This is a genomic window from Adlercreutzia sp. DFI.6.23 (assembly GCF_024462535.1).
In the GTDB taxonomy this organism is placed as follows: Bacteria; Actinomycetota; Coriobacteriia; order Coriobacteriales; family Eggerthellaceae; genus Adlercreutzia; species Adlercreutzia rubneri.
The window spans coordinates 1-41,201 of record NZ_JANGBP010000015.1; the positions used below are offsets into that span (position 1 = coordinate 1).

At 64.1% G+C, this 41,201-nt stretch carries 35 protein-coding genes and 1 tRNA gene; 28 read left to right on the top strand and 8 right to left on the bottom strand.

Annotation, left to right across the window (positions count from 1 at the left end):
• Positions 1–185: 185 nt before the first annotated feature.
• Entirely contained in the window at positions 186–1,175 is a 990-nt protein-coding gene (locus tag NE591_RS11695; protein WP_173113951.1) for a C-terminal binding protein, read from the bottom strand.
• A gap of 348 nt (positions 1,176–1,523) precedes the next feature.
• Here NE591_RS11695 and NE591_RS11700 point away from each other — a divergent pair, with 348 nt between their 5' ends.
• The 3 genes from NE591_RS11700 (at position 1,524) to NE591_RS11710 (ending at position 2,743) form a co-directional block, all read left to right on the top strand.
• Entirely contained in the window at positions 1,524–1,850 is a 327-nt protein-coding gene (locus NE591_RS11700) for a Veg family protein (protein ID WP_173113948.1), read from the top strand.
• Between the two features lie 68 nt (positions 1,851–1,918).
• Positions 1,919–1,994 (top strand) — tRNA-Ala (locus NE591_RS11705).
• A gap of 158 nt (positions 1,995–2,152) precedes the next feature.
• On the top strand, positions 2,153–2,743 hold the full coding sequence (locus NE591_RS11710) for a 5-formyltetrahydrofolate cyclo-ligase (RefSeq protein ID WP_173113945.1): 591 nt from the start codon (positions 2,153–2,155) through the stop codon (positions 2,741–2,743).
• Between the two features lie 250 nt (positions 2,744–2,993).
• Here the strand turns inward: NE591_RS11710 and NE591_RS11715 are convergent, their stop codons facing one another.
• Positions 2,994–4,385 (bottom strand): PLP-dependent aminotransferase family protein, encoded by a 1,392-nt coding sequence (locus tag NE591_RS11715; RefSeq protein ID WP_114549197.1) that lies wholly within the window; start codon positions 4,383–4,385, stop codon positions 2,994–2,996.
• A 317-nt stretch (positions 4,386–4,702) separates the two neighbouring features.
• Between NE591_RS11715 and NE591_RS11720 the strand changes: the two genes are divergently transcribed.
• The 14 genes from NE591_RS11720 (at position 4,703) to NE591_RS11785 (ending at position 19,581) form a co-directional block, all read left to right on the top strand.
• On the top strand, positions 4,703–5,329 hold the full coding sequence (locus tag NE591_RS11720) for a 4Fe-4S dicluster domain-containing protein (protein WP_114549198.1): 627 nt from the start codon (positions 4,703–4,705) through the stop codon (positions 5,327–5,329).
• Positions 5,330–5,382: 53 nt separating this feature from the next.
• On the top strand, positions 5,383–7,923 hold the full coding sequence (locus tag NE591_RS11725) for a molybdopterin-dependent oxidoreductase (RefSeq protein WP_173113942.1): 2,541 nt from the start codon (positions 5,383–5,385) through the stop codon (positions 7,921–7,923).
• Between the two features lie 12 nt (positions 7,924–7,935).
• Positions 7,936–8,277, top strand: a complete 342-nt coding sequence (locus NE591_RS11730; RefSeq protein ID WP_114540294.1) for a hypothetical protein — start codon at positions 7,936–7,938, stop codon at positions 8,275–8,277.
• 3 nt (positions 8,278–8,280) lie between these two features.
• On the top strand, positions 8,281–8,535 hold the full coding sequence (locus NE591_RS11735) for a chaperone NapD (RefSeq protein WP_202427822.1): 255 nt from the start codon (positions 8,281–8,283) through the stop codon (positions 8,533–8,535).
• 159 nt (positions 8,536–8,694) lie between these two features.
• Entirely contained in the window at positions 8,695–9,669 is a 975-nt protein-coding gene (locus NE591_RS11740) for a NapH/MauN family ferredoxin-type protein (protein WP_231699504.1), read from the top strand.
• A gap of 159 nt (positions 9,670–9,828) precedes the next feature.
• Complete coding sequence (locus tag NE591_RS11745; RefSeq protein ID WP_114540295.1) at positions 9,829–11,103, top strand: ammonia-forming cytochrome c nitrite reductase subunit c552; 1,275 nt, start codon at positions 9,829–9,831, stop codon at positions 11,101–11,103.
• 307 nt (positions 11,104–11,410) lie between these two features.
• Positions 11,411–12,076 carry a cytochrome c maturation protein CcmE gene (locus NE591_RS11750; protein ID WP_173113939.1) on the top strand — a complete coding sequence of 222 codons (666 nt, stop codon included), beginning with the start codon at positions 11,411–11,413 and terminating at the stop codon, positions 12,074–12,076.
• Between the two features lie 3 nt (positions 12,077–12,079).
• The gene (locus NE591_RS11755; protein WP_197745942.1) at positions 12,080–14,416 is read left to right on the top strand and encodes a heme lyase CcmF/NrfE family subunit; all 2,337 of its coding nucleotides are present in this window, start codon (positions 12,080–12,082) and stop codon (positions 14,414–14,416) included.
• Positions 14,385–15,134 (top strand): ABC transporter ATP-binding protein, encoded by a 750-nt coding sequence (locus NE591_RS11760; RefSeq protein WP_173113936.1) that lies wholly within the window; start codon positions 14,385–14,387, stop codon positions 15,132–15,134. The genes NE591_RS11755 and NE591_RS11760 overlap by 32 nt, the downstream gene beginning before the upstream one ends.
• A complete protein-coding gene (locus tag NE591_RS11765; protein ID WP_256156718.1) occupies positions 15,135–15,893 on the top strand; it encodes a heme exporter protein CcmB in 759 nt (252 codons plus the stop codon).
• Positions 15,894–15,904: 11 nt separating this feature from the next.
• Entirely contained in the window at positions 15,905–16,672 is a 768-nt protein-coding gene (gene ccsA, locus NE591_RS11770) for a cytochrome c biogenesis protein CcsA (protein WP_173113933.1), read from the top strand.
• Between the two features lie 74 nt (positions 16,673–16,746).
• The gene (locus NE591_RS11775; RefSeq protein ID WP_114540300.1) at positions 16,747–16,938 is read left to right on the top strand and encodes a hypothetical protein; all 192 of its coding nucleotides are present in this window, start codon (positions 16,747–16,749) and stop codon (positions 16,936–16,938) included.
• Between the two features lie 127 nt (positions 16,939–17,065).
• Positions 17,066–18,739 carry a class I SAM-dependent DNA methyltransferase gene (locus NE591_RS11780; protein WP_173113929.1) on the top strand — a complete coding sequence of 558 codons (1,674 nt, stop codon included), beginning with the start codon at positions 17,066–17,068 and terminating at the stop codon, positions 18,737–18,739.
• A gap of 200 nt (positions 18,740–18,939) precedes the next feature.
• Positions 18,940–19,581 (top strand): hypothetical protein, encoded by a 642-nt coding sequence (locus NE591_RS11785; RefSeq protein ID WP_256156719.1) that lies wholly within the window; start codon positions 18,940–18,942, stop codon positions 19,579–19,581.
• A gap of 335 nt (positions 19,582–19,916) precedes the next feature.
• On the opposite strand, the gene NE591_RS11790 is transcribed toward NE591_RS11785, so the two are convergent.
• On the bottom strand, positions 19,917–20,090 hold the full coding sequence (locus tag NE591_RS11790) for a hypothetical protein (RefSeq protein WP_157012951.1): 174 nt from the start codon (positions 20,088–20,090) through the stop codon (positions 19,917–19,919).
• Between the two features lie 184 nt (positions 20,091–20,274).
• Entirely contained in the window at positions 20,275–20,583 is a 309-nt protein-coding gene (locus NE591_RS11795) for a helix-turn-helix domain-containing protein (protein ID WP_227070076.1), read from the bottom strand.
• Between the two features lie 57 nt (positions 20,584–20,640).
• Between NE591_RS11795 and NE591_RS11800 the strand changes: the two genes are divergently transcribed.
• Positions 20,641–21,279: a radical SAM protein gene (locus NE591_RS11800; RefSeq protein ID WP_173113920.1), complete on the top strand. Its 639-nt coding sequence runs from the start codon at positions 20,641–20,643 to the stop codon at positions 21,277–21,279.
• Positions 21,280–21,638: 359 nt separating this feature from the next.
• Here NE591_RS11800 and NE591_RS11805 read toward each other — a convergent pair whose 3' ends face one another.
• The gene (locus NE591_RS11805; protein ID WP_231699501.1) at positions 21,639–22,748 is read right to left on the bottom strand and encodes a DUF5692 family protein; all 1,110 of its coding nucleotides are present in this window, start codon (positions 22,746–22,748) and stop codon (positions 21,639–21,641) included.
• A gap of 327 nt (positions 22,749–23,075) precedes the next feature.
• On the opposite strand from NE591_RS11805, the gene NE591_RS11810 reads away from it, so the two are divergent.
• The 3 genes from NE591_RS11810 to NE591_RS11820 are packed head-to-tail and all read left to right on the top strand — an operon-like array spanning position 23,076 to position 26,275.
• Positions 23,076–23,645, top strand: a complete 570-nt coding sequence (locus tag NE591_RS11810; protein ID WP_022739423.1) for an FMN-binding protein — start codon at positions 23,076–23,078, stop codon at positions 23,643–23,645.
• 2 nt (positions 23,646–23,647) lie between these two features.
• Positions 23,648–25,498 carry an FAD-dependent oxidoreductase gene (locus NE591_RS11815; protein WP_173113917.1) on the top strand — a complete coding sequence of 617 codons (1,851 nt, stop codon included), beginning with the start codon at positions 23,648–23,650 and terminating at the stop codon, positions 25,496–25,498.
• Positions 25,499–25,531: 33 nt separating this feature from the next.
• Positions 25,532–26,275: a hypothetical protein gene (locus NE591_RS11820; RefSeq protein WP_231699500.1), complete on the top strand. Its 744-nt coding sequence runs from the start codon at positions 25,532–25,534 to the stop codon at positions 26,273–26,275.
• Here NE591_RS11820 and NE591_RS11825 read toward each other — a convergent pair.
• Both NE591_RS11825 and NE591_RS11830 read right to left on the bottom strand, forming a co-directional pair.
• On the bottom strand, positions 26,272–27,195 hold the full coding sequence (locus NE591_RS11825) for a MarR family winged helix-turn-helix transcriptional regulator (RefSeq protein ID WP_114549209.1): 924 nt from the start codon (positions 27,193–27,195) through the stop codon (positions 26,272–26,274). The two genes, NE591_RS11820 and NE591_RS11825, sit on opposite strands and share 4 nt — an antisense overlap.
• A 114-nt stretch (positions 27,196–27,309) precedes the next feature.
• Positions 27,310–28,368, bottom strand: coding sequence for an FAD:protein FMN transferase (locus tag NE591_RS11830; protein WP_173113914.1), 1,059 nt, complete (start codon positions 28,366–28,368; stop codon positions 27,310–27,312).
• A gap of 299 nt (positions 28,369–28,667) precedes the next feature.
• Here NE591_RS11830 and NE591_RS11835 point away from each other — a divergent pair, with 299 nt between their 5' ends.
• From NE591_RS11835 to NE591_RS11865, 7 genes are all read left to right on the top strand, one after another.
• Entirely contained in the window at positions 28,668–29,480 is an 813-nt protein-coding gene (locus tag NE591_RS11835; protein ID WP_173113913.1) for a UTP--glucose-1-phosphate uridylyltransferase, read from the top strand.
• A 537-nt stretch (positions 29,481–30,017) separates the two neighbouring features.
• A complete protein-coding gene (locus tag NE591_RS11840; RefSeq protein ID WP_173113910.1) occupies positions 30,018–31,331 on the top strand; it encodes a replication-associated recombination protein A in 1,314 nt (437 codons plus the stop codon).
• Between the two features lie 256 nt (positions 31,332–31,587).
• Positions 31,588–32,478: a DUF948 domain-containing protein gene (locus NE591_RS11845; protein WP_173113907.1), complete on the top strand. Its 891-nt coding sequence runs from the start codon at positions 31,588–31,590 to the stop codon at positions 32,476–32,478.
• 21 nt (positions 32,479–32,499) lie between these two features.
• Positions 32,500–33,933 carry an AI-2E family transporter gene (locus tag NE591_RS11850; RefSeq protein WP_173113905.1) on the top strand — a complete coding sequence of 478 codons (1,434 nt, stop codon included), beginning with the start codon at positions 32,500–32,502 and terminating at the stop codon, positions 33,931–33,933.
• A 66-nt stretch (positions 33,934–33,999) separates the two neighbouring features.
• A complete protein-coding gene (gene alaS, locus NE591_RS11855; protein WP_161127506.1) occupies positions 34,000–36,636 on the top strand; it encodes an alanine--tRNA ligase in 2,637 nt (878 codons plus the stop codon).
• 248 nt (positions 36,637–36,884) lie between these two features.
• On the top strand, positions 36,885–39,395 hold the full coding sequence (locus NE591_RS11860) for a type I restriction-modification system subunit M (RefSeq protein WP_173113902.1): 2,511 nt from the start codon (positions 36,885–36,887) through the stop codon (positions 39,393–39,395).
• A 1-nt stretch (position 39,396) separates the two neighbouring features.
• Positions 39,397–39,996: a restriction endonuclease subunit S gene (locus NE591_RS11865; RefSeq protein ID WP_173113899.1), complete on the top strand. Its 600-nt coding sequence runs from the start codon at positions 39,397–39,399 to the stop codon at positions 39,994–39,996.
• Here NE591_RS11865 and NE591_RS11870 read toward each other — a convergent pair.
• On the bottom strand, positions 39,993–40,919 hold the full coding sequence (locus tag NE591_RS11870; RefSeq protein ID WP_173113896.1) for a site-specific integrase: 927 nt from the start codon (positions 40,917–40,919) through the stop codon (positions 39,993–39,995). The two genes, NE591_RS11865 and NE591_RS11870, sit on opposite strands and share 4 nt — an antisense overlap.
• Positions 40,920–41,201: the final 282 nt, after the last annotated feature.

Below are 41,201 nucleotides of genomic sequence, written 5' to 3' on the forward strand. Positions count from 1 at the left end.
ACTTCCACATCGCAAGAGCATCGCCGTCCATCCGGGCGGTCTCGCGGATGGATGTTCTGTTGCCTGCGATTATAGGGCAACGCGCGCGGCGGCGGATGCGCTACCCACATTCTGCAAAGGAGGATTTAAGCACATTTTCCAACTGTGGAACCGCACCTGCGACCGTTGCGGCTGCTTGCGTCCGGCTACTTCGCGAGGGCGCGGGAAAGCGCTTCGGGGTTCACGCAGGCCTCGGGGGTGCGGCCGCACACGACGTCGATGGCGTTTTGGGTGCAGCGACGCCGCAGCTCGACGGCGGACTCCTCGGACCAATAGGCGGCGTGCGAGGTGAGCACGGTGTGGGGCGCGTGCATGATGGGGGCGTCCGGCGAGACCGGCTCGTGCTCGAACACGTCGATGCCGGCGCCCCAGAGCTTGCCCGCGCAAAGAGCGGCGGCCACGGCGTCGTTGTCGATGACCGCGCCACGGGAGGTGTTCACCACGATGGCGTCGTCCTTCATAAGCTTCAGGTTGTCGGCGTTCAGCAGATGATGGGTGGCCGGCACGAGCGCCGTGTGGAAGCTGACCACGTCGGCGGTCTTCAGCAGGTTCTCGAGGGTCACGTAGGGGAAATCCTCCGGCGTGAGGCGGCCGGGGTGGCCCTTGTGATCCCACACCACGACGTCGAACCCGAGTCCGCGCGCCTTCCGGGCCACCGCGCGTCCAATGTTGCCGTAGCCCACGACGCCGAAGGTGCGCCCGTGCGCCTGGCCCAGAGGACGGCGGCGATGGAAGTCCCAGATGCCGGCGCGCATGTCGGCATCGATCTCATTGATGCGTCGCAGGCACGCGAGCGCAAGAGCGATGGCGTGATCGCTCACCACCTCGGTGCCGTAGCCGGGCACATTACACACGGCGCAGCCGTCGGCCGTGGCCGCCGCGACATCGATGTTGTCCACCCCGGTGCCGGTCTTGCTGACCACCTTCAGCTGGGGGAGCGCCGCAAACACCTCGGCGGTGAAGCGCCCGTAGGAGGTGATGGCCCCATCGGCTCCGCGCAAATGCTCGATGATCTCGGCAGGCGTACGGTTGCGGGCATCGTCGAAGCTCTTGAACTGGATGCCCGCGGCCTCCACCATCTTCCGCTCGAAGTCGCAATCGCCGAAATCGAAGTCCGTCATCACGATGAGTGCCATGAAATACCTCCCGAAGCGCTTGTTCTCTGGGCAAGCGCCATTGTAGCGGTGCGACAGGCGGTTGCGCCTTCGAACCTGAGCCTCTTCACTGAACGGTAATCCCGTCGCGGCCTTCTAGGGGGCATTAAATTGCAGACGCAGGCAAGGTCGGTAAGCAAATGGTGCGGTCGCACAGGCTGGGGTCTATTCCTCCGTCACTTGTCTTGCGCACCGACTCAGAGGGTAAGTGCGACGGTGCTCCGCTAAAGGCTGTCGCACTTCCCGCGACCGAAAAAAGTTGCGGGGGTTGACAATCGTGGTATGATATGGGGCTGTACTTGTACCGCCAACATGTGAGGAAGTTAGTCAATGGATTTGGCCAAGCAGGCAAAGATCGTCGATGGCATTCATGATACCTTGAATGATTTCGTCGGTCAACGATTGAAAGTGCGCGCCAACATGGGCCGCTCGAAGATCGTCGAGAGCGAAGGCGTGCTCACCCAGGTTCACCCGCAGCTGTTCATCATGGAAGTCGACCGCAAGCGCGGTCGCACCGCTCGTCAATCCTATCAGTACGTCGACGTGCTCACTGGTATGGTGGAGCTGTCCCAGAACGGCGAGCCGCTGTTCGCGCCGTTCGTGGATGAGTCCATGGAGCTGGTGGACTACTCGCTGGAAGAACGTGTGGTCTCTTAAAGCACGCGGTTGACAACCGCTTCGAAATCGGGCAAACTACTGCCTTGCGCGAAAGCGCACACCTTCGTGGGGATGTAGCTCAGCTGGGAGAGCATCACGTTCGCAACGTGGGGGTCGTGGGTTCGAATCCCATCATCTCCACCACGGAAATGACGCGGGCCTCGGGAGACCGGGGCCCGCTTTGTTTTGCTGCCTCCGTAGGGGGCGACCTCGGTCGCCCCTTGTCGGGAGCGGTAGTGGGTTGCAGTTGGGAGGGCGGCGCAAGCACCGTCCCTACGAGGGGCGAGCGGAAGGGGATGTCGATGGATGCAACAACGGGCAAGGCGCTGATGCGGGCGCAGTTCAAAGCGGTGCGCGAGGGGCTGTCTGTGGGGGAGCGGCGCGCCATCGATGAGGCGATCGCGCGGAATGTGGCGGCGCTGCCGGAGTTCGCGGCGGCCGATGCGGTGTTCACCTATCTGAGCTTCGGCGCGGAAGTGGATACGCGCGAGCTCATCCAGCGCGCGTGGGAAGCGGGGAAAACCGTGTGCCTGCCGCGCGTTGTTCCGGGCACGCGCGAGATGCGCTGGTATGCAGTGGAATCCCTCGACAGGCTCGTGCGCAGCTCCTTCGGCGTGGAAGAACCCCCTGACGACCCCTCTCGTGAAGTGCGCCCCGCCGTCTTCGCCTGTCCCGTGGCCCTCGTGCCCGGCCTCGCCTTCGACCGCGAAGGCTTCCGTCTGGGCTACGGCGGCGGCTTCTACGACACGTTTCTGCCTGCTTTTCCCGGCGCCTCCATCGGCCTCATCCGCGCCTGCCAGCTGGTCGAGCGGCTCGCCGTGCGAGACGTCCATGATGCACCCGTCAACATCGTTGCGTTAGAGCAAGGCAGTGCATACGTTGCGAACCGGTAGAAAGGGCTGTTCTCGGACGTTGGTCGTAGCACGAGGCACCTTTTTGCCGCAATCGTAGAAGAACTCCGACAAAAAGACGCTTCGTGCTACGGCTGATGGGTCCAAATCAGACAAAAATCCGTAGCACGACATGGGTTTTTGCCAAAACGAAGTAGCACGAGGGGACATAATGTCCAAATCGGTGGTGATGCTTGGCAAAAAGGCGTGTCGTGCTACGGGTGACGGCTGAGACCGCAGCAGCTATCGCCGCCTACCCGAACCACGCGCGGGCCAGGGCGGCGATGCCGGGGCGGATGTCTGCCTCGGCGATGGAGGAGAACCCTACGAGCACGACGCCCTTGGTGGCGCAGGCGGGGTTGGCCCAGTACTTCTTGGTGGGATACACCGCCACATCGGCGGCAGCCGCAGCGGCCACGAGTTCGTCCTGGCTGCGCCCGTCGCGCACGCGCACGAGCAGGTGAAGCCCCGTGCCGCATTCCAGCACGTCCACCTTGTCGCCCATGTACTCGCGCAGCGCCGCCGTGAGCGCGTCGTACTTGCGGCGGTTTCTCGTCTGCACGCGACGGAGGTGGCGATCCCACGAGCCGTCGGTCATGAAGCGCGCGAGCACCTGCTGGTTGAGCCAGGGCACCGGCGAGTACGAGCTGGCGAAGGCCTCGCGCCATCGCTTAAGAAGGGGCGTGGGCAGCACGAGGTAGTTCATCCGCAAAGCGGGCGAGAGCGATTTCGAGAACGTGCCCATGTAGATCACGCGCCCTCGCCCGTCCATGGAGGCCAGCGGTGCCAGCGAGCGCTCCCGGTAGCGGAAGTCGCGGCAGTAATCGTCCTCCAGAATGTAGGCGTCGGCGGCCTCGGCCCACGCGAGCACGCGCTCGCGCACGTCGGTCGGCATGATGCGGCAGGTGGGGAACTGGCTCGAGGGGGTGAGGTAGGCCAGGCGCGCCCCCGAGGACTCGAGGTCGGAGAGGAACACGCGGACGTCGTCGGTCACCCGGCAGGGCCTGATGGCGAAGCGCGCCCGTCCAATGACCGAGCGCACGCCGTCGTAGCCGGGGTCTTCCATGGCCACGGTGTCCCGGGCGGCATCGAAGAGGGTCAGCAGGTTCTGGACGCTGGTCTGCGTGCCGCCCTGCACGACGATTTGCTCGGGGGTGCAATCGATGTCGCGCTGCGTGACCAGCCGCCACGCAATGGCCGCGCGCAGGCTCTCCTCCCCGAACGGGTCGTTGTAGGCGTCGCAGCCGGCGGCTTCCACCGACAGCAGGATGTCGTCGGTGATGGCCCGCCAGGCGGTGGCGGGGAAGGTGCCGGGCTCCAGGTTGCCATAGGTGAAGTCGTAGCGGGCTTTCCGCCGGGAACCTCCCAGCAGCACGGCGCAGGAGGGTGCCGAGGCGTCCGGCTGCAGGTAGGCCACATTCTGCACGACGTATCCGCTACCGGGGCGGCTTGCCACGTAGCCTTCCTGCACGAGCAGATGGTAGGCCTGCTCGACGGTGTTGCGCGCGCAGCCCAAATCGGCCGCCAGGCCCCGGATGGAGGGGAGGCGCGAGCCGGTGGGGTAGGTGCCGCTCTCGATGCCTTCCCGCATCTGGGCCTCCAGCTGGCGGTAGAAGGGGGTGTCGCTGTGCTCGTCCAGATGCATGGGGCCTCCCGGTTGTGAATCGCGCTCCCTCTCCGCGTTGCCATGGTTGGGGGAAGACGGTTCTTTATTTCCTGAGTGAGAAGCTTAGCAAATGTGGAAGCCCCATGAAGGTGTCCCCCTCAGGTTTTTCAACCGTCGCCATGAAATAACGGGCAACTGTCCCTTCGCGATGGGGACAGTTGCCGTCTAGACTGTGCGCCGAAACAATCCGGTTCGAGAGAGGCCGCCGCGGGATCGCCGGCGAGACGGCTGCGGAAAGAGCGCCGCAACACGCCGCCCGTGTGCCGACCGCACGAACAAACAGAGGGGGTTTGGCTATGCGTTTGACGGGAATCGCCGCCTTGGCCGCCGCGGGCGTCTTCGCGGCGAGCGCGGTCGCCTCTGCTGCGCCGTCGCCATTGCCCTTGCTGCGGCCGCCCGGCGCCGGCGCGCCCGAGCACTTCGCCGCGCGCTGCGTGCGTTGCGGCCGCTGTCTTGAGGCGTGCCCCTACCAGGCCATTCATGCGGCCCCTCTGAACGCGGGGCGCGAGGCTTCCACGCCCTTTGTGAACGCGCGGTCCCAGGCCTGCCGCCTGTGCGTGGAATTCCCCTGCGCGGCGGCTTGCCCAACGGGCGCTTTGGACGTGCCTGCCGAGCGCCGCGACGCCGGCATGGGCGTGGCCGTCATCAACGAGGACACCTGCCTGTCGTTTCAGGGCATGCGCTGCGAGGTGTGCTACCGCGCCTGCCCGCTCATCGACGAGGCCATCACCATCGACTACCGGCCCCGCGAGGGCGACGACATCCACGCGGTGTTCGCGCCGCAGGTGGTGCCCGATGGGTGCCCGGGTTGCGGCCTGTGCGAGCAGCGCTGCCCGGTGAGCGACCCCGCGCCCGCCATTGTGGTGGTGCCCACCGGCGCCCAAGAGGAAACCTACGTGGCCCGCCGCAACGGCGCGGCCTAGCAGATACGCGAAGGCGGGGCGTCCGGCGCCCTCGACCGAAAGGGAGGAACAAGATGGAACTGACTCGACGCACCTTCGTTAAGAGCACCGCCGTGGCCCTCGCCTCGGCGGCCGCTGCCGGCACCATGGCCGGCTGCTCGTCGCTCGCCGGCACCGGCGGGGACGCGGCAACCTCGGGCGGCGACTCCGCGAAGACCGTGGGCGTGTGCCGTTTCTGCGGCTGCGGCTGCGGCGTCATCGTGGAGGCCAAGGACGGCAAGGTGATCTCGGTCACGGGCGACCCGGAGAACGGCTCGAGCCGTGGCCTGAACTGCGTGAAGGGCTACTACTTGGCCGGCGCGCTGTACGGCGAGGATCGCCTGACCACCCCGCTCATCCGTGACGACAAGTCCACCAAGGGCACGCCCGACGGCCTGCGCGAGGCCACCTGGGACGAGGCGCTCGATCTGGTGGCGGGCAAGCTCCGCGACACGTGGAAGGCCGACAAGAGCCGCCTGGCGTTCTGGGGAAGCGGCCAGCAGCCCATCGTGGAGGGCTACTGCACGGCGAAGTTCTGGAAGGCGGGCCTGCTCTCCAACAACATCGACCCCAACGCGCGTCTGTGCATGGCCTCGGCCGTCGTGGGCTTCATGAACGTCTTCCAGACCGACGAGCCGGCCGGCTGCTACGCCGACATCGACGAGACCGACGTCTTCGTCACCTGGGGCGCCAACATGGCCGAGGCCCATCCCATGCTGTACTCGCGTCTGACGGCCCGCAAGCTCGCCGACGAGGCCGTGCGCCACTACGACGTGACCACCATGACCACTCGCACCTCGGCCTCGGCCGACAAGGTGCTCACCTTCCGCCCGGGCAGCGACATCGCCATCGCCAACGCCATCGCGAACTACCTCATCGTGAACGACAAGTACGACCACGACTTCGTGGCCGACCACGTGCAGTTCAAGCAGGGCACCGAGAACATCGGCAACGCCACCGACGACGGCTACGACAAGAGCGACATCGGCCAGGCCGTCGACAATGTGGAGCCCATCACTTTCGAAGCCTTCGCCGCGCGTCTGGCCCCCTACACCCTGGAGTACGCCTCCGAGCTTTCCGGCGTGCCGGCCGAGGATATCCAGGAGCTGGCCGAGGTGTTCGCCGACAAGAGCCGCAAGGTGCTCTCGCTTTGGACCATGGGCGTGAACCAGCACAACCGCGGCACCTGGATGAACCACTGCATTTACAACATCCACTTGCTCACCGGTCGCTACGCCCGTCCCGGCGACGGCGCCTTCTCGCTGACCGGCCAGCCCACGGCCTGCGGAACGGCCCGCGAGGTGGGCACCTTCTCGCACCGCCTTCCCGCCGACCTGGTGGTGAAGAACCCGGATCACCGCCGCTACACCGAGGCCATCTGGGACTTGCCCAACGGATACCTGGACGCCATCGAGAAACCCGGCTACCACACGGTGAAGATGTTCCGCGAGCTTTCCAAGGGCGGTATCGATTTCCTCTGGAGCGCCCACAACAACTGGGCCGTGTCGATGCCCAACCTCACTCGCTTCCTCGGACGCGGCGACCTCACGGGCATCAACGACGCCTTCATCTGCGTGTCCGAGGTGTACCCGACGCTGTCCTGCCAGTACGCCGACGTGGTGCTGCCGGCGGCCATGTGGGTCGAGCGCGAGGGCGCCTTCGGCAACGGCGAGCGCCGCACGGCCGTGTTCGAGAAGGCCGTGGACGCCCCGGGCGAGGCCAAGTGGGATCTCTGGATGCTCATGGAAGTGGCCAAGCGCGTGCTGGCCGGCGAGCAGATCGGTGGCGAGGACGCCTTCGACCACCTGTTCGGCGCCTGGTACGACGCCGAGGCCGGCGCTTTCAAGGGTACCGACCGCGAGGTGTGCTCGAGCATCTGGGAGGAGTACCGCACCTTCAGCAACCCGAGCCTGAACCCGGACGCCGAGGCCATCAACGCCGAGGCGAAGCTGAAGATGGAGGCCAAGCAGCTGGCCCCCTACGAGGAGTACATCTACAACCATGGCCTCACCTGGCCCGTGCGCGAGGTGGACGGGAAGTGGCTGCCGACGCTGTGGCGCTTCTGCGACGGCCCCCAGGAGGACGGCTTCGATGAGTACGGCGTGGAAACCTACGGCGAGCACGACAAGGCCGGCGGCGTGAGCTTCTACAAATCCGCCGACAAGAAGCCCTCGGCGGTGTTCCGTCCCTACGAGCCGCCGGCGGAGGAACCCAGCGACGAGTATCCGTTCTGGTTCTGCACGGGCCGTCTGCTGGAGCACTGGCACACCGGATCGATGACCCGCCGCGTGCCCGAGCTCAATCGCGCGCTGCCCGAGGCGCTGCTGGACATGAACCCGGCCGACTGCGAGCGCCTCGGCGTGACCGACGGCGATCGCGTGCGCCTCACCTCGCGTTTCGGCACCTGCGACATCACGGTGTCCACGGCCGGCCGCACCCGTCCGCCCGCGGGCATGGTGTTCGCGCCGTTCTTCGCCGAGGAGACGCTGATCAACCTGGTGGTGCAGGACACCTACTGCCCGCTTTCGAAAGAGCCCGATTTCAAGAAGACCTGCGTTTCCATCGAGAAGATTTAAGGAGGGGTACCCATGCGGACCATGAAGAAGTCGAAGATGATCTGCGCCGCCGTGCTGACCGGCGTGCTGGGGGCCGCGGCGCTGGCCGGGTGCGCCCAAGAGATGGCCGACACCGGTGCCACCTACAATCCCGGGGAGCCGCCGCTCATGACGGCGAGCCACGAGGGCCGCTACGAGAGCCTGGGCGCAGCCGGCTGCTTCGGCTGCCACGGCGGCAGCGACGAGGTGGAGGTGTTCCTGGCGGCCGCCACGCCGCTGCCTGCCGACCACTACGTGGGCGGGGATGCGTCCACCCATGAGATCGACGGCCCTCGCGCCGAGTGCATTACCTGCCATCCGGTGGCCCAGGAGTAGGTCATGGAAGACGAGAAGGTGGTCATCTCCTCGCTGGTGGTGGAGGCGCGGCCGGAATCGGTGGATGCGGTGGCGCGGGCCCTGGCGGCTATGGAGGGGGTGGAGGTGCACGAGGTGAACGGGTACAAGATCGTCGTCACCATCGAGGCTTCCTCCACCGGCGCCTCGCACGAGATTTCGAGCCGGTTCATTCAGATTCCAGGGGTGCTGAACGTGAATCTCGTGTACGTCAACTTTGAGGATGAGACACTCGGGTAGAAAGTCGCCCAAAAGCGGAGCTGCGGGGTACCTTGATTCGCTCAGACAGTCCTCGCTCGGCGAAACAGCCCACTGGGCTGTTTCGTTCGCTGCGGAACTCGCTCGGTCAAGGCACCCCGTATCTCCTTTGATCATTGCCTTGGTTGGGAGGAATGACCTGTGACTCGGTCTATGGGAAAGATAACGGTTGTGCGGCGGGTGGTGCAGGGTTGCATGCTGGTGCTGTTCTGCTTGCCGCCGCTGCTGGCCGGATGGGGGCTGGCGGGGCTGTTCGCGGGCGGCGACGGGGAAGTGACGACGCCGGCTGAAGGCGTGTTCTTCGGCAGCCTGTCCTCCTCGAGCGTTGCCGGCGTGCCGTTGTTCGACCCGTTGGGCGCCGTGGAAGCGATGGCGGCGTCGCGCGGCTTGCTGGCGGCATCGGCGCTTACGGGCGCTCTGCTTATCGTTGTGGTCTACGGGCTCGTGCGCGGGCGCGCCTTTTGCGGCTGGGTGTGCCCGGTGAACCTCGTCGGCGAGGGCGTGGATGCGGCTCGTCGACGGCTCGGCATTGAAGTGCCCGAGCGCACGGTGCCGCGGCGCGCGAAGATCGGCGTGGCGGCGGCAGTGGTGCTGCTGTCGGCCCTCGTGGGCTTCCCGATTTTCGAGCTGATTTCGCCCATCGGCGCGGTGAACAAGGGCCTCGTGTTCGGCGGCTTCGCCGGGGCGGGCACGCTTTTGGCCATCATTATCGCTGAGCTGCTCGTCAGCCGCCGTCTGTGGTGCCGGGCGCTGTGCCCCTTGGGCGGCACCTTCCAAGTGCTCGGGCGCGCGGGGCAGGTGAACGTCGCCATTGATCACGACGCCTGCATCCACTGCGACAAGTGCACCCACGTTTGCCTCGCCGATCCCGAGATCCTCGCGCCGGCGCTGGTGGGGGAGGATACGATCGTGCGCGCCGGCGACTGCATGGCCTGTGGCGCCTGCGTTGACGTGTGTCCTACTTCCGCCCTGCGCTTCCGCTTTGGGCGCCCCCGCCGTTCCCAAAAGGGTACCGAAAGCGGATCGGCGGGAAGTCGCAAAGACGTTGATGTCGCAGTGACGGTTGCAGCCGGGGGAATCGGCTCGCCGGACGTCCCTTCCCGAGAAGAAATGTAAGCAAGGTGTAACCGTCCCCTTCCTCTGCTGTTGCTGTCCCCATGAATATGAGCGAAACTGTCCCTTTTCGGTGGCGGGATTCACGGCGTAAGCTTGGGCTATCGTTGCGGCCGTCCAGGGCGCGGCCGCCCGTGAGACAAGCGATCAAAAGGAGGGACCATGAAACGATCGACGTTCAAGACGGCGGCCGTCGCGGCAGGTACCGTGGCGCTCGTCGCGGCGCTGGCCGCCTGCGCGCCGGCCGCCCAGGAACCGGCGGCGGCACCGTCCGGGGGAGAAAGCGATGCCCCCGCGGCCGCGGCTCCCGCCGAGACCCCCGAGCCCGATTCCTTCGGCGTCGTGGTGGCGGAATCTTGGAAGGACATCTACCCCAACGAGTACCAAACCTATATGGCCAACGAGTCCAACAGCCCCCAGGGCAAGCAGGACTACCTGACCGAGTACCCGGAGTTGGTGACCATGTACGCCGGCTACGGCTTCGCCAAGGGCTACGACGAGGCGGCGGGGCATCCCTACAGCCTGCAGTCCGTGGCCGAGACGCCCCGCGTGAACGAGAACACGCTGGCCAACTGCATCACCTGCAAGACGCCCCAGTACACCGCCATGGTGAACTCCGAGGGCGATTCGGCCTACCAGAAGCCCTTCGCCGAGGTGCTCATGCAGATGACCGAGCCCATCAGCTGCTACAACTGCCATGAGAACGACCCGACGAAGACCACGGTCACCCAGAAGTTCTTCGTGAATTCCATGGGTTCCGATGTGGATAAGGTCTCCACCGATTCCCAGGTGTGCGGCCAGTGCCACAACGAGTACTACTTCGCCCCCGAGACCAAGGCCACCACGAATCCCTACACGGGGCTCGAGGGCATGACCGCCGAGGCCATCCTCGCCTACTACGACGAGATGGGCTTCAAGGATTGGGAGCACACCGAGACTGGCGCGCCCATGCTCAAGGCCCAGCATCCCGAGTTCGAGACCATCTACGGAGGCGCGCAGTCCTCCATGGCCAAGCAGGGCTACACCTGCGCCGACTGCCACATGGCCCCCGCCAAGGCCGAGGATGGCACCGAGTACAGCTCTCACAACCTGGTGAACCCCACCGAGGATCCGGCCATCATGGAGAAGTGCGAGGGCTGCCACGCCGACCTGCCCGGGCAGATCGTCCAGTGGCAGAAGGAGACCACCGACCGCGAGCACGAGCTGGCGGCCAAGCTGGACGCCTACATCAAGACCCTGGCCGAGCAGAAGGACTCCCTGGATGAGGCCACCCTGGAGCAGGCCCGCCAGATTCACCGCCATGCGCAGTTCTACTGGGACTACGTGATGGTGGAGAACTCCGAGGGCGCCCACAACCCGGGCCTTGCCCAGGAGAACCTCGACAAGTGCGAGGACGAGCTGAAGGCCGGCTACGCCCTGCTGAACATGACCTACTAGAAGGCGCGTCGCGCTCCCTCGCCCCTGCGGCGACGGGGCGCACCGCTCGATAATCGTGCCGGACCGCCCTGCCGGCACCCTCCCCGAAGGCGCGCACCCACCCGCGGTGCGCGCCTTCGTCTACGCCGGTCTTTTCTAAGCAAACTCCTTCTTATTGCGAAACTATGGCGATTGCGCTGATCTGCTGGTTTCGGTGGAATTTGAGGCGCGGTTCTGCGTGGCTTGGGCGATACTGGCCGTTGGTAATTTTTCGGGCCTTCGGGGAGGCAGGTCCACACCGCTTTGGTACCTTAGAAACAGGAGGACTATGAACGCGAAGATGAAGAAGAGGATGATCGCCGTCTCCGGCGTCATCGTCATCGTGCTTATCTTGGTGCTCGCATTCGTGGGGGGCAACACCGCCGCCACGACCATGAGCATCGCCGAGGCCGCCGAGAATCCCCAGGCGGGCCAGAAGGTGCAGGTGTCGGGCAACGTGGTGCAGGATTCCTTCTCCACGAGCAATGACGTGCTCACCTTCAAGATTTACGACCCGGAGGGCGACCCCGCCACGCAGCTGGAGGTGCGCTACGACGGCGCTGCCTCGTCCACGTTCGGCAACGACGTGACCGCTATTTGCACGGGCAAGATCAACGATGCGGGCGTGCTGGAGTGCTCCGAGCTGGTGACGAAGTGCCCGTCGAAGTACGAGAACGCCGACAGCGCCCTTACCGTGGAGCAGCTGCTGGGCTATGGCGAGAGCGTCTACGGCAAGGTTGTGAAGGTGGCCGGCTCCGTGGGGGCCGGGTCGCTGAAGGCCGCGGGCCAGGGCGACCGCTTCATTTTGGTGGACACCGAGGCGGGCGATTCGGTGCCAGTCGTGTTCGAGGGCGCCCTGTCCGACGAGGTGGCCGAGGGCTCTACGGTGGTGCTCACCGGCTCGCTCGGCGATGACGGCAAGTTCGCCGCCACCGATGTCGCGCTGGAGGGTTAGCCCATGTCGATGATCGGACTTCTCGGCCTGCTGGTGGCCTTTGCCGGCTGCGTCATCTCGGTGCTTTGCCTGGGCGTGGCCCACATCCTTTACAAGAAGCGCTCCTTCGAACGCTCGGAGACCTTCGCCTGGGGCGGAAGAGTGGCCGCGGTTCTCGTGGCCGCGGCGCTCACGGTGTGCTGTGCTGTGCTCGTGTGGTGCTTCTTCTCGGGCGACAACACCATCCAATACGTGCTGGACAACCGCTCCACCTCGACGGCTCCTGAGGCGTGGCTGTACAAGCTCGCCGGCCTTTGGGCGGGGCGTCAGGGCTCGCTTCTGTTCTGGGCGTGGCTCATCGCCGTGTTCAACGCCGTGCTCGTGTTCGCCACGCGCAAGAACATCCGCCCGCTCGACAACGGCGCGCTTGCCATTTCCTCGCTCGTGCTGACGGCCTTCGTGTCGGTGCTCCTGTTCTCCGAGGGCAACATGCCCTTCATCGCGACCGACGCGCGCTATTTCACCGGCGACGGCACGCTGTCGGCCATGGCGTCGGCCCGCTCCATGAACGCGCTTCTGGAGCATTGGGCCATGGCGATTCATCCGCCGACGCTGTTCATCGGCTACGCGGGCCTCACCATTCCGTTCGCCTACGCCATCTCGGCGCTCATCGTCAACGACGATTCCACGGAATGGGTGAACCGCTCGACGCCCTACCTCATGTTCTCGTGGCTGCTTTTGGGCGTAGGCATTGGGCTGGGCGCCGTGTGGGCCTACGTGGTGCTCGGCTGGGGCGGCTACTGGGGCTGGGATCCGGTGGAGAACGCCAGTTTGCTCCCGTGGCTCGTGGGCGTGGCGCTCATCCACTCGTTCACGGTGTACCGCCAGCGCGGCGCCTTCAAGCGCTGGAGCGTGTTCTGCGCCTGCCTGACGTTCTGCTTCGTGGTGCTGGGCACCTTCATCACCCGTTCGGGCCTGGTGCAGTCGGTGCACGCCTTCGAGGGCGACCCGGTTTCGCTCGTCATGTTCGGCGCGCTCATCATCTGCTCGCTTCTGGCCGGTATCGTGGGCCTTATCGTGCGCCGCAAGAGCTTCGGCGCGACGGATGCGGCCGATGACGACATCGAGTCGATGATGTCGAAGGAAGCGGCCTACTACGTGAATAACCTTATCATGATCGTGTTTGCGGTGCTTCTGGCCTATATGACGGTGTCCTCGGCCCTGCCGAGCTGGCTGCCCTTCGGCGGCCAGTCGCTGTCGGCCGGCACCTACAATGCCATCGCCCGGCCCTTGGGCATCGCCTATCTGGCCGTGCTCGCCATCTGCCCGCTTCTGGGCTGGCGCCGCACCGACAAGAAGGCGTTCTGGCGGAGTGCCCGCGTGCCGGCGCTGTGCGCGCTTGTGCTGTTCGTCGTGCTCATGATCTATTTCGCCACGTACCTTCTGCCCAGCTACCAGGCCATGATCGACATGGGCGGCACCCAGGCCTCGGGCCTGCTCGAGCAGGGCAACCCCATCTACTACAACGGTCTGGCCGTGGTGGGCTTCGCCGTGGCGAGCCTTCTGTTCTTCAACACGCTGTTCATGGCCGTCCGCTCGCTCAAACGGGTCGATGGCGCCAAGCTGCGCCGCCGCCTGGCCCTGTTCGGCGGCTCGGTGGCCCACGCTGCCATGGGCATCATTTTGGTGGGCCTTATCGGCTCGTCCATGTACGTGACCGAGATCACGGGGTATCTGCCTTACGACGAGGAGAGCGATTCGGTTTCCGAGACTTTCGACATCCAGGACTTCCAGCTCACCTACACGGGCAACTCCATCGATGAGCTCGGCAACGGCAACGTGCGCTACGCGCTCACCTTCGACGTGACGAAGGACGGCCAGTTCGTGGGCACGGTGAACCCGGCCGTGCAGCTGGTGAGCGCCACCCAACAGCAGAAGCTGGAGGCGAGCGTCATTGGGTTCCCGCTGGAGGATCTGTTCGTGGTGTACCGCGGCGTGAACGACGAGGGCGATTTCTCCATGGACGTGCGCGTGAATCCGCTCATCTCGTTCGTGTGGGTGGGCTTCGCTCTGCTCATGGTGGGCTGCCTCATCCCGCTGTTCGCCAAGCGCGCGGAGCGCCGTCGCGGCGGCCCAGCCGTGGGCGATGTGCCCGCTGCTGAGCTGGCCGAGGCCGAGCCGAAAGAGCGCGATAAGGCCTCGCGCGACGTTGCGGCTTGCAAGGGCATCGTCGAGGAGACGGTGGACGCGGAGGTGTCGCTTGTGGAAGATGCCGAGGGCGACGCGGCGGCCGATGCGGACGCGGCGGCAGAGGCCGAGGCCGAGACTGATGCCGAGGCTGACGCGAAGGCGGGGGAGTAGTCCCGTGGAAACGGCGCTTTCCGTCGATCATCTGACGAAGTCGTTCGGCGGTCGCAAGGCCGTCGACGACGTGTCGTTCGCGCTGCCTGAGGGCGCGTTCCTGTCGGTCTTCGGCCCCAACGGCGCGGGCAAGACCACGCTTCTGCGCATGCTCGCTACGCTGTCGCGGCCCACGGAGGGCACGATAACGCTCGCGGGCATCGATGTGAAGGAAGAGCCCGAGCGCGTCCGCGAGGCCATCGGGCTCATCTCGCACAACCCGATGCTCTATCCCGATCTCACCGCCGAGGAGAACCTCCTTCTGTACGCGAAGCTCTACGGCGTGTCCGACCCGCAGAAGCGCGTGATAGAGCTTCTGGACGCCGTGGGGCTCAAGCACCGTCGGCTCGATCGGGTGCGCACGTTCTCGCGCGGCATGACCCAGCGCGTCTCCATCGCCCGGGCGCTCGTGAACGACCCGTCGGTGGTGCTGCTCGACGAGCCCTACTCGGGGCTCGACCCCCATGCCATGCACATCTTCGACGAACTGATCGCCTCGGTGCGCGAGGACCGCACGTTCGTCATGGTGAGCCACGACTTGGACAAGGGCCTGGCCCTCGCGAGCCACGTGCTCGTGCTCGCTCGCGGCCGCGTCGTCCACTTCGGCGAGAAGGATCAGATGAGCCCCGACGAGTTCGCCGACCTGTACCGCACCACCGTCGGGATGGGGGTGAGCTAGATGGAACGCGAATCGGAATACCGCGCGGCTGATCGCGGAGGGATGAGTGGCTCCTGCTGCAAAGCTCCCAGCACCTGGACGCAGTACAAGACGTTGCTCGCGAAGGACTTGAAGGCGGAGTTCCGCACCAAGGACATGATCGTGTCCATGGGCATCTACGCCTTCCTCGTCATCGTGGTGTTTGGCGTGGCGCTCTCCTTCGCCCGCCCGGGATCCGAGTTCCTCGAGGTTTCCGGTGGCCTTCTGTGGGCGCTCGTGGTGTTCACCTCGCTTCTGGGTCTGAACCGCTCGTTTTCCAAGGAGACGGAGAACGGGTGTTTGGAGGGCCTGCTTTTAGCCCCGCTCGACCGAGGCGTGATCTTTCTGGCTAAGGCCACGTCGAATTTGGTGTTTTTGGCGTTGGTGGAAGTGATCGCCGTGCCGCTGTACTGGGTGTTCTTCTCCAGTTTCGCGGCGCCGGCCGATACGGGCTGGCTGCTCGTGGTGCCGCTCGTCGTGGGCAGCATCGGTATCGCGGGTATCGGCACCATGCTCTCCACCATCACGGCGGCCACGCGCGGCAAGGACGTCATGCTGGCGCTTTTGTTCGTGCCCGTGATCTTCCCGCTTCTGTACGCCTGCGTGTCGGCCACTACCTGCGCGCTCGTGGGCGGAGATGTGTTCGCCGACGGGTTTTTCACGTCGCTGGCGCTCGGTGCCGGTTACGACGTGATTATGATTCTGGCCAGCTGGGTGCTGTATGACTTTGTCGTCAACTAAAGGAGGACTGAGTGACTGATAAGAAATTGAAGCTGCCTGAGGTGGGGCAGTGGCCCGACAAGCTGGTGGTGCCGGCGCTCATTGCGGGCGCGGTGCTGTCCACGGTCGGCTTCCTCATGGCGTTCTTCTACGTGGCCCCCGTGGGCGGTGCGGCGGTGAACGGCGCCGAGCTCATCGGGGACGTGATGGTGTCCCAGAAGATGCTCCTGTCCCAAAAGATCTTCTACTTCCATATGCCCGTGGCCATCACTTCGTTCCTTGCCCTCGGCTTCGGGTGCTACTATGCGGTGCGGTTCCTCATGACGAAGAACCAGCGGTTCGACACCTGTTCGCGCATTTGCCTGGAAATCGCGCTGCTGTTCGTGGTGCTCACCATGATCACCGGCGAGATGTGGACCCGCTTCGAGTGGGGCGTGTGGTGGAGCTGGGAGCCGCGGCTGACGACGTATCTGATTCTGATGCTCATCGTGATCGCCTATTTCGTGCTGAGAAGCTCCGTGGACGAGCCCGAGCGCCGCGCCACCTTCGCCGCGGTTGTGGCCATCATCGCCACCATCGACGTGCCCATCTGCTTCATGATCACGCGGCTCATTCCCTCGTCCATCCATCCGGTGGTGCTGCGCGAGGGCGGTATGAGCCCCGAGATGGGCCTGTGCGTGGGCCTGTGCGCGCTCGGCATGCTGCTCGTGGGCTTCGTGCTGTACCGTACGCGCTTCAACCAGGTGCGCCTTACCCAGCGCGTTGAAGCGCTCAAAGAGACCGTCGACGACGAACGTTAGCCCTTGTCATCCTGAGCGAGCGAAGCGAGTCGAAGGATCCCGCTTGAGTCGCCAACCAACGAGAAAGGTCGAACATGAATCCCATTCTTGCCGATATCTATTCCACCATCCTGCCCTCCGCCCCCTACATCATCGCGGCTTACGCGCTTCTGTGGGTGGCCCTGCTCGTGTACGTGCTCATGATCTTCCGCGGCACCAAGAAGGCGACCGCGCAGCTCACGCTTCTGGAAGAGGCCGTTGCCGATAAGCAGGCGAAGAGCAAGTAGCGCGCTTTCACTGAACCAGAAAGCATGAAGAAGGCCTCGGTGTCCTTGTTCGGGTACACCGAGGTCTTTTCTTTGCGCTAGAATGGCAAGTCAATGAGATGCCGTGCAGGAAAGGAGGCGACAGGCCATGGCCTATGGTTCGGCACTGAGTGCGGCAGAGGACGCTCCGGGGACGCGCAAGGCCCGTGGCGCCTTCTTCACGCCGCCCGAGTTAGCGCGCTTCGTGGCTCGATGGGCGATTCGCTTTCCGGACGATCACGTGCTCGAGCCCGCTTGCGGGGAAGCCGAGTTTCTTGTCGCCGCCTCTGATTGCCTGCGGTCGCTGGGCTGCAAATCTGCCGTGGCCGAGCGTAACGTCGTCGGCTGCGAAGTGCACGAGGCCAGTGCCGAGAAGGCCGTCGGGCGACTGGGAGCCTTAGGGTGCTCCGCGAATATCGTCGTCTCTGATTTTCTTCGGCTTGCGCCCGATCCATCTTTCGACGTGGTGATCGGCAATCCGCCCTATGTGCGGTTTCAGTCGCTGTCGTCCGATCAGAAAGATGCCATCGGAGCCATCGCTGAGCGCCACGGCGTTGCCGTAAGCTCGCTCTCGTCCCTCTGGATGCCCTTCGTGCTCCACTCAGTTTCCTTCCTGAAGCCCGGAGGACGCCTCGGCTTGGTTCTTCCCGCCGAATTGCTCACGGTGAACTACGCGGCCCCTCTGAGGTCCTTCCTCATGGCGTCGTTTTCGTCGGTGCGTCTGGCAACATTTGACGAGCCGGTTTTTCCCGAGGTGCAAGAAGAGGTCGTCCTTCTTCTGGCCGATGGCTGGAGGGCAGGGTCATGCTCGTCTATTACCTGGCAGCAGTGCGACGATATTGCCGATCTTGCGTCGGGCAAGCTAGCGCTCTACCAGCCCCCTTCGGAAGGCGCGCGCTGGTCGGGGCTTTTCGCCTCGAGTGACTCGCTTTCCTCGCTGGGCCGGCTTACGGGCGCGGGCGAATTCGTCTCTTTGTCCCAATGGGGCACTCTGTCGCTGGGAGCCGTGACGGGCAACAACAGCTTCTTCGTTCTGAATCAGAGCGAATTCGAGCAATGGGGGTTCGCCTCTGACGACGTGCTGCGCCTTTGCCCGCCGGGCTCGAGGCACTTGCGTCGCTTGGCGTATACGGAAAAGGACGAAGGAGCCGCCGCGGAACGGGGTGCAGGGGTCTATCTCTTTCGCCCTGGCGCTGATCCTTCTGAGGCGGCGCAGCGCTACATTGCCTACGGGGAGGAGCTCGGCGTGCAGAATGCCTACAAATGCCGGGTGAGGAGTCCCTGGTGGCGCGTGCCTGTTGGGGGAGTCCCCGATGCGTTTGTCACCTATATGAATGCTTACGGTCCCAGCATCTGTGCCAATGACGCGAAGGTGCGGGTTCTGAATTCCTGCCACAGCTTGTTCTACCATCCCGAGATAAGCGAGGCGGCGCGTTCGCTTCTCCCCATTGCCTCCCTCAACTCCGCTACGATGTTCGGCGCGGAGATAACGGGGAGGGCCTACGGAGGCGGCATGCTGAAGCTGGAGCCGCGCGAGGCCGGCATGCTGGCGGTGCCCTCGCCTGTGTTGGTGGCCTCGTGCGCCGACGATCTTCGGACCGTCGCCCCCTATGTGGAAAAGCTTCTGGAGAAGCGCGACTACGATGGCGCGATCTCGCTGGTGGACGCCGTGCTCATTCCTCGGACTTCCCTGCAGGAGGTGAGCTTCGTGCAGATGAAATCAAGTGCGACGCTCATGCGCCTGCGCCGGAAGAAGCGTGCTAAGTTCAAGAAGGTGGGGTAATGGATTCCTATCAGAAGTTCGAAGACGCCATCGTGGAGCACTGGGAGGCGCAGGGCACCTCGAGCGTGCGTCGGCCCTATTGGTCCGATGCCGGCGAGCCACTTCTGGAAATACCCCTGTTGGAGAAGCTTCTCACGGTGGCGGTGCGGGATGGGAGCAGCGCCCAATCCGGCAGTTTGGCTAAGGCTTTGGACATGTGGGTGGCCGAAGAGCTGCGCGCGGCTGGCTTCGATGCGCAATCGGTGTGGCCTCGGCTCGTGCGGCCGCGGGTTTTGGATCCTTCGGTCCTGCGTTTCATCGGCTCACTGGATGCGCGAACGGCGGAAAAATGCTGCGAGGTCCTTCCTCGCTTTGCCAGCGCCAACGCCAACGTGCTCGGGTCGACCTATTGCAAGCAGGTCGATGTGGGGCTATCCTCTTGGATGACGGGTCCTGAAATCCTCATCTCGACGAAGACCATGAGCTCGGCATTTGGCAAAAATCTCGCCAACCGCTTCGAAGAGGCCTATGGCGATGCGAAGAATCTGAAAGGGCGTCATCCGCTTGCCACGCTCGGCTTTTTCTTCCTTTTGAACTCCTCCATCGTCGATGAACCGCGGAATTTTTCGAAGGCCATTACCATGCTTCAGAAGCTGCGCGTGGAAGACGATGCCTACGATGCAACCTGTCTTATGCTCGTCGATTGGGAGGAGGACGGGCGGCTTGCGATCTCCCCTTTGAACGAGAAAGTGCCTGAAGGGCTGTCGGCCACCTCGTTCTTCCGCGAGATCGTCGATCTGACCTTGTTGCGGGGAGCGCCCGAGAGCCACGAATTGGCACGGGAGAAACGGCGTCTTCTGTAGGGGAGTGCTCTGGAACCGCCTGGTTGGGACATGCGGGCCTGAGCGCAATATAGCCCGTTTAGGTGATACGCCTAGGTGGGCTTTCCCGTATTATAGTGGCAGAGCAAAGCTCGAAACCTTCCTCGGAGCCGCCCTTCCTCCTCCTTCCTTCCAGCGGTACCCGAGCCCTCCGCAAGGCGGCCGCCCAATAGGGTTGGCCGCCTTTTGCTTCCGGCCGCGGTCGTTGGGCTCGCACACGACGATTGCCCCCGTGGGTCAAGAGAACCGTCCCCTTGACCCACTTGAATCAGTTCTGGCTCACGCGGACTCCCGCATGCGCTGGGCGCGATCTGCCCCTATCGCAAGAACCATTTCCACGCGGGAACGACATCGATGGGACCGGCGTCGGTCTCGATACGGTCCTCGTTGAGGCGATTCTGCACGCCGGGGAAGCCACCCTCCGTCAGGTGGCGGTCGAACATCCCTTCCAGGAGTGTTTGCGTCTGGGGCGAGAACGCCGATCCTTCCAAGCGGTCTTCTGTGATGCCTCCGCCGTAAGGGCCGCAATGTTGTCCATGGCTTTCTCCAGATACAAACTTCTAAAAATTTTTGAGAAGTTGGCGCGTAGGCTTCTCAAAAGTTTTTAGAAGCTGTAAACAGGGATGGTATTAAAGAGGAGCCGACCCAGCTGTTCGGACAGTTCGGATTGCCCATTTAAAGCCCCAGCTCCTTCTCTCCCCATTGCTTCAGAGCGAGGAGGATGGGCACGAAGCTTTCGCCTTGCGGGGTGAGGGCGTATTCCACCCGTGGGGGCACCTCGCCGAAATCGGTGCGTGTGAGGAAGCCGTCGGCCACCAGTTCTCTGAGCTGCTTGGAAAGGGTGGACTCGGATATGTTCCCGATGCAGCGCCTGAGCTGCCCGAAATGCCGCACGTCTTTAAGGGCGATATAGAAGAGAATCTCGATCTTCCATTTTCCGCCGATCATGCGCTGGATGGTGGAGACGGACTTGCAGCGCTCCACCTCCTCGCCCCGCCTTCGCCCGCGCGAGCGAACCCCTTCGGGCTGAAGGCGCTGCATTTGCGGAAGATCGCGTCGCTTGTTCGCGCCTACTTCCCGCAATGCAAGAGCATCGGGTGCTTCTCCCGCGTGACCGATGTGGCGGCAAAGACCGACGAGGAGCTCGCCGAGCTCGCGGCGGCTGGGTTCGACGGCCTCACCATCGGCATCGAGACCGGTGACGAGGAGGCCCTTGCGTTCATGGACAAGGGCTACGGGGCCGAGGACATCGCGAAACAGTGTGCACGGCTCGATGCTGCGGGGATCTCCTACGCATTCTTCTACCTGGTGGGTATCTCGGGCGCCGGGCGCGGTTTGGCGGGGGCGCGGGCGACGGCGGATGTCTGCAACCGGACGAACCCCTGGCTCATCGGTGCGAATATGCTCACCATATACCGTAGCTCGGCGCTGTACCGAGAGATCGAAGCTGGACGATGGCATGAGGCGACCGAGGTGGAGAAATATGAGGAGGTGAAGGAGCTGGTCGCCCAGCTGGATATTCCCGTGGAGTTCGCCATGCTGGGGGCGTCCAACCCGGTGATGTTGCACGGTCGGTTGCCCGAGCAGCGCGAGGGGCTCCTTGCGACTCTCGACGCCGTCATCTCAGACATTGGTGAGGAGCGCCTGCGCCGCTACCGTGTCAACTTGCGGCATTTGTAGGCGGTTCGCGAAGAGGTCCTGACGTGGGTGATTCGCGAAAAGGGCGCCGTAGATGCCAGTTGGGGGTCGAAATGGTCGAAAGGCGGCGCGAGAAATCGCGGTTATCCGGCCATTTCTACCCTCAACTGGCATTTTCCGAATCGGGCATTGACCATTTCTGCCCCCAACTGGCATTCACTTCGCGAAAATGAAAAGGAGGGGGATTCACGCGAAAAAGAAGAGGGGGGATCCGCGCCGTTGCGGATCCCCCCTCTGCGGGATGAGCTTGTTTTGGGAAATGGGCTTGCTCGAGCGTCCGCGGCCAGGCTGGTTTCCCTGGCCAGCCACTTAGTCGAATGCCAGCTTAGCCAACCAAATGACTACTGCTCGTCCTTCTCCACGGCGACGTAGACGTAGCCAGGGGTGCCGGTCGCGGGCAGCTCGTTGTAGGCCACCATCTCGGCGATTTCGGCGGCCGTGGCGCTCGCGGGTTCAGTCTCAAGCAGGTAGGCGGTGTCGGCGCGGCGCTCCATGGCCTTCTGGAAGTCCTTGGTGCCCACGAACACCTCCTGCTTGTAGGGGTTCACGCCCAGCTTCTTGCTGCGGTAGACGATGTAGGCCAGGGCAGCCACGTTGGCGGCCAGGGCGATGAGGGACACGACCAGGTTCACCTGCGGGTTGTTCACCGAGTCGGCGGCGAAGACGGAGTCGTTGGCGAACATGGGCACCATCTGGCAGAACATGCACCACATGGAAAGCGTGAAGGCGCGGTTCTGGATCCAGCCGCCCTTGTTCCAAAGCAGGCCGGCGATGGTCGGCGCGAGCAGAAGGGCGATGCCGCAGTACCAGGAGTGGGTGGGCAGGCAGTTGTAGGTGTAGCAGAAGTTCCACAGGTCGTAGGCGATGATGAACACCCAGGTCATGTCGGGCCACAGCATGTCCTGGCGCTTTTTGGAGATATAGATGCCGAACCAGCCGGTCATGCAGGCGATATTAAGCAGGCCGGCGATGCCGTTGAACACGTTGTGCCAACCGCCGTACAGGGTGACGCCCTCGGTGGAAACCCACGTGGTGCCGAAGGCGCGGAAGGCGCTCTCGAAATCGCTCACCACGGCGATGAGGATGTTGATGGCCACGATGACGAAGGGGAAGGCCTTGAACCAATGCGAGCGGCCGATCTTGCCCCAGGAGTACTTCAGCATCATGAAGCCGATGCAGCCGGCGGTGGCGGCGTACACCTTGGCGTAGTGGAACCAGCTGTTCATATCGGTGTGGGTGGGGTTGTTCACGGCCCACTCGGCACCGGACGCCGCACCGATCTCCACGGCCAGGCAGTAGACGGTCATGGCGCCGCAGACGCCGAAGAACATGAAGATGCCGCCGGCCTTGGTGCGGCGGGCGAACTCGTTCAGCAGAATGAGCGCGATGAGCACCATCGCCAGGCCGAGCCATTGGAAGCCGGCGTTCGGGCCGTACACGTCGAATAACATGGTGATCCCTCCTTTAAGGATCGGTGCCTTCCTTGCCGCGAAGCCCGCCGCGGGTGGAGCACAAGAGGCCTCGCTGACCCACTCGCACCGGCTGCGCGGGGCATCAAATTGATGCTGGGAAGTACCATACCTGTGTAGAACTCTTCAGTCAATATCCATAATTTTGCAAGTTGGTAATAATTGACGAAATTGGTAAATGAGTCAATAAAGCATTGATAAACGGGGGAAATACTGCTAAGATTCCCAAAATAAAGTTCATTGAAGAAAGAAAAAGAAAACTTTCACGAAGAAATAATTGGAACGCACAGTCGAATGATAGGAGGGAACATGAAGCGAACAACGACGGCCATCGCCTGCAGCGCGGCCGCCCTCGCCCTGGGGCTTTCCGGTTGCGGGGCGTCCTTCGAGGGATCCGGGTCGAAGGACGCCGCCTCGGCCGAGCAGCTGGCCCTGCGCACCGACGATCCCTGGGCAGCCGAGGTTGCGGCCGATGCGGGGGCGCGGGCCCAAGGCGACTACGCCGACGGGGTGTATGTCGGGCACGGGCGCGGCATGGAGGGCGCCATCACGGTGACGCTGCTTCTGGATGACGGGCGCATCACCTGCCTGGAAACGACCCAAGAAGGGGAGAGCCAGAGCCGCGGCGGCTACGAGGCCATCCGCGACGGGCGGTACGCCGAGATGATCGAGGCGGCCCAGAGTGCCGATATCGACGCCATCGCCGGGGCCACCATTACGACCGCCGGGGTGAAGCAGGCCGTGGCCGACGCGCTCGCCCAGGCGGAGATTGCCGCCGGCGCCGAGACGGCTGGCGGCGCGGCGACGCAGAGCGGCGGAGATGCCGCCGCAGCGAGCGATGCCGACGCCACCGCTGCCCTAACTGGAAAGGAGGCCTAGCCATGGCCGAGAACACCACGGGCGCTGGCGCCCTTTCCCGCCGCGACTTCCTGACCGGCTCGGCCGTGGCCGCCGCCGGGGCTGCCATGCTGGGCCTTGCCGCCGCCGAGCCGGCCGTGGCCGCCGAGGTGCGCAGCGGCAACTGGGCCGCCGACGGCTCCGCGGCCGTGACCGCCGAGCCTTCCGCCGCTACCAACGCCACCGCCGCCGACGGCACCTACCGCGAGCACAACGCCAGTTCGTTCCCCGCCGACGACGCCACGCCCATCCCTCCCCGGGCCGTGCCTGCCAACTGGGACTACGAGTGCGACATCTGCGTGGTGGGCGCCGGCGGCGGTGGCCTGAACGCGGCGGCCCGCGCGGTTCAGCTGGGCGCCGACGTCATCTGCGTGGAGGCCATGGGGCTTCCCGGCGGCAACGCCCAGGAGGCCGGCATGTGCGGCATTTTGGGTGGCTACTCGGGCCAGGAGGAGAAGAAGTTCGCCTTCCCGAGCTATCCCTTCGACCCCAAAGCGCTGACCGATTGGGCCATGGACGAGTACCACTACGCGGCCGACCCGAAGCTCATCTACCGGCTCGCCTGCGAGGGCGGCAAGTCGCTGGACTGGATGGCCGACTGCGGCGTGCACTGGCGTCTGGGCGAGGTGCCGGTGTACGTGGCCCCGAAGCGCTCGACGCTGGACCACCACGTGCTGAAGATGAAGGACGCCACCGACGCCATGTACAACTACGGCTACGCCCACGGCGTCGATTTCCACTTCCAAAGCCCCGCTGTGGCCCTCGTGCAGGACGACGACGGACGCATCGTGGGCGTCGTGGTGAACGAGGACTACGAGACCGAGCGCTACATCCGCGCCGACCGCGCCGTCATCCTCACGGCGGGCGGCTTCTGCAACAACAAGGCGCTCTTGGACAAGTACATCCCCACGGCGGCCATGGGCTGCGCCTCCAGCTACTTGACGGCCGGGGAGCGCGGCGAGTGCTTCCGCATGGGGCTGGGCGTGGGTGCCGACGTGTCCGGGTTCAACAGCTCCGCCTCCTTCGACGGCGGGGTCGACTGGCAGGCCGAGGGCGGCACCTGGGCGCGGTTCCTCTACGACGGCATGACCCAGCTCTCGCGCCAGCCGTGGCTGACTATCGACCGCTGCGGCAACCGCCTGCGCTACATGGACTCCCGTGTGGCCGAGGACGGCGCCAACGCCATCTACGCCTTGGGCGATTTGGCCACCATCCAGATGACCCCGCCGGGCCACCGCTCCTACATCATCTTCGACGCGAACTACGAGGATCACCTGGCGGGATTCGCCCAGGAGCACTGCCGCAAGCTGCTGACCCCCGACCTGGAGCAGATCGAGAAGGTGCCGGAGCACTACCGCGACTGGCACCACGGCGTGCAGGACGCCATCGACGCCGACGTGCTGAAGCGCCGCGACAGTCTGGAGGAGCTCGAGCGCGATTTGGGCCTCGCCGAGGGCGTGCTCACCGAGGCCGTGGCGAAGTGGAACGACGCCTGCGAGCGCGGCGAGGACGACTTTCTGTACCCCATGCCCGCCGAGTGGCTGCACCCAATCGTGGAGCCGCCCTTCTACGGCTGCCGCATCGGCGGCAACCTGTACGGCACGAAGGCGGGGCTGCTCATCAACGACCAGATGCAGGTGGTGGGCACAGACGGCCGCGTGATCCCCGGCCTGTACGCCGGCTGGCACACCGCCGGGGGCGCTTGCGGCGAGAACAGCTACATCGGCGACCCGATTCTGGGATCGCTCATGGGGGACGTGGGGCTCGCCTTCTGCGGCGGGTATCTGTGCGGCACCTCTGCGGTGGAGAACGAGATCAACGGCGGCCAGGCGTAAGGGCGCGAGCGCGCGTACGGATAGGAGTTCGTTATGAAAGATATGAAAGCGATGGCGCGGCCGTTTCTCGCGCTGTATGCCATGGCGCTCGTGATTGCGCTGCTGGGACGCATCGGGCTTGCGGTGGCCGGGGGCACCGGCGTGCTCGCCTTCGACTACATCTCGGCCTCGGGCGTGCCGGTGCTCGATGTGATCTGCTCTATCCTCACGGGCTCGGCCTTCGTGGCCTTCCTGTTCGCGGCTGGCCTCGCGCTTTGCGTGTCGACGGCCGGCGCGGTGCTCTACGGCGCGCTGGCCTCGCGGGCGCAGGGCGATGCGGGCGCTCCCGCGGTGCGCCCGCGCCCGCTGACGGCGTTTCTCTGGGGCTGGGCGACGGCGCTCGTGGCGCTGGCGTGTCTGGTCGTGGTGGTGCTCGGCATCCTGTCGGCGGTGCAGGTGGGATCCATGTCCTCGAAGCTGCCGGGGCTGCCGATCATCGTCGTCGGCGTCATCGGGTTCGCGGCTTTCCTCGGCACGCTTCTGGGGGCGGCCTCCATGGTGGTGTGCGCCTGCGTGGCTCGCTGGCACACAGGGCACAGCCTGGAGCTTTCGCTCATCGCGGCGGTGGCGTTGTGCGGCGCCGTCGTCGCAGCGCTCACGGTCGGCACGTTCTCGGCCCTGAACGCGGCGAGCATCAGCCTGCCGGCGCTGGGCGGCTGGTTCGCGGCGGATGTCGTGGCAAATGTGGCCATGCTCTTCGGTGCGAAGGTCTATGCGGACAAGATGAGCCTCGCCTAGATTTCCCGGAGCAGGTCGTAGGCGGCCTGCTCCTTTGCTTGCCGCTGAGCGTTCAGGTCGGCCACCACCACATGGCCCACGCGCTCGATGGCGTCCCTCTGCTCGGGAGTCAGGCGCACCCACAGCTTGGTGGCAGCCAGCTCGTTCACGGTGGCGCTGATGAGAAATCCCTGGTAAACGCCCTCGTCGGTGAGGGCCACGTACACGGCCTTCTTGTCGTGAGGCGACTTCAGGCGTTTGGCCCAGCCGCGGCCCACGAGGCGATCCACGGCGCGCGCCGCGTTCACCGGCGACATCATCAGCTGCTCTGCCAGGGTTCCGACGCGTTCGGGATGATCCGTCTCGCCGAGGCGTTGGACGATGCGGCACTCGTTGAGCGACGCGCCCGTGGCATCGCGCAGGGTGCGCTCTGTCTCGGCGCGGATGAGCTCGATGGATACGAGCGAGCGCGTGGCAGGGAAACGCTGAGCGCGCCCGGCGTGCAGTGGGGGTTCGATGTGGGCTGCGGCGGCAACCGCCGCTTCCAGAATGGTGCGATACGTGGGATCTTGGGTTGGGAAGGTGGCGTACAAGCTCTCTACCAGGGACTGGTTGACGGCAGCGACGTGCTCGGCGCCGTCGTCGGTGACGGCGAGGAACCGCGTGCGGCCATCGGTCGTGCCAGCCTCGCGGGTCGCGTACCCATGGGCGACGAGGGCGTCGACGGCCTGGGTCACCACATTGGGCTTCATGCCTAGAATCTTTCCGAGCTCCCCCTGGCTTACGGGCGCCGAGGCCTGCATCAGCTTCGTTAAAATGCGGTACTGGGTGATGTTCAGGTCGCTCGCCTGCTCCAACCCGCGGCGCAGGGCCTCATGGGCCATTTCGAAGGCCACGAAGTACGTGGAGTCCAGGTTGAATTTGTTCGCGACCTCGGCCATTACGTCCTTTCGGCTGCCGGAAAGTTAGTTCATCGATGCAACGATTAGTCTAGCGTTCTCCGACGGTTCGAGGAGGCGACGATTTCTCCCCGATACAAAGACTTCATAGCTCGCTCAGCGGGCGTTGGTGATAGTGCCGTCGGGGGCGATGAAGAAGGCCTGCAGAATTTCGGGGTGTCGACGGGCGAGGGCGAGTCCGCGTTCGAGGCCGAGGGCGAGCAGGGTGGTAGAGAAGCCCTCCGCGTCGATGGATTTCTCGCAGATGACGGTGACGCCGGCCACGTCGGTTTCGACGGGGCGCCCCGTGCGCGGATCGAGGATATGGTGGTAGAAGGTGCCGTCGGGCGCGGTGAAGCAGCGCTCGTAGACGCCACTCGTGACGGCCGATCCCGCAACCAGGGGCACGGCGCCGATGAGCTGGGAGGGGTCGCGCGGATCGCGGATGCCCACGCGCCAAGGGTCGCCTGTGGGCTTGGTGCCGCTCACGGCCACGTTGCCGCCGAGGTTCACGATGATGCCCGAGAGCCCGTGGGCCTCCATGGCCGCCACGAGTGCATCGGCGATCCATCCTTTGGCGATGCCGCCGGCGTCCACGGCGGCATCGGGGTCGGCCAGCTGCGCGAAGCAGGCCTTGGGTTCGGGCGCTGCCTCGAACCCGGGCACCGCCTCGGTTGCGGCATCGGCGTCGCTCTCGGCCGCTGTGGCTGCCGGCGTCTTCCGCAATCTGAGCGCGTGCCAGTCGACGTGGCGCACCGCCTCGGCGAGTGCACCGTCATCGGGCACCGTGCCCTCGTGAAAATTCCACAGGCGCACCGCCGAGCCTACGGTGATGTCGAAGGCGCCCTCGCTTTCCGCGCAGTAGGAAAGCGCCCTCTCGAGCAGGTCGTAGGTCAAAGGGTCGATGGCCACGGGCTGGCCGTGCGCGCTGTTTATGCGTGCGATGTCGGAGTGGGGAAGCGTGCGGCTGAACAGGCGCTCGTAGAGGCGGCAGAGCGCCCGGGCCTTCTCGAAGGCCGCTCGGCACGCCGCCGCTTCGCCGTAGGCTTCGATGTCGATGATGGTGTTGAATGCCAGAAAGCGCACGCCCGCCGGCTTGCCCCCGGTGGCATCGCGGGCCTCCAGGTACTGCTCGTCGGGGATGGGGTCGAGAATATGTGCGCAGGTTTCGTCCATGTGCCTAGTATAGTCGACCTCGCGCGCAATGCGGGCGCGAACGGCAGATGCCCGTTTTGAGCAAAATACCCCACTTCTCGTAGCTTTGCGTTGGAAAACTACGGCACCCGCCAGATCTCAGCCAGAGTTTCGCCAGGTCGCGTTTAGCGGTCGGCGCGATAGGGGAGGACGAGACTACGAGAACTATGTCTTTTTGCTCAATCGAGTAGCTTTGGAGTGCGGCAAGGCGACGCAAGGTCCGCCATCGTGCATCTGTAGTATCATGAGCGGCACGCGAACAACGAAGAGAAAGGCGCTCGATGAAGGCACTCATTCCCGCGGCGGGGCTCGGTACCCGCTTTCTGCCGGCCACCAAGGCCCAGCCCAAAGAAATGCTGCTGGTGGTGGATCGTCCGGCCATCCAGTATGTGGTGGAAGAGGGTCTGGCTTCCGGCGCTGATGAGGTCGTGATCGTCAACAGCCGCGAGAAGAAGGCCATTGAGGACCATTTCACGCCGAACCCGGAGCTGGTGGCGCTTCTGCGCGAGCGCGGCAAGGACGCCTATGCCGATGCGGTGGAATATGTCGGCAACCTGCCGGTCAGCTACGTGTATCAGGAGGAGGCGCTGGGGCTGGGACATGCCGTGCGCTGCGCGGCAGAGAAGACGGGCGACGAGCCGTTCTACGTGCTGCTCGGCGATGTGCTCGTGCCGGGCAATGAGATGCTGCCGGCTATGAAGGCGGTCTCCGACGCCCATGGCGGGGCCAGCGTCATCGCGGTCATGCCCGTGCCCGACGACCAGGTGAGCCGCTTCGGCGTCATCGCCGGGGAGGCGGTGGCCGAGAATGTGTGGAAGGTGGACTCGCTGGTGGAAAAGCCGGCGCTAGAGGATGCGCCGTCGAATCTGGCGGTGTTCGGCCGCTACCTGCTCTCGCCCCGCGTGATGGAGCTGCTGGCCGATGTGGAGCCGGGGGTGGGCGGCGAGATTCAGCTCACCGACGCGCTGGACGCGGTGCTTGACGAGGAGGAGATGTATGCGCTTGTGGTGGATCCGGCCGACGGCTTCGACACGGGCACCGTGGAGAGCTGGCTCGAGACGAACAACGTGTTGTTCGGCCGCCGGCAGGGATAGGCGTTCCCGCTGGTGAGGTTTCTTCTAAAATGTGAAGAATTACTTAACGATGAGCCTATGAATCCACAAGTTCACCATGGGTGCATCATAGGGAATTCAAGGGTGGCTGTTATACTGACGTCAGCAAGTGAGACAACCCCCTCCGATCACTTGCCTGCTTTGTCTCTTTAAAGCAGAAAGCGGCTCCGCGAGAGTCGCATCCCCCCTCCTTCTGGCCCGGCGGCCCCCTCCGCCGGGCCGCTTCTTTTTGCGGGCGTAATTGCATCGCAATTACGCCCTGTCGACGCTGCGCGGCGGCGATGCGCCCCATCTTGCCCCTTGTTTCGGGTGCTGCGCGGCACGAAGGCCGCTTGACCCGAAGGCGGGGCAATCTGAGGCGCCTCGCCGCCGCTCGCTGGCTTCCTTGGGCGCACCTCTGAGTGGGTTCACGGTTGCGGGCTCGGCCCTTCGGGCCATCGCTAGCGTTCTTTTATCGGACGAACGACCAAAAACATTTGTTCTATTATTTTGGCGGGCTCCGTGGTACCATTACGGGCTATGGATACTTTGTTTACTGCTATGGAAAATGATCGGAAGCGCGATGTGGCTCCGCTCGCGGTGCGCATGCGGCCGCGCACGCTCGACGAGGTGGTCGGGCAGACGGAGGCCGTGGGCGAGGGCAGCTGGCTGCGCGCGGCCATCGAGAACGACACGTTAAGCTCCGTCATCCTCTTCGGGCCGGCGGGCACGGGCAAGACGTCGCTTGCCCACGTCATCGCTGAATCGACCCGCGCCACCTTCGTGGAGGTGTCGGCTATCGGGGGCACGGTGTCCGACTTGCGCCGGGAAATCGACGCGGCGGAGAAGCGTCTCGTCATGGGGGGCTTGCGCACCATCCTGTTCGTCGATGAGATCCACCGCTTCAACCGCAGCCAGCAGGACGCGTTGCTGCATGCGGTGGAAGACCGGCTCGTGGTGCTCGTGGGCGCCACCACGGAAAACCCTTTTTTCGAAGTGAACTCCGCCCTCATCTCGCGCTCGCGCATCGTGGAGCTGCATTCGCTCGCCGATGATGAGATCGCCGAGTTGGTGGGCCGTGCCGTGGCCGACGATCGGGGGCTTGCCGGCTGCTATGCTCTGGAAGATGAGGCCACTTCTGCCATCGTCACTCTGGCCGGCGGCGACGGCCGCGGGGCGCTCACGACGCTTGAGCTGGCCGCCGGCATGGTGGCTCCGGGCACGCGCGAGGCGCCGGTCGCCATCACCGAGGCCATGGTGCGGGCCGCCACGCCCCATCGGGCGCTGCCCTACGACAAGAACAAGGACATGCACTACGACATCATCTCGGCGTTCATCAAGAGCATGCGGGGCAGCGATCCGGATGCCGCCGTTTACTGGCTCGCCCGCATGATCGACGGGGGAGAGGATCCGAAGTTCATCGCCCGGCGCATGTACATCGCTGCCTCGGAGGATATCGGGAACGCCGACCCCCAGGCCCTGCTCGTGGCCGAGGCCGCCTTCCGGGCTGCCGAGGTCATCGGCTACCCGGAGTGCCGCATCAACCTGGCCCAGGCCGCCATTTACTTGGCGCTGGCGCCGAAGTCCAACAGCGCCGAGGCCGCGATCGATGCGGCGCTGCGCGAAGTGCGCAACGGCCCGGTGCGCAAGGTGCCCGATTACCTGCGCGATCGTCATCGCCCCGGCTCGGAAAACTACGGCGAGTACAAGTACCCCCACAGCTACCCGGCCGGCTGGGTCGATCAGCGCTATCTGCCCGAGGGCCTTGAGCGCGGCTGTTTCTACCAACCCGGCGAGCGCGGCTGGGAGGCTTACCGCACCGACGCCGCTGCCCGCGACCGTCAGGGGAGTTGAGTCGCGGCTCGGGGTGTTGCGTCCGCCGCGGTGCGGGCACTGCGCAGCGAGCCAGGCATCGTGCTGGGGCGACGTTCGGTCGAGGCCGCCCCAGCACGGGCGCTGCCGGCGATGTCGCTCGCGTGTGACACGATGTCAACTTCCGTTTACGGAATGGCTACCATGCGGACGCGTTCCGTGGAGGCCCTGCGCAACTTAATTAGAATGACTCCAGTAATGGTATAGTCAGGTCTTCGGAATTATAAGGAGGCTCATCATGGATTTCGCAGGGATCGTGGACATCGCGCTGCCCGTCGTCTACGTGCTCGTCGGCGCGGTGCTCGTATGGTTCGTCGTGGAATTGGCGCTGACCATCCGCTCGACGCGTTCGACCATCGACGACGCCCATAAGGAGCTCACGCCCACGCTGCAGAACGTGGAGAAGATCACCGCCCAGGTTGATCCCCTCATCGCCCATGTGGATGCCCTGGTAACTGACCAGATCGACCCGCTGCTGACCCGCGTGAACGAGATCGCCGAGGAAGCCAAGCCCGCTGTGGGCCGCGTCGATCCGCTGGTGGAGCGTCTGTCGCTCACGGTGGACGCGGCGAATTTGGAGCTCATGCGCGTCGACCAGATTCTGGAAGACGTGACCCAGATCACCGATTCCGTCTCGAAGGCCGCCGGTGCCGTGGATACCGTGACGAGCGCCCCGATCGATTTGGTGAACTCGCTCACGGGCAAGCTGCGCAGCAAGTTCAAGCCGCGCTACGCCTCCGACGAGTCCGTGAGCTTGGGAGCCGCTGCCGACGCCAGCGCCGCCGCGAAGGCCGGCCGCGCGCCCGAGCGCGGGGCGACCGTCGCCGACGCCGTCTCGGCTATGGGGGACGCCGCCCGCGCCGTCGTCGCCGAGGGCAAAGACCGCCGCGCCGCTGTCAAGGCCGCCAACGCGGCCAGCCAAGAACGTGCCCACGACTTCGAAGACCAGCTCTCCGGTACCGCCGGCACCATCGCCGATGCGGCCGTGGCCAACGCCGACACCGACACGCCGGCCGCGACGGCCCCTGCCGATCCCGCAGCCGCAGCTTCGCCGGCCATCTCGCCCAACGCCGCCGCGGCCCAGGCCAAGCCGGCCCCGATGGGGAACAGCCCCTACACCGTTCAGTAGCTCGCGTCCGAGGAGATTCCCATGAGCACCGACGCGTCTCAATCGCAGGGAGGAGCCGACGCGCCCGCTTCCGTCAACAACCCGCGCAGCGCGGCCGCCGCGGCCACCGCTGCCGCCAATGCCATCTCGCGCACCAAGCAGGCCCGCGCCCGCACGCGCTTCTTCGACCTGTGGGCCGTGGTGGCGGCCATCCTGCTTTTGGCGGCGATCGTCTACCTGCTGAACATCCTGTCGGTGCCCGTGGCCATCCTCATCTGGACCGTCATCATCGTCTTCTGCCTGCGCGGCATTGTGAACGGGCTGGAGAAGCACCACGTCAACCGCGGTTTGGGCACCACGATCGCCTATGTCATCATGGCGCTCGTGCTCGCTCTTATCGGCTTTTTGCTGTTCTCGCCTATGTTCGGCCTGAACGCCCAGTTCAACGACTTGGTCAGCAACATGCCCCATTATGTTGATGCGGTCATCGCTTGGGGCAACGACCTGTATGCCCGCTACGCCCCGATGCTCGAGGACGAAACGGTGAAGAACGTCATCAGCGAGGTGCAGAAGTCGGCCGCATCCTGGGCCTCCTCCATCGCCCAGGGCAGCGCCAACGGCATCGTGGCCTTCTCCACGACGCTGGCCAACGGCCTTATGGCCTTAGGGTTCGCGCTCGTCATCGCTTTCTGGATCCTCATGGAGCTGCCGGCCATGGGCCGCGAGACGCGCCGGCTCATCGGCCCCAAGCACGCCGAGGACGCCGAGTTCTTCCACGCCACCTTCACCCGCGTCATGGGCGGCTACATCAAGGGAACGCTTCTGCAGTGTGCCGTCATCGGCGTGGGCTGCGGTATCCTGTTCCAGGTCGTCGGCGTGCCCAACGCCGCCGTGCTCGGCCTCATCACCGGCGTGATGAACATCATCCCCATCATCGGCCCGTGGCTGGGAGGTGCGCTCGCGGCCATTGCTGCCGTCTTCGTGAGCCCGCTGGTGGCCCTTATCGCCCTGGTCGGCACCGTGGTCATCCAGCAGCTCGTCTACACCTTCGTCTCCCCGAAGATCATGGCGAACTCCGTGGACATCCACCCGGCCCTCACCCTCATTGCCTTGATGGTGGGCTCGGCCCTCGGCGGCGCTATGAGCGGTCTTATGGGGTCGCTCGTGGGCATGCTCGCCTCCATCCCGCTGGTGGCCGTGGCCAAATCGGTGTTCGTCTACTATTTCGAGAAGAAGACCGGCCGGCACCTGGTGGCCGAGGACGGCGTGTTCTTCAAGGGCGTTCCGTCGGACAACGAGGAAGTGAACCCGCTGTCGGACGCCACATCGCCGGGCGTCACCACCGGCTCCATGAAGCCCATCAAGCTGGACGACGCGACGCTGTTCGGCCGCAAGTTGCCGAAGCTGCGCTCGCAGGCCCATGGGAAGGTGACGGCGCGCCATTCCCATGATGACACGTCGTCTTCCAAAAAGTAGCGCGCAAGGAGCGCTATAATCTGCTGCAACTGTTTTCGTTGACCGTAAAGGACGGATAGAACACCTATGCGTTACATGACCACCGCTGAGATTCGCGAGAAGTACCTGAACTACTTCCAGGAGAAGGGCTGCAAGCTCGTGCCCTCCTCCTCGCTCATTCCCGACGATCCGTCGCTTCTTCTGACGAGCGCCGGCATGGTGCAGTTCAAGCCCTACTTCCTGCAGCAGAAGCAGCTGGAGGCGCCCTATATCGGCACCACCTCCGTGCAGAAGTGCGTGCGCACCAACGACATCGACATCATCGGCACCACGGGCCGTCATCTGAGCTTCTTCGAGATGCTCGGCAACTTCTCCTTCGGCGCGTACTTCAAAGAAGAGATGTGCGCCTGGGCCTACGATTTCTCCGTGAACGTGCTGGGGCTGCCGCCGGAGCGCTTGTACTTCACCGTGTTCGAGGACGACGACGAGACCATTGAGATTTGGAAGAACCTGGGCGTGCCCGAGGATCACATCTCGCGCCTCGGCGAGGACGACAACTTCTGGCGCGCCGGCCCCACCGGCCCCTGCGGTCCCTGCTCGGAGATCTACTACGACCAGGGCCCCGAGTTCGGCTGCGGCAGCCCCGACTGCGCGCCGGGCTGCGACTGCGACCGGTTCCTCGAGTACTGGAACTGCGTGTTCACCCAGTACGACGGCCAGGAGGACGGCACCTTGGCGCCCCTTCCCAAGAAGAACATCGACACGGGCATGGGGCTCGAGCGCATGGCCGCCATCATGCAGGGCGTGCAGTCCAACTACGAGACCGACGTGCTGCGCAGCCTGGTGGCCGTGGGCGAGCGTTTGGCCGGCGTGACCTACGGCGAGGATGCCGAGACTGACCTGGCCCTGCGCATCATCGCCGATCACTCCCGCTCGGTCACCTTCATGATCGCCGACGGCATCCTGCCGGGTAACGAGGGGCGCGGCTACGTGCTGCGCCGCCTGTTGCGCCGCGCCATCATGAAGGCCCAGCTTATCGGCATCGAGGGGCACTTCCTCAACGAGTACGTGGACGAGATCGTGCGGCTCATGGGAGATGTGTACCCCGAGATCGTGGAGAATCGCGAGCTGGAGCGCGGCCTCATCATGGCCGAGGAGGACCGCTTCGGCGCCACGCTGCGCCAGGGCCAGGCCTACCTGGAGGAGGCCCTCGGCAAGCTTGAGGGCGACGTGCTCTCCGGCGAGGAGGCCTTCACCCTGCACGACACCTACGGCTTCCCCGTGGAAGTGACTCAGGAGATCGCGGAAGGTCGCGGCGTGAAAGTGGACATGGAGGCCTTCGAGGCCGCCATGGAGGCCCAGCGCGAGCGTGCCCGCGCCGCCGGCGCAAAGGACGCCGAGGCCGCCTGGTCCACCTACGGCGGCATCTACAGCGATCTTTTGAACGAGCTCGGCCCCACGGAGTTCATCGGCTACGACGCCACCGCCGCCGAGACGCGCGTGCTGGCCGTCGTCGTCGATGGCGAGCGCGTGGGCACCCTGGCGCCGGGGCAGACCGGCGAGGTGGTGCTGGCCGCCACGCCCTTCTACGCCGAGATGGGCGGAGAAGTGGGGGATACGGGCGTCATCGAGAACGGCGAGGGACGCCTTTACGTGCTGGACACGAAGGCTCCCGAGAAGGGCCTGTTCGTGCACGCGGTGCGCGCCGAGGAGGCCGGTCTTGCCGAGGGCGATACCGTTGTGGCCCGCGTGGACGCGAACCGCCGCGCCGCCATCGAGCGCAACCACACCGCCACCCACATCCTGCACGCCGCGCTGCGCCGCGTGCTCGGTGACCACGTGAAGCAGGCTGGCTCCTACGTGGGCCCCGACCGCCTGCGCTTCGACTTCACCCACTTCGAGGCGTGCACGCCCGAGCAGCTGGCCGAGGTGGAGCGCGAGGCCAACGAGCACATCATGAGCGCCACGCCCACCACCATTTACGAGACGTCGCTGGAAGAGGCCCGCGCCGCCGGGGTCACGGGCTTGTTCGGCGAGAAGTACGGCGAGGTCGTGCGCGTGGTGGAGGCGGGCGACCTCTCCCGCGAGCTGTGCGGCGGCTGCCATGTGAACAACACCGCCGAGATCGGCTTTTTGAAGATCACGAGCGAGTCGTCGGTGGGCGCCAACGTGCGCCGCATCGAGGCCGTGACGAGCTACGGCGCGCTCGCCTACGTGAACAAGGTGGAAGCCGAGCTGAAGGAGGCCGCGGCCACGCTGCGCGTGCCGCCCTTCGACGTGTCCGAGCGCGTGGCGGCCGACCAGAAGGCCCTGAAGGAGATGCGCACCAAGGCCAAGCGCGCCAAGGACATGGTGAGCGACGACATGTTCTCGACGCTGCTCTCCCAGGTTCAGCTGGCGCCGGCGGGGTACCCCGTCATCATCGCGCGCACCGAGGTTCGCGACGGCGGCCAGATGCGCAATATGTGGGACGTCGTGCGCAGCCGCATGGACGCGCCCGGCGCCATGGTGGTGGCCGGTGTGAACGACGGCAAGCCCGTGCTCATGGCCGCCGGCACCGATGAGGCGGTAGCGGCGGGCTTCAACGCCGGGGCCATCATCAAGGCCATGGGCCCGGCCATCCAGGGCGGTGGCGGCGGCAAGCCCACCATGGCCCAGGCCGGCGGCAAGAACCCCGACGGCATCGATGAGGCCCTGGAGATCGCCCGCAACATGATCCTGTAGCGGCGCGGAGGGGCGCGACTGCATGAGGGGCGCGGCATTGCCTCGCCCCTCTTTTGCGTTTCGGAACATACAAGCCGTGCATTGCTTGAGAGAATCTCATTGAATGCTGATCGTGTCGGTATAAATGTCGGTATAAATGTCGGTATAACCGCGCCGCTTCCAGATGCGTTGCTCCGACTGATGCTAACGCTGTGATAAAAGCGTTAGCTATAATGAAATGATCTGTGCACCATTCGAAAGGGAACGGAATGAGCAAGCAACAGCTCGCCGCGATAATCTGGGAATCGGCCAACCGCATGCGGGGCAAGGTGGATGCGAGCGAGTACAAGGATTTCATTCTGGGCTTCATCTTCTACAAGTACCTCTCCGAGAAGGAGGAGCAGTTCTTCCTGGGCGAGGGTATGACGGCGTCTGATATGGAGCAGCTGGTGGAAGAGGACGAGGAGACCGTAGGCTATGCTCAGAATCATCTGGGCTATTTCATCTCCTATCAGAACCTGTTCTCCACTTGGATCCAAGCCGGCAATGATTTCGCTGTGTCGCAGGTGTACGAGGCACTCTCGGCCTTCAGCCGCCTTGTGAGCCCCCTTTACAAAAACGTGTTCGACGGCATCTTCATCACGCTACAGACGGGACTGAGCAAGCTCGGCGACAATACAGGGTCGCAGACGAAAGCCGTGCGCGATCTCGTCCATCTCATTCAGACCATCCCCATGAGCACGCACCAAGATTACGATGTGCTGGGCTACATCTACGAGGATCTCATCTCGAAGTTCGCCTCTAACGCCGGCAAGAAAGCTGGCGAATTCTATACACCCCACGAGGTGTCGGTGCTCATGGCGGATATCGTCGCTCATCATTTGCGGAGCCAGGACACGATTCGTATCTACGACCCCACGAGCGGCTCTGGTTCGCTGCTCATCACCATCGGCGATGCGGTGAAGCGTCGCATGGGGGATGCGGACGGCATCGCCTACTACGCCCAGGAGCTCAATCAGTCCACCTACAACCTCACGCGCATGAACCTCGTCATGCGGGGCATCAAGCCGTCTAACATTACGGTGCGCAACGGCGATACTTTGGAAGAAGACTGGCCCTACTTCGACGATTCGGATCCATCGGGCACCTACGACCCGCTCTACGTGGACGCGGTGGTTTCCAATCCGCCCTACTCGCAGCGGTGGGAGCCGGAGGGCAAGGAGAACGACATCCGATTCGCCTATGGCATCGCCCCTCGCTCGAAGGCGGACTACGCGTTTCTGCTGCATGACCTGTATCATCTGAAACCCTCGGGTATCATGTGCATCGTCTTGCCCCATGGCGTCCTGTTCCGAGGGGGAGAAGAGGGAACGATTCGCCGCAACCTCATCGAGAACGACAAGATTGCCGCCATCATCGGTCTTCCTGCTAATATTTTCTTCGGAACGGGCATCCCCACCATCATCATGGTGCTGCGCCAAAAGCGCGACGAGAGCGACGTGCTCATCATCGACGCTTCCAAGGACTTCGAGAAAGTCGGGAAGAATAACCAGCTGCGCTCCTCGGATATCCGCCGCATTGTCGATACGGTTACGGCTCGTCGGACGATCGAGGGCTACTCGCGCCTTGTGGGAAAGGACGAGATACGCGCCAACGATTACAACTTGAATATCCCGCGCTACGTGGATTCCTCTGAGCCTACGGAAACGTGGGACTTGTATGCGTCGATGTTCGGTGGCATTCCGGTTCAGGAAATTGACGCCCTAAGCAAGTATTGGGAGGCGCTTCCCGGCCTTCGTGAGGCGCTGTTTACGGCCAACAATGGCCATTGCGCTCGGATGGCGTGCGAGGACGTAGCCGATGCAATTCAGGGGAATGAGGCGGTCGAAGGCTACGTTGCCCGCTACCACGCAGAGTTCTCTGGGTTGCGCCGTCAGCTCGTGGCGACGCTCATCGGCAACTGGCAGCGGGTGGACGCACCGAGCGCGGAGGCTGCGGTGGCCGATGAGGTGTTCAAGCTCGTGGAACCGTTTACTCTGGTTGATAAATATGACGCTTATCAGGCGCTTGATGATGCTTGGGGCGTTATTGCCGCCGATTTGGAAATGCTGCAAACGGAAGGTTTCGACGCTGCGAGGAAGGTCGATCCGGAATACGTCATCAAGAAGAAGAGCGGCAAAGACGTTGAGGTGCAGGACGGATGGAAGGGCCATATCCTGCCGTTCTCTCTTGTACAAGACGCGCTCTTGAGTGTGGAAGCCGAGCAGTTGCGTGATTTGCAGGATGAGATGAGCCACTTGAATGGCGAGTGCGAGAGCTTGCAAGAGGAGCTGCCCTGCGAGGACGCCGAAGAGGGCGATGCCGACGATTCGTGCGATTTGACCGAGGAGGAAATCGCGGCGAAGCGGAATGAGCTCGCGGCCCTCCAGAAGAAGCTAAAGAGCTTGAAGAAGGATGCCAAAGCTCAGGAGTCGGCCCTCGAAGAGAAGACCCGCGAGACCATTGAGGCGCTGACCGACGAGCAGGTGTACGAGCTGCTCGAGGCCAAATGGGTAGAGCCCCTCATGGATGATCTGAACGCGCTGCCGCAAGTGTCTATTGAGGGTCTTATCAAGAAAGTGAACGCGCTGGAAGAGAAATACAAAGACACCTATGCCGATGTGGCAGAGCAGATCAGCGAAGCCGAAAGAGAGCTGGATGCAATGCTCGGCCAGCTTGTGGGTGACGAGTTCGACATGCTCGGCATCGCGGAACTGCGTAAGCTTTTGGGCGGTGAGTAACATGGAGGAACAGCGTAAGTCCGAAAACGCCCTCGTCCCCGCCCTCCGCCTCGAAGGATTCAGTGACCCTTGGGAACAGCGTAAGGCTGGAGATCGACTCGTTGTTTTGCGCGGTGGCTCTCCGAGACCAATTGAAAGCTACATCACAAGTGATCCCTCGGGTGTGAACTGGATCAAGATCGGTGACGTCGAACCGGGTTCAATGTACATAACGAGAACAAGTGAGCGAATACGTAGAGAAGGAATGTCGAAATCGCGCGAGGTATTCGCGGGAGACCTTCTGCTATCAAACTCAATGAGCTTCGGCCGTCCCTATATTCTGCAGGTCAATGGCTGTATTCATGATGGATGGCTGCTCATCCGAGATGCAGAAGGAAGATTCGACACGATATTCCTCCAACAGATGCTTTCGACACCCTCAATGGCAAGACAGTACAAAGCTCTGGCGGCAGGAGGAGTCGTCAACAATCTAAATAGCGAGTTGGTCCAATCCGCAACGATTGCGTTTCCGGGTAAGGCCGAGCAAATAAAAATCGGCGCCCTATTCCAGAAGCTGGACTCGCTCATCGCCCTTCATCAGCGTGAGCGGAGCGGCTGCTAAATTAGGCTGGAGATTGAGCGCATCACGAGGTCGACATCCTGGTTCTCTAGCTCTTGGATGATGTGCAGGTAGGTCTTCTGGGTGGTATTCATGCTGGCGTGTCCGAGACGCTTGGCGACGCTGGCGATGGAGACGCCAGCGAACAGGAGCAGCGATGCGTGGGTGTGGCGCAGTCCATGCACGGAGATGACGGGCACGCCGGCGCGCTTGCAGTGGCGCTCCAGCACGCTATTCGCCGTGGAGTTGTAGACTTTTCCTTCCACGAAAATCGGCTCATCGTGGGGAAACCTTTTGGTGAGTTCGGAAAACTGGATGACCAGCTGCCAATCGAGCTGCACCTTGCGCACGGAAGATCGGTTTTTCGTTGGGACGAAGCCAGTTCCCGTCTTGTAGTCCCAGGTCTTGTTGACCGAGACGACTTGGCGGCTGAACTCGAAGTCGTCGGGTGTCAGCGCAATGGCCTCGGAGAACCGCAGCCCCGTTTTCGCAATGAGGAGGATGAGCCAGTCCCAGCTCACCTCGGGCCCCAGGTCGAGGTCGTTCAGAAGCCGGTGCAGCTCGAATTGGTTGAGGTACTTCTGCTTCTTGGCGCGCGGGGATTTGCCCTTAATGATGGCCTTGCGCGTTGGGTCGCGCTCTACCAGACCCTCATCGACAGCATCGAGGACGGCGCCCTTCAGCTGATGGTGGAAATCCATTGTCGTCTGCCGTTCGTGGCTGACGGCATACTCGTTCAGCAGCTTCTGATAGGTGATGCGGTTGAGTTCCGCGAGGGTCAGCAGGGGAATGAGCCGTTGCAGCCAAGCGCAGGTGAGCCGGTACTTGCTGAGCGTGACATCGCGCACGGCCCCTTCCTTATACATGGCCACCCACTGCTGGTAATAGTCGCAGAACGTGTCGTTGGGCGTGAGTTCGTTGAGCATTGCTGGGTTCCTTTCTGCGTTTTTGGTTCGTTTGAGGGCTCACGCTGATGAAGGTTCCCTAAGAATACGGCGATGAGACAAGTTGTTTGTCGCCGACAGAGGTTGTTTCTGCACGAGATCGCGAGTTATAAGCGTCTCGGGGGTGCGGACAGTTGCTTGGACAGCGGCCTACGCCGCCAGCCCCAACCGCCTCCTGCGGTTGTCTATCGTATCGTAGACGGTCCTGCCGCCCTCCCGGAAGGCCTTTAGACGGACGGTCGAGTAGGCGGCCATCCACCCGTC

Coding starts and splice junctions, on each gene's coding strand:
- NE591_RS11695 (WP_173113951.1), bottom strand. CDS start 1,175: ATGGCACTCATCGTGATGACGGACTTCGATTTCGGCGATTGCGACTTC.
- NE591_RS11700 (WP_173113948.1), top strand. CDS start 1,524: ATGGATTTGGCCAAGCAGGCAAAGATCGTCGATGGCATTCATGATACC.
- NE591_RS11710 (WP_173113945.1), top strand. CDS start 2,153: ATGGATGCAACAACGGGCAAGGCGCTGATGCGGGCGCAGTTCAAAGCG.
- NE591_RS11715 (WP_114549197.1), bottom strand. CDS start 4,385: ATGCATCTGGACGAGCACAGCGACACCCCCTTCTACCGCCAGCTGGAG.
- NE591_RS11720 (WP_114549198.1), top strand. CDS start 4,703: ATGCGTTTGACGGGAATCGCCGCCTTGGCCGCCGCGGGCGTCTTCGCG.
- NE591_RS11725 (WP_173113942.1), top strand. CDS start 5,383: ATGGAACTGACTCGACGCACCTTCGTTAAGAGCACCGCCGTGGCCCTC.
- NE591_RS11730 (WP_114540294.1), top strand. CDS start 7,936: ATGCGGACCATGAAGAAGTCGAAGATGATCTGCGCCGCCGTGCTGACC.
- NE591_RS11735 (WP_202427822.1), top strand. CDS start 8,281: ATGGAAGACGAGAAGGTGGTCATCTCCTCGCTGGTGGTGGAGGCGCGG.
- NE591_RS11745 (WP_114540295.1), top strand. CDS start 9,829: ATGAAACGATCGACGTTCAAGACGGCGGCCGTCGCGGCAGGTACCGTG.
- NE591_RS11750 (WP_173113939.1), top strand. CDS start 11,411: ATGAACGCGAAGATGAAGAAGAGGATGATCGCCGTCTCCGGCGTCATC.
- NE591_RS11755 (WP_197745942.1), top strand. CDS start 12,080: ATGTCGATGATCGGACTTCTCGGCCTGCTGGTGGCCTTTGCCGGCTGC.
- NE591_RS11760 (WP_173113936.1), top strand. CDS start 14,385: ATGCCGAGGCTGACGCGAAGGCGGGGGAGTAGTCCCGTGGAAACGGCG.
- NE591_RS11765 (WP_256156718.1), top strand. CDS start 15,135: ATGGAACGCGAATCGGAATACCGCGCGGCTGATCGCGGAGGGATGAGT.
- NE591_RS11775 (WP_114540300.1), top strand. CDS start 16,747: ATGAATCCCATTCTTGCCGATATCTATTCCACCATCCTGCCCTCCGCC.
- NE591_RS11780 (WP_173113929.1), top strand. CDS start 17,066: ATGGCCTATGGTTCGGCACTGAGTGCGGCAGAGGACGCTCCGGGGACG.
- NE591_RS11805 (WP_231699501.1), bottom strand. CDS start 22,748: ATGTTATTCGACGTGTACGGCCCGAACGCCGGCTTCCAATGGCTCGGC.
- NE591_RS11810 (WP_022739423.1), top strand. CDS start 23,076: ATGAAGCGAACAACGACGGCCATCGCCTGCAGCGCGGCCGCCCTCGCC.
- NE591_RS11815 (WP_173113917.1), top strand. CDS start 23,648: ATGGCCGAGAACACCACGGGCGCTGGCGCCCTTTCCCGCCGCGACTTC.
- NE591_RS11820 (WP_231699500.1), top strand. CDS start 25,532: ATGAAAGATATGAAAGCGATGGCGCGGCCGTTTCTCGCGCTGTATGCC.
- NE591_RS11825 (WP_114549209.1), bottom strand. CDS start 27,195: ATGGCCGAGGTCGCGAACAAATTCAACCTGGACTCCACGTACTTCGTG.
- NE591_RS11830 (WP_173113914.1), bottom strand. CDS start 28,368: ATGGACGAAACCTGCGCACATATTCTCGACCCCATCCCCGACGAGCAG.
- NE591_RS11835 (WP_173113913.1), top strand. CDS start 28,668: ATGAAGGCACTCATTCCCGCGGCGGGGCTCGGTACCCGCTTTCTGCCG.
- NE591_RS11840 (WP_173113910.1), top strand. CDS start 30,018: ATGGATACTTTGTTTACTGCTATGGAAAATGATCGGAAGCGCGATGTG.
- NE591_RS11845 (WP_173113907.1), top strand. CDS start 31,588: ATGGATTTCGCAGGGATCGTGGACATCGCGCTGCCCGTCGTCTACGTG.
- NE591_RS11850 (WP_173113905.1), top strand. CDS start 32,500: ATGAGCACCGACGCGTCTCAATCGCAGGGAGGAGCCGACGCGCCCGCT.
- alaS (WP_161127506.1), top strand. CDS start 34,000: ATGCGTTACATGACCACCGCTGAGATTCGCGAGAAGTACCTGAACTAC.
- NE591_RS11860 (WP_173113902.1), top strand. CDS start 36,885: ATGAGCAAGCAACAGCTCGCCGCGATAATCTGGGAATCGGCCAACCGC.
- NE591_RS11865 (WP_173113899.1), top strand. CDS start 39,397: ATGGAGGAACAGCGTAAGTCCGAAAACGCCCTCGTCCCCGCCCTCCGC.
- NE591_RS11870 (WP_173113896.1), bottom strand. CDS start 40,919: ATGCTCAACGAACTCACGCCCAACGACACGTTCTGCGACTATTACCAG.